72 protein-coding genes and 3 pseudogenes (2 of these 75 running past the window's edge) are annotated in these 56390 nt (G+C 40.9%); 44 read left to right on the plus strand and 31 right to left on the minus strand.

Going from position 1 to position 56390, the window contains the following annotated elements; genetic code table 11:
* The 9 genes from IGJ28_RS04745 to IGJ28_RS04785 form a co-directional block, all read right to left on the minus strand.
* Positions 1-208 carry the start of a DUF4310 family protein gene (locus IGJ28_RS04745; RefSeq protein ID WP_003128946.1) on the minus strand. Its footprint begins 470 nt before the window's first position, so 208 of the gene's 678 nt are visible here — the first part of the coding sequence; its start codon is at positions 206-208; its stop codon lies off the left edge, out of view.
* Between the two features lie 10 nt (positions 209-218).
* Positions 219-998: a DUF4311 domain-containing protein gene (locus tag IGJ28_RS04750; protein WP_003128944.1), complete on the minus strand. Its 780-nt coding sequence runs from the start codon at positions 996-998 to the stop codon at positions 219-221.
* A gap of 27 nt (positions 999-1025) precedes the next feature.
* Positions 1026-1376, minus strand: coding sequence for a DUF4312 family protein (locus IGJ28_RS04755; RefSeq protein WP_138371367.1), 351 nt, complete (start codon positions 1374-1376; stop codon positions 1026-1028).
* Between the two features lie 16 nt (positions 1377-1392).
* A complete protein-coding gene (locus IGJ28_RS04760; protein ID WP_081131151.1) occupies positions 1393-1749 on the minus strand; it encodes a glycine-rich SFCGS family protein in 357 nt (118 codons plus the stop codon).
* A gap of 19 nt (positions 1750-1768) precedes the next feature.
* On the minus strand, positions 1769-2101 hold the full coding sequence (locus IGJ28_RS04765; protein WP_003128941.1) for a PRD domain-containing protein: 333 nt from the start codon (positions 2099-2101) through the stop codon (positions 1769-1771).
* Positions 2101-3960 (minus strand): BglG family transcription antiterminator, encoded by a 1860-nt coding sequence (locus IGJ28_RS04770; RefSeq protein WP_438845225.1) that lies wholly within the window; start codon positions 3958-3960, stop codon positions 2101-2103. The genes IGJ28_RS04765 and IGJ28_RS04770 overlap by 1 nt, the downstream gene beginning before the upstream one ends.
* Positions 3961-4511: 551 nt before the next feature.
* A complete protein-coding gene (locus IGJ28_RS04775; RefSeq protein ID WP_438845430.1) occupies positions 4512-4889 on the minus strand; it encodes a hypothetical protein in 378 nt (125 codons plus the stop codon).
* A gap of 139 nt (positions 4890-5028) precedes the next feature.
* Positions 5029-5562, minus strand: a complete 534-nt coding sequence (locus IGJ28_RS04780; protein WP_438845226.1) for a DUF3278 domain-containing protein — start codon at positions 5560-5562, stop codon at positions 5029-5031.
* A complete protein-coding gene (locus IGJ28_RS04785; protein ID WP_103300503.1) occupies positions 5552-5755 on the minus strand; it encodes a helix-turn-helix transcriptional regulator in 204 nt (67 codons plus the stop codon). Before IGJ28_RS04785 ends, IGJ28_RS04780 begins: the two co-directional genes overlap by 11 nt.
* Before the next feature lie 408 nt (positions 5756-6163).
* Between IGJ28_RS04785 and IGJ28_RS04790 the strand changes: the two genes are divergently transcribed.
* Positions 6164-7540: an MATE family efflux transporter gene (locus tag IGJ28_RS04790; RefSeq protein ID WP_021150745.1), complete on the plus strand. Its 1377-nt coding sequence runs from the start codon at positions 6164-6166 to the stop codon at positions 7538-7540.
* 467 nt (positions 7541-8007) lie between these two features.
* Here the strand turns inward: IGJ28_RS04790 and IGJ28_RS04795 are convergent, their stop codons facing one another.
* The 6 genes from IGJ28_RS04795 to IGJ28_RS04820 all read right to left on the minus strand — a co-directional run bounded on the left by IGJ28_RS04795 (position 8008) and on the right by IGJ28_RS04820 (position 14160).
* Complete coding sequence (locus IGJ28_RS04795) at positions 8008-8871, minus strand: glycosyltransferase family 8 protein (RefSeq protein ID WP_438845227.1); 864 nt, start codon at positions 8869-8871, stop codon at positions 8008-8010.
* A gap of 248 nt (positions 8872-9119) precedes the next feature.
* Positions 9120-10430 carry an alpha-glucosidase/alpha-galactosidase gene (locus IGJ28_RS04800; RefSeq protein ID WP_138371372.1) on the minus strand — a complete coding sequence of 437 codons (1311 nt, stop codon included), beginning with the start codon at positions 10428-10430 and terminating at the stop codon, positions 9120-9122.
* A gap of 81 nt (positions 10431-10511) precedes the next feature.
* A complete protein-coding gene (locus IGJ28_RS04805; protein WP_195957731.1) occupies positions 10512-11114 on the minus strand; it encodes a YesL family protein in 603 nt (200 codons plus the stop codon).
* A 17-nt stretch (positions 11115-11131) separates the two neighbouring features.
* Positions 11132-11965, minus strand: a complete 834-nt coding sequence (locus IGJ28_RS04810; protein ID WP_438845228.1) for a carbohydrate ABC transporter permease — start codon at positions 11963-11965, stop codon at positions 11132-11134.
* Positions 11955-12824: a carbohydrate ABC transporter permease gene (locus IGJ28_RS04815; RefSeq protein ID WP_081131158.1), complete on the minus strand. Its 870-nt coding sequence runs from the start codon at positions 12822-12824 to the stop codon at positions 11955-11957. Before IGJ28_RS04815 ends, IGJ28_RS04810 begins: the two co-directional genes overlap by 11 nt.
* A 28-nt stretch (positions 12825-12852) precedes the next feature.
* Positions 12853-14160 carry an ABC transporter substrate-binding protein gene (locus IGJ28_RS04820; RefSeq protein ID WP_438845229.1) on the minus strand — a complete coding sequence of 436 codons (1308 nt, stop codon included), beginning with the start codon at positions 14158-14160 and terminating at the stop codon, positions 12853-12855.
* 546 nt (positions 14161-14706) lie between these two features.
* Here IGJ28_RS04820 and IGJ28_RS04825 point away from each other — a divergent pair.
* The gene (locus IGJ28_RS04825; RefSeq protein ID WP_103300511.1) at positions 14707-15150 is read left to right on the plus strand and encodes a helix-turn-helix domain-containing protein; all 444 of its coding nucleotides are present in this window, start codon (positions 14707-14709) and stop codon (positions 15148-15150) included.
* A gap of 222 nt (positions 15151-15372) precedes the next feature.
* On the opposite strand, the pseudogene IGJ28_RS04830 reads toward IGJ28_RS04825, so the two are convergent.
* The 10 genes and pseudogenes from IGJ28_RS04830 to IGJ28_RS04875 all read right to left on the minus strand — a co-directional run.
* Positions 15373-15678: pseudogene (locus IGJ28_RS04830) on the minus strand (ABC transporter permease subunit); the annotation flags it as partial.
* A gap of 373 nt (positions 15679-16051) precedes the next feature.
* A pseudogene (locus IGJ28_RS04835) lies at positions 16052-16182 on the minus strand (IS30 family transposase); the annotation flags it as partial.
* Positions 16183-16715: 533 nt separating this feature from the next.
* A complete protein-coding gene (gene fucO / locus IGJ28_RS04840; protein WP_081131161.1) occupies positions 16716-17867 on the minus strand; it encodes a lactaldehyde reductase in 1152 nt (383 codons plus the stop codon).
* A 96-nt stretch (positions 17868-17963) separates the two neighbouring features.
* The gene (gene rhaD, locus IGJ28_RS04845) at positions 17964-18770 is read right to left on the minus strand and encodes a rhamnulose-1-phosphate aldolase (RefSeq protein ID WP_113849020.1); all 807 of its coding nucleotides are present in this window, start codon (positions 18768-18770) and stop codon (positions 17964-17966) included.
* Positions 18763-19023 (minus strand): hypothetical protein, encoded by a 261-nt coding sequence (locus tag IGJ28_RS04850; RefSeq protein ID WP_081131163.1) that lies wholly within the window; start codon positions 19021-19023, stop codon positions 18763-18765. The genes rhaD and IGJ28_RS04850 overlap by 8 nt, the downstream gene beginning before the upstream one ends.
* Entirely contained in the window at positions 18995-20347 is a 1353-nt protein-coding gene (locus tag IGJ28_RS04855) for a PTS galactitol transporter subunit IIC (RefSeq protein ID WP_081131164.1), read from the minus strand. The genes IGJ28_RS04850 and IGJ28_RS04855 overlap by 29 nt, the downstream gene beginning before the upstream one ends.
* 6 nt (positions 20348-20353) lie before the next feature.
* Positions 20354-20635, minus strand: a complete 282-nt coding sequence (locus tag IGJ28_RS04860) for a PTS sugar transporter subunit IIB (RefSeq protein ID WP_081131165.1) — start codon at positions 20633-20635, stop codon at positions 20354-20356.
* Positions 20636-20657: 22 nt separating this feature from the next.
* Entirely contained in the window at positions 20658-21119 is a 462-nt protein-coding gene (locus IGJ28_RS04865) for a PTS sugar transporter subunit IIA (RefSeq protein WP_103300514.1), read from the minus strand.
* Positions 21116-21973 (minus strand): PRD domain-containing protein, encoded by an 858-nt coding sequence (locus IGJ28_RS04870; RefSeq protein ID WP_081131167.1) that lies wholly within the window; start codon positions 21971-21973, stop codon positions 21116-21118. The genes IGJ28_RS04865 and IGJ28_RS04870 overlap by 4 nt, the downstream gene beginning before the upstream one ends.
* A gap of 259 nt (positions 21974-22232) precedes the next feature.
* Positions 22233-22394 (minus strand): hypothetical protein, encoded by a 162-nt coding sequence (locus IGJ28_RS04875; protein WP_240190158.1) that lies wholly within the window; start codon positions 22392-22394, stop codon positions 22233-22235.
* Between the two features lie 466 nt (positions 22395-22860).
* Between IGJ28_RS04875 and IGJ28_RS04880 the strand changes: the two are divergent.
* Positions 22861-23105: pseudogene (locus IGJ28_RS04880) on the plus strand (site-specific integrase); the annotation flags it as partial.
* Positions 23106-23284: 179 nt separating this feature from the next.
* On the opposite strand, the gene IGJ28_RS04885 reads toward IGJ28_RS04880, so the two are convergent.
* Positions 23285-23869 carry a recombinase family protein gene (locus IGJ28_RS04885; RefSeq protein ID WP_003127951.1) on the minus strand — a complete coding sequence of 195 codons (585 nt, stop codon included), beginning with the start codon at positions 23867-23869 and terminating at the stop codon, positions 23285-23287.
* 159 nt (positions 23870-24028) lie between these two features.
* Entirely contained in the window at positions 24029-24703 is a 675-nt protein-coding gene (gene rpiA, locus IGJ28_RS04890; protein ID WP_021150630.1) for a ribose-5-phosphate isomerase RpiA, read from the minus strand.
* A 328-nt stretch (positions 24704-25031) separates the two neighbouring features.
* On the opposite strand from rpiA, the gene rpsL reads away from it, so the two are divergent.
* From rpsL to tuf, 4 genes are all read left to right on the plus strand, one after another.
* Positions 25032-25445: a 30S ribosomal protein S12 gene (gene rpsL, locus IGJ28_RS04895; protein ID WP_003127956.1), complete on the plus strand. Its 414-nt coding sequence runs from the start codon at positions 25032-25034 to the stop codon at positions 25443-25445.
* A 65-nt stretch (positions 25446-25510) separates the two neighbouring features.
* A complete protein-coding gene (rpsG, locus tag IGJ28_RS04900) occupies positions 25511-25981 on the plus strand; it encodes a 30S ribosomal protein S7 (RefSeq protein WP_003127957.1) in 471 nt (156 codons plus the stop codon).
* Between the two features lie 81 nt (positions 25982-26062).
* Positions 26063-28147, plus strand: coding sequence for an elongation factor G (fusA, locus tag IGJ28_RS04905; protein WP_003127958.1), 2085 nt, complete (start codon positions 26063-26065; stop codon positions 28145-28147).
* A 150-nt stretch (positions 28148-28297) separates the two neighbouring features.
* Positions 28298-29485, plus strand: a complete 1188-nt coding sequence (tuf, locus tag IGJ28_RS04910) for an elongation factor Tu (protein ID WP_003127959.1) — start codon at positions 28298-28300, stop codon at positions 29483-29485.
* A 63-nt stretch (positions 29486-29548) separates the two neighbouring features.
* Here the strand turns inward: tuf and IGJ28_RS04915 are convergent, their stop codons facing one another.
* Both IGJ28_RS04915 and IGJ28_RS04920 read right to left on the minus strand, forming a co-directional pair.
* On the minus strand, positions 29549-30274 hold the full coding sequence (locus IGJ28_RS04915) for a nitroreductase family protein (RefSeq protein WP_005470027.1): 726 nt from the start codon (positions 30272-30274) through the stop codon (positions 29549-29551).
* A complete protein-coding gene (locus IGJ28_RS04920) occupies positions 30267-31703 on the minus strand; it encodes a PLP-dependent aminotransferase family protein (protein ID WP_096710879.1) in 1437 nt (478 codons plus the stop codon). The genes IGJ28_RS04915 and IGJ28_RS04920 overlap by 8 nt, the downstream gene beginning before the upstream one ends.
* Before the next feature lie 100 nt (positions 31704-31803).
* On the opposite strand from IGJ28_RS04920, the gene thiD reads away from it, so the two are divergent.
* The 35 genes from thiD (at position 31804) to truA (ending at position 51143) form a co-directional block, all read left to right on the plus strand.
* On the plus strand, positions 31804-32628 hold the full coding sequence (gene thiD, locus IGJ28_RS04925) for a bifunctional hydroxymethylpyrimidine kinase/phosphomethylpyrimidine kinase (protein WP_003127963.1): 825 nt from the start codon (positions 31804-31806) through the stop codon (positions 32626-32628).
* Complete coding sequence (locus IGJ28_RS04930) at positions 32621-33166, plus strand: ECF transporter S component (RefSeq protein ID WP_003127965.1); 546 nt, start codon at positions 32621-32623, stop codon at positions 33164-33166. The genes thiD and IGJ28_RS04930 overlap by 8 nt, the downstream gene beginning before the upstream one ends.
* 402 nt (positions 33167-33568) lie before the next feature.
* Positions 33569-33877 carry a 30S ribosomal protein S10 gene (rpsJ, locus tag IGJ28_RS04935; protein WP_003127966.1) on the plus strand — a complete coding sequence of 103 codons (309 nt, stop codon included), beginning with the start codon at positions 33569-33571 and terminating at the stop codon, positions 33875-33877.
* Positions 33878-33899: 22 nt separating this feature from the next.
* Entirely contained in the window at positions 33900-34529 is a 630-nt protein-coding gene (gene rplC / locus IGJ28_RS04940) for a 50S ribosomal protein L3 (RefSeq protein WP_003127967.1), read from the plus strand.
* 29 nt (positions 34530-34558) lie between these two features.
* Entirely contained in the window at positions 34559-35182 is a 624-nt protein-coding gene (gene rplD / locus IGJ28_RS04945) for a 50S ribosomal protein L4 (protein ID WP_003127968.1), read from the plus strand.
* Positions 35182-35475 carry a 50S ribosomal protein L23 gene (locus IGJ28_RS04950; RefSeq protein WP_003127969.1) on the plus strand — a complete coding sequence of 98 codons (294 nt, stop codon included), beginning with the start codon at positions 35182-35184 and terminating at the stop codon, positions 35473-35475. Before rplD ends, IGJ28_RS04950 begins: the two co-directional genes overlap by 1 nt.
* Positions 35476-35514: 39 nt before the next feature.
* A complete protein-coding gene (gene rplB, locus IGJ28_RS04955; protein WP_003127970.1) occupies positions 35515-36348 on the plus strand; it encodes a 50S ribosomal protein L2 in 834 nt (277 codons plus the stop codon).
* 42 nt (positions 36349-36390) lie between these two features.
* On the plus strand, positions 36391-36669 hold the full coding sequence (gene rpsS / locus IGJ28_RS04960) for a 30S ribosomal protein S19 (RefSeq protein ID WP_003127971.1): 279 nt from the start codon (positions 36391-36393) through the stop codon (positions 36667-36669).
* Positions 36670-36692: 23 nt separating this feature from the next.
* The gene (gene rplV, locus IGJ28_RS04965) at positions 36693-37040 is read left to right on the plus strand and encodes a 50S ribosomal protein L22 (protein WP_003127973.1); all 348 of its coding nucleotides are present in this window, start codon (positions 36693-36695) and stop codon (positions 37038-37040) included.
* A 13-nt stretch (positions 37041-37053) separates the two neighbouring features.
* A complete protein-coding gene (rpsC, locus tag IGJ28_RS04970; RefSeq protein ID WP_003127974.1) occupies positions 37054-37710 on the plus strand; it encodes a 30S ribosomal protein S3 in 657 nt (218 codons plus the stop codon).
* Positions 37711-37712: 2 nt separating this feature from the next.
* A complete protein-coding gene (rplP, locus tag IGJ28_RS04975) occupies positions 37713-38147 on the plus strand; it encodes a 50S ribosomal protein L16 (protein WP_003127975.1) in 435 nt (144 codons plus the stop codon).
* Positions 38137-38325 carry a 50S ribosomal protein L29 gene (gene rpmC, locus IGJ28_RS04980; protein WP_002288664.1) on the plus strand — a complete coding sequence of 63 codons (189 nt, stop codon included), beginning with the start codon at positions 38137-38139 and terminating at the stop codon, positions 38323-38325. The genes rplP and rpmC overlap by 11 nt, the downstream gene beginning before the upstream one ends.
* Before the next feature lie 24 nt (positions 38326-38349).
* The gene (rpsQ, locus tag IGJ28_RS04985) at positions 38350-38616 is read left to right on the plus strand and encodes a 30S ribosomal protein S17 (protein WP_003128005.1); all 267 of its coding nucleotides are present in this window, start codon (positions 38350-38352) and stop codon (positions 38614-38616) included.
* Between the two features lie 60 nt (positions 38617-38676).
* Positions 38677-39045 carry a 50S ribosomal protein L14 gene (rplN, locus tag IGJ28_RS04990; protein ID WP_003128006.1) on the plus strand — a complete coding sequence of 123 codons (369 nt, stop codon included), beginning with the start codon at positions 38677-38679 and terminating at the stop codon, positions 39043-39045.
* A 35-nt stretch (positions 39046-39080) separates the two neighbouring features.
* Positions 39081-39392, plus strand: a complete 312-nt coding sequence (gene rplX, locus IGJ28_RS04995) for a 50S ribosomal protein L24 (protein ID WP_003128007.1) — start codon at positions 39081-39083, stop codon at positions 39390-39392.
* Between the two features lie 27 nt (positions 39393-39419).
* On the plus strand, positions 39420-39959 hold the full coding sequence (rplE, locus tag IGJ28_RS05000) for a 50S ribosomal protein L5 (protein WP_003128008.1): 540 nt from the start codon (positions 39420-39422) through the stop codon (positions 39957-39959).
* 18 nt (positions 39960-39977) lie between these two features.
* Entirely contained in the window at positions 39978-40163 is a 186-nt protein-coding gene (locus IGJ28_RS05005) for a type Z 30S ribosomal protein S14 (protein WP_003128010.1), read from the plus strand.
* A gap of 32 nt (positions 40164-40195) precedes the next feature.
* Positions 40196-40594, plus strand: a complete 399-nt coding sequence (gene rpsH / locus IGJ28_RS05010) for a 30S ribosomal protein S8 (RefSeq protein WP_003128011.1) — start codon at positions 40196-40198, stop codon at positions 40592-40594.
* A 31-nt stretch (positions 40595-40625) separates the two neighbouring features.
* Positions 40626-41162 (plus strand): 50S ribosomal protein L6, encoded by a 537-nt coding sequence (gene rplF / locus IGJ28_RS05015; RefSeq protein WP_003128012.1) that lies wholly within the window; start codon positions 40626-40628, stop codon positions 41160-41162.
* Positions 41163-41217: 55 nt separating this feature from the next.
* A complete protein-coding gene (gene rplR, locus IGJ28_RS05020; RefSeq protein ID WP_003128013.1) occupies positions 41218-41574 on the plus strand; it encodes a 50S ribosomal protein L18 in 357 nt (118 codons plus the stop codon).
* Positions 41575-41594: 20 nt separating this feature from the next.
* Entirely contained in the window at positions 41595-42095 is a 501-nt protein-coding gene (gene rpsE / locus IGJ28_RS05025) for a 30S ribosomal protein S5 (RefSeq protein ID WP_003128014.1), read from the plus strand.
* A gap of 13 nt (positions 42096-42108) precedes the next feature.
* Positions 42109-42288 (plus strand): 50S ribosomal protein L30, encoded by a 180-nt coding sequence (rpmD, locus tag IGJ28_RS05030; RefSeq protein WP_003128015.1) that lies wholly within the window; start codon positions 42109-42111, stop codon positions 42286-42288.
* Between the two features lie 40 nt (positions 42289-42328).
* Positions 42329-42769: a 50S ribosomal protein L15 gene (rplO, locus tag IGJ28_RS05035; RefSeq protein ID WP_003128016.1), complete on the plus strand. Its 441-nt coding sequence runs from the start codon at positions 42329-42331 to the stop codon at positions 42767-42769.
* Positions 42769-44064, plus strand: coding sequence for a preprotein translocase subunit SecY (gene secY / locus IGJ28_RS05040; RefSeq protein ID WP_003128017.1), 1296 nt, complete (start codon positions 42769-42771; stop codon positions 44062-44064). The genes rplO and secY overlap by 1 nt, the downstream gene beginning before the upstream one ends.
* A gap of 60 nt (positions 44065-44124) precedes the next feature.
* The gene (locus IGJ28_RS05045) at positions 44125-44769 is read left to right on the plus strand and encodes an adenylate kinase (RefSeq protein WP_003128018.1); all 645 of its coding nucleotides are present in this window, start codon (positions 44125-44127) and stop codon (positions 44767-44769) included.
* A gap of 188 nt (positions 44770-44957) precedes the next feature.
* Positions 44958-45176: a translation initiation factor IF-1 gene (gene infA, locus IGJ28_RS05050; protein ID WP_002288695.1), complete on the plus strand. Its 219-nt coding sequence runs from the start codon at positions 44958-44960 to the stop codon at positions 45174-45176.
* 32 nt (positions 45177-45208) lie between these two features.
* Positions 45209-45325: a 50S ribosomal protein L36 gene (gene rpmJ / locus IGJ28_RS05055; protein WP_002288710.1), complete on the plus strand. Its 117-nt coding sequence runs from the start codon at positions 45209-45211 to the stop codon at positions 45323-45325.
* A 17-nt stretch (positions 45326-45342) separates the two neighbouring features.
* Positions 45343-45708, plus strand: a complete 366-nt coding sequence (gene rpsM, locus IGJ28_RS05060; protein ID WP_003128035.1) for a 30S ribosomal protein S13 — start codon at positions 45343-45345, stop codon at positions 45706-45708.
* A 27-nt stretch (positions 45709-45735) separates the two neighbouring features.
* On the plus strand, positions 45736-46125 hold the full coding sequence (rpsK, locus tag IGJ28_RS05065) for a 30S ribosomal protein S11 (protein WP_003128036.1): 390 nt from the start codon (positions 45736-45738) through the stop codon (positions 46123-46125).
* A 79-nt stretch (positions 46126-46204) separates the two neighbouring features.
* Positions 46205-47143: a DNA-directed RNA polymerase subunit alpha gene (locus IGJ28_RS05070; RefSeq protein ID WP_003128037.1), complete on the plus strand. Its 939-nt coding sequence runs from the start codon at positions 46205-46207 to the stop codon at positions 47141-47143.
* 71 nt (positions 47144-47214) lie between these two features.
* Positions 47215-47595: a 50S ribosomal protein L17 gene (gene rplQ, locus IGJ28_RS05075; RefSeq protein ID WP_003128038.1), complete on the plus strand. Its 381-nt coding sequence runs from the start codon at positions 47215-47217 to the stop codon at positions 47593-47595.
* Between the two features lie 271 nt (positions 47596-47866).
* Positions 47867-48703, plus strand: a complete 837-nt coding sequence (locus IGJ28_RS05080) for an energy-coupling factor ABC transporter ATP-binding protein (RefSeq protein WP_003128039.1) — start codon at positions 47867-47869, stop codon at positions 48701-48703.
* Positions 48679-49545 carry an energy-coupling factor ABC transporter ATP-binding protein gene (locus IGJ28_RS05085; protein ID WP_438845230.1) on the plus strand — a complete coding sequence of 289 codons (867 nt, stop codon included), beginning with the start codon at positions 48679-48681 and terminating at the stop codon, positions 49543-49545. Before IGJ28_RS05080 ends, IGJ28_RS05085 begins: the two co-directional genes overlap by 25 nt.
* A complete protein-coding gene (locus IGJ28_RS05090; protein WP_003128042.1) occupies positions 49535-50332 on the plus strand; it encodes an energy-coupling factor transporter transmembrane component T family protein in 798 nt (265 codons plus the stop codon). The genes IGJ28_RS05085 and IGJ28_RS05090 overlap by 11 nt, the downstream gene beginning before the upstream one ends.
* 67 nt (positions 50333-50399) lie before the next feature.
* A complete protein-coding gene (gene truA, locus IGJ28_RS05095; protein ID WP_003128043.1) occupies positions 50400-51143 on the plus strand; it encodes a tRNA pseudouridine(38-40) synthase TruA in 744 nt (247 codons plus the stop codon).
* 116 nt (positions 51144-51259) lie between these two features.
* On the opposite strand, the gene IGJ28_RS05100 is transcribed toward truA, so the two are convergent.
* Both IGJ28_RS05100 and rpmB read right to left on the minus strand, forming a co-directional pair.
* Complete coding sequence (locus tag IGJ28_RS05100; RefSeq protein WP_252712249.1) at positions 51260-53890, minus strand: YfhO family protein; 2631 nt, start codon at positions 53888-53890, stop codon at positions 51260-51262.
* Between the two features lie 179 nt (positions 53891-54069).
* On the minus strand, positions 54070-54258 hold the full coding sequence (gene rpmB, locus IGJ28_RS05105) for a 50S ribosomal protein L28 (RefSeq protein ID WP_003128045.1): 189 nt from the start codon (positions 54256-54258) through the stop codon (positions 54070-54072).
* Positions 54259-54524: 266 nt separating this feature from the next.
* Between rpmB and IGJ28_RS05110 the strand changes: the two genes are divergently transcribed.
* Together IGJ28_RS05110 and IGJ28_RS05115 are read left to right on the plus strand one after the other, a co-directional pair.
* Positions 54525-54887 (plus strand): Asp23/Gls24 family envelope stress response protein, encoded by a 363-nt coding sequence (locus tag IGJ28_RS05110; protein WP_003128046.1) that lies wholly within the window; start codon positions 54525-54527, stop codon positions 54885-54887.
* Positions 54888-54931: 44 nt separating this feature from the next.
* Positions 54932-56390, plus strand: partial view of a DAK2 domain-containing protein gene (locus tag IGJ28_RS05115; protein WP_252712248.1) — the 5' portion only. 215 nt of this gene lie beyond the right edge of the window; 1459 of the gene's 1674 nt are visible here — the first part of the coding sequence; it begins with the start codon at positions 54932-54934; its stop codon lies beyond the right edge, outside the window.

Consider the following 56390-nt stretch of genomic DNA (forward strand, 5'->3'; position numbering starts at 1 on the left):
CATAGGAACCGCCATCCAAGCCGGCTTTTAGCATCGCAACGATCGAAACTTCATTGAATGCACCGACGCCATACACGACATACATATGGGTTCCTGAGAATACAGCCGCTGACATGATTCCTACGATCAATGGGAAAGACCAGTCTGCAAACCAAAAACTCTTTTGCCGTTTTGCTTCTACTGCTTTTACCTGTTCTTCTGTCTCCATGATTTCCCTCCTATTTCACACTAAAGATGTTGTGCAAGTTATCAAGCCAATGAGGTACTTGAAGTTGGAAACTCTTGATCATTTCCATATCAAATCCACGGAAAAATCCGCTGAAAACAAAAAGTAAAACAATCGCAATCATCATACTCTTCGTGACCCGATTCCAACCACTCTCATCGACGCCTTTACCGATTAAGATTCCTAGAACAACGCCAGGAACCGCATTGCCCATGATCAGTTGCGCAATCCCGCCAAAAAGCGTCCCCCAGAAACCTGTTCGTTTCCCTGCATCTAAAGCCGCCAACCAGAAGATCACTGGCATCACGGTATTGATCAGAATCGTCGCTGCCGGTACCAACACGGAAACAGCGGTTACTTGTAACGCCTCTGGAATCGCTGCAGCTGTCGTATTCAAGAAAGCGACTACTAACGCGCCAATAACAGCTCCAATGATCCCCATTTTTTTCGGATCATGCATTGTCTGGCTGACATCTTTGTTTTTGGCTAAAAGAGCCGCAGCTGCCCAGTTAGGCACGATGCGATGGGTCACATCTTGCGTGAAAGCTCCAGCGCCAACTGAAGAAGCCCAAGCATTAAAGAAAAAACCTAATCCAAAGGAAAAATGGGAGGCAGCATCTCCCATGCAGGCATTCATCTCCCCTAATGTTCTAAAAGCTCCTAATCCTTGCGTACTGGGCGCATGAAACATACGAGCTGCTCCGACAGATGCAGAGAAACCGAGTAAGCCCCCGATGATGATCGATTTAGTTAAAATAATGACAAAATCCACGTTATTCCCTCCTCCTTATGATTCAAATCAAAGTTTTTTCGTTACAAACGGTAAAACAATCCCATTGGGGTCTTCTGTGAGGTGTTGAGTGAAAGGTACATCTGCCAAACGTATTTCTGTCACAGTTACTGTGACAGAAAGTTCGACTTCATAATTCACTCGTTGCCGGGGAAAAAAGAAGAATAGAAAGCGTTCTGTGTATTTGTTTTCGACCGCCTTCAACACCTCCACATTGACTGGTTCGATGCGCAATAATACTTTCGCCGATGCCATTAGTTTGTTTTGGATCTCTGCGAGTGCTGATGCAAAGGCATGTTGCTTAGTTTCTCCTTTACCGGAGACGATGACTTTTTGCTGAGTTGTCTTTTGAACGCTCATCTTGTGTGCCCTCTTTCTATTTTCCGTGCTTTTTGATAAATTCTTCCGTCAAGCGTCTTCCTAGCTCTTCTTGATCCATGAAGCCGAATCCTAGCACGGTTTTACCATCTTTGATGGCTGTGACTCCTTCTTCAATCGAACGCATCCCATGACGTTCTGGATACCCATATTTATTTGCGGCTGTTAAGGCTCCAGCCCCACCGCTCCCGCAAAAAGAAATTCCCATATCGGCATTCTCTTGTTGCATGACATCACCTAAACGCATATCTGCGCCCATTCCCGGGACAACAACTGCCTTGCCGCCAGCTGCTTCTACACCTTTAGCTACGTTTTGTCCTTTTCCCATACGATCTGCAATAACTACTGTAATCATGACTGTTTCCTCCTAAATATTAATTATTTTTTGCTGTTTCAAAATGAATCGATAAAACATACATCTCATCTTCACCTAAATCACCAATCGTTCGAACGACCTCATCGGAAATCGAAATGGCTTCTTTGGATACTTCTCGGAACAATTCCCGATCAACAGCGGGAATCTTTTCTCCTTTTTGAGAGCGTTTCAGCATCTCGTTCAAGTGATTGATCAAAATCGTCCACTGAAGTTCAGTAGGTTCAATGGCATATTCTGCAAGTCGCTCTTCGACCAAAGCAATCACTTGTTTTAATTTTTCCTGGTTTTGACTTTCCTCGATCATAGTTATCGCTTCTGCTGACAGTTTCACTAGCTTGACGCTCCTTCTTTTATATATGAAAATAATGCGCTGATTTCTGATTTGTTGATACCTAAATTATTTTCAGCAAAAATTGCTTCAATTTCTCCTACCAACGCTTCTCGGTTCAAAATGATTTGGTCGACTTGGCTGCCTTCTGCTAAATATTGCTGATCAAATGTGATGCGATGGACCATTAAGAAAACATGGAGCAAAAAGGCTTCTCGGTACTCTTGGATCAATTCAGACTCTAATGTGACAAGTAACTGTTCATAGATCGTATATGCCTTTAAAATCAGTTCCTTGCTGAAGTCTTCCAGAGTTTCCTTATTGATAGGTGCTTCATTGAGAACTAATTGGTGCCGCCTATCCTGACTTGTTGAAGCGAGGATTTTTTTGATCATTTGCTGGATGTTTTGCAGATCCTGCTCAGTCGGCAGCGGATGGACTTTGATGAAAGGCCGATCAATGCCATTGATCGGAAAAATACTAATGACCAGATCCGGATCCTTCGCGGCAATCACCTTTTGTGCATTTAAGACTGAAGCAAAAGCTACAATAGTAATATTGTTCAATTCTTCGTTGATCTTTTGCTTAATTAAACTTGTCACACCTAACCCCGTTGAACAAACGTAAACCGCTCGAACACTTCGCAAGTCTTCTTCTCTTTCGTAGGAAACCAGAAAGTGCAACGCAATGTAGGCAACAAAAGAATCATTGATCAAGAGTTTCTCGCTTATTTCTTGGAGGGCTGCTTGATTGATAGCAGCAAACAATTCAGGATATTTCTGTTTGATGTCCTCTTTAAACGGATTGTACTCATTGACAAAATTTTTCCTTCTTGAGAGACGCATAGACAAATGGGCGTAGAGATTCGTCAATAATTGAGGGTCTTGATAAAACGGAAAATTGATTTTCTTGCTTACCTTATAAATCATATTCTCTACCAATTTCATGACATCTTGCTGATGGATCGTATCAAAGGTATCACTATAAATATAGTCATATTCATCTTCAAATAATGGCAATTGATAGTAATCAAACACCTGCTGCATCACCCGATACGAAAGATCGTTTTTTTCTATTTCGTGTTCAGGAATCAATTGGTACCGTCCAATCGTGGCCTCTTTGCGCAAGCGAACAGTGGCGATCGTTACGCGAATCAGAATATTTAGTAGTTCTGCATAATTTAGTTTTTCCAGATTTTCGGATTCCAGTAAGCGCCGCATCCGAATGATGACTTGATTAAAGACCTCCTGCAACGGCGTTTCCTTCGCAGAATACATTTCGAAACATTCCGTTTCTCTGCCATTTAGCAACAACGCCATTAATTTATAGATGTCATAGTCCGTAAACTCTTTTTGCAGAATCTCCTCGATCGTTAACCGAACCAAACGTTCGTTGCCAGTGATCCAAAATCCCTTGCGTGTCTGGCGATTCAGAACTAAACCTTCTTTGAGAAAGTGATGTTCCAACTCATCTAAATCATTCATGATCGTATCTTTACTTACTTCTAGCGCATTGGCTAGCTTTAGAGCCGTGATTGCTTCCTTGGTAACAAGAAGCATGATCAACAGGCGATTGATCCGTAAGCTTTGATCGGCAAATAGCTCCAGACGATTGACATCCATCAACTCGCTTTTTAATTTGATTCGATCAGAATCACTCACACTGAGCCAAATTCCCTGACTCCGTTTGCTGTACAGTTCTTGATTCCGATCAATCAGCCAATCACGGATATCATCCAGATCATATTTGATCGTTCGCACACTGACATTTTCTTTTTCAGCTAACTGTTTGATCGTTACTGGTTCAGTCATCTCTAACAAGTAAATCAAAAGCTGGCTTTCTCTTTTGGTAAGCTGCTGCATCGTTCTCGCTCCTTACACCGCTAAATATAAGCGTTTTCTTAACTAGTCACAATATGAAATGTTTGCACTTAGATTAGTGCAAATGATCGTAATTTAACAACTCATCAACTTATTCACAAGCTTATCCCCCCTCAAAACCGCAAGTTGAACCTATTAATTATTGCACTAAGTAGACCCTTTACAAAATTTCGATGCCATTTTTTTCTGCTTTTTTTATTTTATGACATTAATCCAACTGGCAGATACCCTTTACCTCGATGTATCAGAAAACGATTCCCCGCATGACATCATTAAACAGCAAAAAACACTTTCCAACTTTTGGAAAGTGTCAGGAAATAGGATATGAACGTGTTCGTTTTCTTGATTGATTGTTATTTAATCTGGTAATTGTGCATCAATGAAACCGTTAGAGGTATTCATCTTGATTAACTTTGAACAGCTATTTATTGGATCAGGAGAAGAAACAGTTCAAGATCAATACACTTGAGAACCAATGAAAACCCACTAATGCTATGCCATTTGTCATTAAAACTACTTCCATTTGTACTCGCCTACTTCGTTTCAAACTCTTTGCCGAATTTTATTAGATACATTTTTTCCAAAGTGTCCTCTAACAAATATAACTTCCTAGGGGAGATAAATGCATTCTTCCAGTCCCAATTCACCAAATCATACTTTCCAATGTCAGCCATCGCTCTTACTTCTTCAATCGATAAGTTCAATTCTTTTCTTAGTTCATCGATTTTTTGGATTTGTTTTTTTCTTCTGAGAGCCGTTGGTACATTTATCGAAGAAATGACCACCATAAACCCTAAAAAAGAGGTCCATTCATAATAAAAGTCAAATACATTACATACAAATAACAGAAACAAGCCTAACAAGAAGAAAATAATCGAATACAACCAATCGATCTTTTCATTAGCTACCATCTTTTTCACGTTGATGGCCTCCTTCCTACTTCCCTTCAAGACAAACAATAAAAAATACAGAAAGCAACTCGCTTGATTTCAGCCGCTCCCAGCTATATTTTACTATGGTTCTGATTGACTGTTCGTTAAATATTTTTCACTATTCTTCTATTTTTTTCAACCTTAACCGCAACACAAGATACATCATACCTCCAAAAAAGCAACCTCCGAGAATGGAAGCAGCGATTCTGTCTGGTGAAACGATGTAATCAATGAAATTTTCTTCATCCAGCATCATACTTAGCAATCCATTCAATAAGTGAATCGCAACTGCAAAGTAGATACCCAGTCCGATCCCTTTAAGAAACGTCTTCTTCTTTTCTTTTGCCATATCTTTGGCTTCTACTTCGTTTTCTGTCAATTTTAAGCGTGCTGTGGCAAACAGAACATAACCGCAAACGATAAAGACTGTAAAGAATATATTACAGCCAATAAAAATCCATAACGCCAGCTCTGGTTCCTTAGATGCAAAAAGCGTCACCCGTAAATTGGCAATCATCATATAGCCAAACATCAGCATAAACGCATTATTGCCAATATGTTCTACTTGGCTTTTTTTGTATTCATCTAAGACACCAGAAATACCATAAAACCGCTTGATTATTTTTACTGCCCATCCTTCTTTACCCTTCATCACTTTCTACCTCCCAAAACAAAGAATTTAAATCCGTCTGTAGTGCTTTAGCAAGCTTAATACATAACTCAAGAGAAGGATTGTACTTATTATTTTCAATCAAATTGATCGTTTGTCTTGCCACCCCAATCTCTTTTGCCAAAGCATTCTGAGATAAACTCAGCTTCTGTCGAAATTCTCGGACTCTATTCATTCTTTCCTCCTATTTAGTCATATATATGTGACACAAGCGTACTACTTATCTCTTTTTCTGTCAAATATATATGACATATTACCAAGCTAGTGTAAACTCCCAGCAATCGATCTCACAAGCTTTGTAGAGAGTATAAAATTTATAATCCATATCAGCAAATCTAGGCTAGAAGTACGTAAAAAAGACCCTTCCAATGGAACAGACCATCATTACATAAGATAACTATTCTAGTAGAATGGAATAAGCTTTGCATGTTCCACATTCTATAACCAGCATCTTTCGTTGATGAGACGATACGCTAAAAACTTCTTTCTTAATCCTCTCATCATAGAACTCTTCTTTTTTCTCGAATCACTTTTTGCTATACTAATTGAACATATCGAAATTTTTATTGTTTATGGAGGAACCATGCAAAAATTTATTGGAAACAAAGCTTTTTACAGGACTGTTTTAACGATCGCCATTCCGATCATGATCCAAAATGCCATCACTAATTTTGTCGGTTTATTAGACAATTTAATGGTAGGACAAATCGGAACGGCCCAAATGTCGGGCGTGGCGATCGTTAACCAACTAATTTTCGTTTTTAACTTAAGTATCTTTGGCATTGTTTCTGCCGGTAGTATTTTTGGTACCCAATTTTATGGGAAAAAGGATTATCAAGGGATGCGAGATGCCTTTCGTTTCAAGCTAGCGGGCAATCTTTTGATTTGTTTGTTGGCGATGGGGCTGTTGTTCTTTTGCCAAGATTTTTTGATTCGCTTATATTTACACGGTACCGGTGACAGTGCAGAGCTGACACTTGCTTTGACGTCTGCCAAAGAATTTCTAGTCATTCTTTTGTTTAGTCTGCCGTTTTTTGCTATTTCTCAAGCTTATGCCAGTTCTTTACGCGAAATGGGCAAAACCATGGTACCGATGTTTGCCAGCAGTATCGCTGTCGTCACGAACACAGCATTGAATTTCTTATTGATTTTTGGTTTATTTTTCTTCCCCACTTTAGGGGTGCGAGGTGCCGCGATCTCCACATTGATTGCCCGCATCGTCGAATGTGCCATCACGATGTATTGGGTACATCGCCATGAGGAAGAGAATCCGTTTGCCATTCGGGTCTACCATCAATTCCATGTCCCTTTGCATTTGGTGAAACAGATTCTGCGTAAAGGATCGCCATTGATGGCAAATGAAATCCTTTGGGCGATCGGGCAGACAATGATCATTCAAGCTTATTCTGTTCGAGGACTATCAGTGATTGCTTCCTTGAACATCTCATCCACCGTCTCCAATTTGTTCAATATTGTCTATATGGCACTCGGCGGTGCCGTTGCGGTCATGGTAGGGCAACTTCTTGGAGCCGCTAAATTTGAAGAAGCCAAAGACAGCGCCCGGAAGCTGCTTTTCTTTTCCGTCATGAGTTGTCTTGTACTTGGTCTTTTGATGATCCTAGTCGCACCATTCTTTCCAGAAATTTATCAAACCGAACCCGAAGTCAAACATCTGGCGAGTCAATTCATCAAAGTCGCCGCACTGTGTATGCCTATGTACGCCTTTAATCATGCCAGCTATTTTATTTTACGTTCAGGTGGGCAAACCTTGATCACCTTCTTATTTGACAGTGTCTTTACCTGGGTGATCGTCTTGCCTCTAGCCTTTGTATTAAGCACCCACACCAGTCTTTCGATTGTCTTAGTCTACTTGTTCTGCCAACTAGCAGAGCTGATCAAGAGTGGGATTGGGTATCGTTTGATTCGATCCGATCTTTGGGTGAAGAATATTGTGCATTGAGGAAAAGTTTCAACATAGGGGATGAAAAAAACCAATATGCCTTTAGTCAAGCTCTAAGAGGTCCCTCAATTTGAAAAACACGGTATACCGTGCTATACTGTTACTACAAATAGATAGTTCAAAGCTATAACCAAAAAGAGCCAATCGGGGGCAACCGAATTGGCTCTTTTCTTTCGTTCATCTATAGACTAGACAAACGTGAGGCTAGCTGTCTTTTTTGTCCTTGGAATCTAGCCATTTATTGATGTGATGGGCAACCACAGCAATCATAACTCCAAGTAAGACGTCAAATAGATAATTCATTCGCTATAACCTCCCTTCTTGCTGAGGTTTTCAGCCAAAAAAGGAAGACAGCAAAATTATTATAGCATAGTACCATTTATACCTTGTCATACTATTCAAAACGAGTTTAGGGGAATCTTCTGGATACTGCGGATCAAGGGGGATTATCGTTAGTCAACTGATTTTCATTGCAGATTCATACTTATCTCTTTTATCACATATAAATACTTCCAAAAGTCTTTTTCCCATTGATCTTGAACCGTTACATGTTCCCAAGGCATTGAATGTTTTTCGAATTCAACAAAATGCCTGATTTTCACGTTTTCTCTAGCCGCTATTATCAGATTCGCGACCCGTTCATTCTTGTGCTGGGCCCAGTCAAATAACCAATGATCATCTTTCTGATAATTGTATTCGTAAGGCAAGAATGTCATACTCTCTTCACACAAGATATTTATCGTTTGGTCCAAATATTGGTATTTATTCTCATTGATCATTTCTAAAATTTTATTCGTGGTGATCAGATTGTTATATGTTTCGACATTAAAAAGGATAACGCCTGAATTAACGTAATTTTTCATTGTCGCTACGCCGAACTGTTTTCCATAATCTTGATCATCGCTAATTGCGGAAAAGTAGAAATCTCTAATTGCAGCCATGGCTTTTTCTTGTGGAACTAAGGGAAATAACTTTTCAACATCTTCATAAACAATCGTATCGTTATCTAAGTACAAAATTTTCTTATATGAAGAAAAATAAGCTGGCACGAAAAGCCGCCAAAGAGTCACTTCTGGAAATCTGTTATTTTGATAATTTTTGATTTCTTTTATTTCTTCAGGGGGATTCCAAAAATGGATAATTACATTCTCTTTTTGTAAAGCAATAGGAATTTGTTTTATTGTGACCATATCTTTTTCCGTAACGTCTTGCACGATAATCAATATATCTAGAAGTGCTCCTTTATAGTTGTTAATCACTGATGTCACTGACACTGCTGTCAATTGAATATGCTTGCCTGTAACACAATACACTACTGCATGTTTACTCATATGTCCCTCCATCATTAAACCTCACTCTATATTTACTCATTGTCACATGCTTTTGCCTAAATATCCTAAAGTGTCCCGTAAATGGGACACTTTATCTGATACTCAGTAAAACCGCACTAAAAAGACGCTCCGCAAACAAATTTGCGAAGCGTCAGTACCTCTTTCTTAATACAATTTTGTTGCCTTTTATCGACGATTTCACTCATCCCAACTTCCAGCAACATGACAATATACTTTGGTCGCACTTTCTATTTGTACTCTGGCAAATAATCCCCATGGGCTTCAATCAATTCATCCACTAAGCAAGTAATTGCTTCTAAAGAGAGTTCCGAAGAGAGATGTGGGTCTAGGTAAGCGGCTTGATAGATCTTCGACCGATCGAATGTCAATGCGGCTTCGACGGTTAATTCTTGTACGTTGATGTTTGTCCGATTCAGAGCAGCCAATTGGGTAGGCAGTTGGCCTATATATGTCGGTTGAATGCCATTCTTGTCCACAAGACAGGGAACTTCCACACAGCAGTCTTCGGGAAGATTGGTTATAAGTCCTTTGTTCAAAACATTCCCTGCGATAACAGAAGGTGTACCAGTGACAATTGAATCCATAATGTATGACGCATATTCATTACTGCGGGTATGGGTCAATTCGCCATTCATTACAATACTTTCTCGCATCTGATTCCAGTCATTTATTTGATTTTCACAGCGGCGCAAATATTCATCCAGTGGAATATCAAAGTCATCGATCAATTCTGGGTACAATTTTTTTATAAAGTAAGGATGATACTCTGCATTGTGCTCACTGGATTCTGTGATGTAATAGCCAAAACGATTCATCAATTCGAAACGCACCGAATCTTGATGAGGATGTGGTTTTGCTGCTGCTAGTTCTCTGATTTTTGGATAAAAATCTTTCCCGTCTTTCGTTAATTCCAATAAGAAAGCCATATGGTTGATCCCCGCGATCTTCCACTGAAATTCCTCCGCCTGATATTGTTCTGAAATCCCAAGCTGTTTAAACAAATCGGACACACAAACTTGAACACTATGACAAAGTCCAACAGTTTTAATCTTCGTTGCTTTCAAGATACCCATGGTCAGCATCGCCATTGGATTGGTGTAATTTAGTAACCAAGCTTGCGGGCAGACCTCCTCCATTTCTCTTGCAAATTCTAGCATCACTGGCAATGTCCGCAAGGTTCGGAAAATCCCACCGATCCCCATGGTGTCACCAATGGTTTGCCTCAACCCGTATTTTTTGGGAATCTCAAAATCGATCACTGTAGATGGCTGGTAGCCGCCTACTTGGATGGCATTGATGACAAAATCTGCGCCTGTTAAAGCTTCTTTGCGATCCTGATAGGTTCGGATTTTTGCCCGACTATGGTTGGCATTTTTATTGATCGTTCTCAACATTAGCTCTGATTCTCTAAGTCGTTGTTGATCGATATCGTATAATGCAATATCGGCATGGGATAAACTTGGTGTCAGCATCGCATCTCCTAATACGTTTTTAGCAAATATCGTGCTTCCTGCACCAATAAATGTTATTTTAACCATATCTTTGCTCCTCTCAATCTGTTTCATATCTTTTCAAAAAACATAAACCGGCTATTTCCCAATTGATAACTTTTATTCCATCTATTGTTGTTCTATTTTTGCCTGTAACAAGACATAATTTTTCAGCACTAGATACATTGATACACTCCCAGAAAAGAACAGCAGGAACATCGGAAAGAGAAACCCTATACCGGCTATGAGAAGAAGGAAAATCAAGACTTTGGCTGTTTGAACTGGAAATGCCAACGCAAAGCAGCATGCCAAGAAAAAAGTCTGATACAGCGATCTTTTCCCATAGACACTGATAGGAAACACATAGACAAGCATGAATAACGTACCAATGATCGTCAACAGTATGGGGATGCGCAGACCGATAAAAAGCGGCTCTTCAGATGTTAAAACAAGCTGCAGATTGACCACTAAACTTCCGATAATCAAACTACAGATACTCCCAATGCCATTGCTGCGGAAAAACACTTTTTTATAGCAACTAAAAAACTGCTTCACGGTCCATTCAGTTTCTCCTTCTATGACAAACCCCTTCAGCATAATAAAACACGTCATCGTTGCTGGAAAAAAGCCGAAGATACCGATCCCTAAAAAGGTAAACCCTAACCAAAGAATATTCAGATACGCAAATTTCGCTATCCAGTCTAGATACTGTGCCAGTTGATTGATTTTCATTCACTCATCCTTTTTCTCTATCCCTTGATCCCTGTCAGTGTAATGCCTTCGATAATATAACGTTGGGCGAACAAGTAAACCAAAATAATCGGAATCACTGAAATCGTAGCACCTGCCATCATGTAGGACCAATTTGTCACATAGAGTCCTTTAAAGTTATTTAGCAACAAAGGAACCGTGAATTTTTCTGGCGTTGAAAGATAAATCAATGCATCCATGAAGTTATTGTACGTGCCCATAAAAATAAAGATCGTCATGGCCGCAAGCGCCGGTTTGATCAATGGCAATATGACACTCCAGTAAATACGAGAGATACTCGCACCATCCATCACTGCCGCTTCTTCTAACTCTTTGGGGATTCCCCGAATAAATTGCCTTAATAAGAAAACCGCAAAGGCATTAAGCAATGCCCCGGGAATGATCAACGGCAAATGCGTGTTTAACCAGTCCAACTTGTCCATGATCAAATACAATGGGATCATAGTGACTTGCTTAGGAATCATCATTGTCGCTAAAAACAGCAGAAACAGTACCTCGGAGCCTTTGAATCTCAGCTTTGCAAAGGCATAAGCAGCCATCGAACCAGTGAAAAGCTGGCAAACAACAACAATGATCGTAATGTAGAAGCTATTCCAATAGGCACGACCAAAAGGCATCGCCTGCAATGAATCAAGGTAATTTTGCCAAACAATTGGATTCGGGAACCAGACAGGCGGCAGTGCAAAAATCTGTGTCATATTTTTTAAGGAACTGCCGATCGTCCACAAAAAAGGAAAAACCATCAAAAAAGAACCGATTGCTAGTAATCCGTGTAGACACCATTTGCCTACGCTAATTTTCTTATTCTTCATAATGAACCCACCTTTTTTGTGCATAGAATTGAATCAATGTAAGGAGCAAAATCGCGACAAACAAGATGACCGCACCTGCTGCACTTGACCCAAAGCGAAAATCAATAAAGGCCTGCTGATAAATGTGATAAACAAGTGTATAACTGGCTTTCCCCGGACCACCTCGAGTAAGAACAAACGCTTGGTCAAACACTTGGAAGGAACTGATAATCGCCATAATAGACAGGAAAAACGTCGTTGGAGAAAGCATTGGCAATGTGATCTTAAAAAATTGCTGCACTTTGCTGGCACCATCCATTTGCGCGGCTTCATAATACGACTTGGAGATATTTTGAATACCTGCTAAAAAAATCACCATGTTGTAGCCTAGCTGCCACCAGATACTTAACACAGCGATCGATAACATCACGATCCTCGTATCTGTTAGCCAATTAGGTCCTTGGATACCGATCATCCCCAACACTTGATTCAATATTCCAATATCACCATTCAAAATCCACATCCACATAACAGACACAGAGACTGAACTTGTCACAACCGGCATAAAGAAGAACAAGCGATACACATTTTTTCCCGTGCGTTTATTCAAAGCTACTGCTAACACCAGTGCCAAACTCAGACCTATGGGAACAGTGAGTAAGGTATAAAGCAACGTATTGTATGTGGCTGTCCAAAAATCAGGATTAGCGAATTGATTGATATAATTCTGAATCCCTACAAACGTCCGAGCACCAAATCCATCCCATGACATGAAACTCAATCCAATCGCGATCGCTACTGGAATCAAAGAAAAAATAATCAGACCCACTAATTGTGGCGTTAGAAATAACCAGGCCCATTTTGTCGTGCGTTTGTTCATCCGACCACCTCCTTATATATAAGTATTTTTACGGTTGATTGGCTTCGATCAGTTCATTGGCTGTTTTTTCCAAGCGAACGACAGCTTCATCAAGTTCCAACTGCCCTAAGAAGAGCAAATCAAGAATGCTTTCTAATTGATCACTTAGTCCTGGCACCAATGCTTGCTTATCTTCTACTTTGCCGATATCTCTGGCATCAATTAAATACTTAGCATGTTCCGGTATCGCGGCACTTTCGATGATGTCATCCGCTGTCGTCACAGAAGGAACAGCATTTCCCTCATCTTCCAATCGATCCCGTTGCCCTTGCTCCGAAGTATAATAAGATAGAAAACGCAATGCTTCTTCTTTATTACTGGAATGATCCCCTACCGCTAAATACGCGGTTGCAATAAAACTAGGCTCAATTTGTTCACCTGTATTGGTAGGATAGGGAATATAATCAAATTCCAAGGCATCATTTTCGCTGAACATTGGCGTAAACCAACGTCCCGCCGACACAAAAGCTGTTTGATTGGACATAAACATGGCATCGCCACCTTGTCCTTCTGGCAAAGCACCTGCATAGATAAAATTCCCATCAACTACGTTTTGCGTCAAATACGCAAAAGTTTCTATACCTCGTTCGTTCTCAGGTAAAACAAATGAACCATCTTCGCCATACATTTCTCCACCATTTGACCACAGCCAGCTGAAGTAATGATGCGCACCATTTTCTAAGACATGACCATACTTCCCGCTAGCAGTAACTGTCTCATTTATCTTTTGGAAATTTTCCCACGTCCAGTTTCCAGATTCATATAATTTTTGCGGTTCGTTAGGATCAAGCCCAGCTTCTTCTAGGACTTTTTTGTTGTAATAAAGCAGCATCGGATTGGAATCGACAGAGACACCATAAATCTGGTTCTCTCTTCGAGCAGGTCCCCATATCCCTGGAGCAAAATCATCAATACTGACATAACTATCTTCAGATTTCAGGAAGTCTGTTAACTCAATAATTCTTCCCGTTGCGATCAATTGCGCCATTTGCACCTCCCCGACATAAAATAAATCCGGGGCTTGACTTCCTTGCAATTGCGTGAGCAATTGCTGCAAGTACGTATCACTAGGTGCAGGAATCAATTTAATGGTTACGTTTTCATTTTGTTTCATATAGGCATCAATCGCTCGTTGATAGACTTCTTGCTCAGCAGGATTTCCCCAGGCGGTCATCGTTAACGAAACTTTCCCCTCGTTATTGCCAGACTCTCCCTGTTTTGGTTCATTGGAACAAGCAGATAAAAACAAGATACTGACAAAACAGATTAACCCTAGCAAACTCATTTTCTTTCTCACGTAAATTCCTCCTTATAATTGTTTGGTTGAATATAAACTAAACCCTAAGACTTCCCGACATACATGGTTTGAAAATAAAGCGGTTAATGCTTACTAATCTCTCCCCTTTCGCTTACTACGATTGAAGTTTTATTACCGGTGCTTTTAGGAAAGTCTAAGGTGTGTTGTTAAAGTTTCAGCCGGTTCAATGTGAACATACTCTGTTGTATTTCATATGAATGATGAAACACCATCATTCGTTGATAGATTAGCGGCTGCAATTAACTTCTTTTTACCGAAGTGTTTTGACAACATTTACCTAAAAAAAGGTAATGACAACTAGTTTTTATAGAAATAGATGAGCCGAGTATGTTTCTAGAAGTATAAGTTTCTCTTTTCACCTAGTCCATAATGAGTATCATTCATATCGTATCTATTTCGTATACAAAATATCTTATCACAACAAAATAGATATTTGTATAAATATATCTATTTTATATACAAAACATACCTATTTTGTATTCTGTGATACGATTTTATAAAACAGGTACGTGAGGTGCATTACTGATGTCTCAACAAGAGAACTTATACGACTACTCAAAAATTGGGGAAAATGTGATTAATCTGAGAGAAAGCAAGAATTATTCCCAAGCTCATCTAGCAAAGCTAATGAACCTTAATAAAAATGTTCTTGGCAGAATCGAACGAGGTGAGCGTCCTTTAAGAGATACAGAGATTTTAAAACTAGCAGAAATATTTAATGTATCTACAGATTTAATTCTTGATAATCAAATCGAAATTGTACCCAATGTACAAGAGAATTTCTTAGACTATCGAAATAAAAGTCAAAAAGATATTTCTAAACAAACGGCTAAGTTTATTGAATATCTGAAAAAAGAACCTAACTTGACCTTCGCAGGAAAAGAGCTTACTAGTGAAGAACGAAAGAATATCACTATGGCATTTGAAGTGACGAGTCGTTTGATAAACGAAACCCTTGCACGAAAATAGACTACCCAGTTGACTGTAGATTGTGCCTTTAGGAAAAGCTCGGCAAAAATAGGTTTTCCTTACATACAGAAGTAAGAAGCACTCGAGAAAAGAATTTTTTTCTTGAATGCTTCTTGTTTTGTATACACGTTTTATTTTATATTTTTGATGCGTGATATTTTTTATACCTATTAAAGGTTAGACTTTACTTTCTACCATGATCATCCATTGAAATCAATTCACCTACTTCACCGATCCCAACATCCCAGCCACAAAATACTTTTGCAGCGAGAAAAAGACCACCATTGTTGGCAGGATTGCAATCACGATCGCCAGCATCATTAAGCCGTAATCTGGATTATTGGTGGCGCCGATGACAGAAATCATCAGAGGAAAGGTTTGCTTTTCTGGTGATTGAAGGGTGATCAACGGCCACAGGTAGCTGTTCCAACTATTGATGAAGGTAATGGTGGCAGCCGCTGCATAAGTTGTTTTCATAGTTGGCATGTATATTCGGAAAAACAAGACTAGTTCCGACAGGCCATCCATTTGCACCCCTTGTATGACCTTTTATTCTGCCATAAACAACAAGCGCGACTTTCGCCCATTTCCGTCAATAAATGGACGAATTGAGGGGAAATCTAAAACAAGGAAAGAAATAAGTAAAGGTCTACCTCCGCCTCCTGAATGGCTTAATTTTATTGGTAACACAACTCTTTAATTAAATCCGGCGTCAAATACGCCGATACCGGTGAGAAGTGAACTCGTTCGTTACCAGCCAGATTTTTTTCAGTAATAACCATATCGCCATTTTTAAATTTTCCTTTATAACTTTTGGCTGAGTAATTATAAAGATTTTTTGAAGCGTTAACATATCGTTCGATACGATGCGAATGAAATCGTAACTATAATTTTAATAATCCACTTCGTATCTTGTCTTGCATTCAGTCAGAGTCAATCGTGGTCCTTATCCGATTTCAAGCCAGCTGCAATGTCGATTTCCCAGTGACCAAACTCTTCCCGAATGTTTACTACATCTGTGATTGTTTCTCCAGTTTCATCTGATGATTTACATAGGCCATGAATTTTTGGACATAAACCCATTTGGGTTGCTTAATAGAGTTTAATAGAGTCTTGTCATATGCCGCCTTTCTAGCATCAGCAGAGTAGACGTAGTATTCAAATTCATAGACTTTGCCATTTTACTTTTGTTTACGAATCTGGCGAATGGTGCCATCCTTAATTTCTGTGTAAATTGTTTTGCGGCGCAACCGAGTTTATCCGCAATTTTGTTCCCAGACATTGGCTTGTCAAACGAGCGAAGTGTTTCGATTGTACAAGTTCCTTATAAGTCAGGTGTTTTCCTTTGAGTGGTCCTGTGGTATTTTCGGTTTGCGGCATCGCGATTTCATCCTTACTGATTATGTAAGAATTTCAATAATCCATGACATTTTGCGATGACATCTTTTTATTTTAGCAACTGGTTAAGTTCATTATAAAACTCGCCATATTAATTTATTTTTCAATGAAAGTAAAAAACTACAAACCATCCACAGACGATTTGTAGTTTTATAATACTATTTTCCTTACATCAAACTCTGATACAATTCAACAATCTCATCAACGTTGGTATCACGCGGATTACCCGGCGTACAAACATCCTTGAAAGCATCTTCAGCGATTTGCGCTAAATCTTCGGCTTTGACACCCAACTCAGAAATCGTTGCCGGAATGCCAACATCTTTACTCAATTGATCCACCGCGGCACAAGCAGCGTCACGGACTTCTTCGATTGACAAAGTATCAGCATTCTCAACGCCTAAAACGCGGGCAATGTCGCGATATTTTTCACCAGTGAAGTCTTTGTTATATTTCATAATCGTTGGCAATAATGAAGCACAAGCCACGCCGTGAGGAATATTATACCAAGCAGACAACGGATGCGCCATCCCATGAACTAGACCTAATCCAACGTTAGAAAAGCCCATACCAGCCACATATTGGGCCAAGGCCATATCCTCTCGCCCTTTTTGATCGCCGTTGACAGAATCACGTAAAGAACGGCCCACAATTTCAATCGCTTTGATATGCAACATATCCGTCATTTCCCAAGCACCTTTAGTGATGTAGCCTTCGATGGCGTGGGTCATAGCATCCATACCAGTTGCAGCACAAAGTCCTTTAGGCATCCCCATCATCATGTCGCTATCAATGAACGCCACGATTGGGATATCGTGAGGGTCAACACAGACAAATTTACGGTGATTATTTTCATCAGTAATTACATAGTTAATTGTCACTTCAGCAGCTGTTCCGGAAGTTGTTGGTACCGCCAAAATTGGCAGACATGGATTTTTCGTATCGGCAACACCTTCTAAGCTAAGTACATCGGTAAATTCTGGGTTGGTCACAATGATACCGATGGCTTTGGCTGTATCGATTGGTGAACCGCCACCAATAGCGATGATGCAGTCCGCACCAGAATTTTTGACAAATTCCACGCCGTCTTTAACGTTTTGAATAGTTGGATTTGGCACGATGGCATCGTAGACTTCATAATCAACACCCGCTTGATCCAATAATTCAATAACTTTTGTTGCTACTTCAAATTTGATCAAGTCTTTGTCTGTGATGACGCAAGCTTTCTTGAAACCACGTGCATTAAATTCATTAGATACTTCACCGATGGCTCCTTTACCATGATAAGATACTTCGTTTAAGATCATTCTGTTTGCCATTTTCATACACTCCTTGTTATATTTCTCACAATACGTTCAATAAAAGTAGTATAGTAGGAAGCTTAAAACTTCCTACTATACAATACCTTAATCATGCTATGCTTTAATAATGCCTTCTTTTGGTGTAATGTTAAAGAATGCACACAATTCTACCAATTGTTCATCAGTGATGCCTGTGGTAATACGTTTGTCAACGGTTTCCATGTAGATTTTTGCTGCCTTATTGACTGTTTCAATCAAGCCAAAAGCGTCGTTCAAACTACTACCGGAAGCTAAAATACCGTGGTGCGCCCAAACAACAATGCGGCAAGTTTCCATTTTCTTAGCAGTGGCTAAGCCGATTTCTTCATTCCCGCAGACCATCCAAGGTAAAACGCCAACGCCATCGGGGAAGACTACGATACATTCAGTAATCATCGACCACAATGTCCGAGTAAATGAGGTGTCGTCCAATTCATGAACGAAGGTCATTTCGGAAATTTCAGTGGCATGATTATGGACGATAACGCGATGTTCCGGATCTGCTTTCAAGCGTGTACCATGTGACAATAAATGCATGTAAATTTCACTAGTTGGTTTGTTATCATTAGCAAAACCAGCCACGATCGTGTAACCATTTTCTTCTACTCGAATGACACCGACTGTACTTTCGACATCATCACGAACTAGACGGAAGTTACTACCTGATGCAGTGATAACGATATACTTGCCCACCATGTTTTCTGGAATACTGACCATTTCGTAAAAACGTCCGTTTTCATCAATATCTATTTCCTTTACTTCATCGTCAAACAGGATATAGCTGATGTTCCCGCCATTTTTTTCATCCCAGCCCATGTTCCACATGGTGTAAGTTAAATCTGCTAGTTCTCTCACTACTTTGTGATCTTTATAGTCAGCCATTTTTCTGATATCTCCTCTTTTTTTCTACATATTCCTGATGTTTCTGATCCCATTCTTCATCATACTTTTTGAACAAAAGGTCATAGCCGTATCGCTTGATAACCAATACAAGCACTAAGGCTAATAAACTTAGAAACCAGTCATTTGCTAAAAATCCATAAATCAATAGTCCCATGTCGAATAAAATTACTGTAATCCAAAACAATTTTTGTTGGACAATGGTTTTATTCATTTTCCATACCAATGGTTGCATTGTATTTTTTCTTATTTTGATACATGATGTAGAACAATGCTAACCAACCTACTAATAAAACAATGCTGATGATATTGCCAGAAAAGGCCGTTGAGAACAAGTAACGAATGTCTGGACCTTCAAAAGTACTCCATGATAACATTTTGCCTTTATCAACAGTAGCTGCCCCTGTTTCATTAGCTAAACGAGTGATGTATGGTGCAAAATAAGTCGCGCCGTACAAGAATAGTGGTGCTGAAATGACACCGTGGAAGATCATCCGTCCTAAGTTAGCATCAGTTAACAACAACGCGCCAATTACAAAAGATAAATTGATAATACCGGCAAATGGTAAAACTTGGTTACCTGGTAAGACGATTGCCATTACTAGCAACACTGGGATTGTAATTATTACCGCTACCCATAATTCATTACGACCTGCCAAGATTGGCCAGTCTAAACCGATGAAGACTTCTTTGCCTTCGAATTTTTTCTTCATGAAATCAGAAATTGCTTCTGAAATTGGTGACAATGCTTGTGAGAATAATTTAGAAACCATTGGGAACAAGGTCAAAGCAGTAGCTGCTTGAACCGCTAGTTGTAAGGCACCTGCTACTCCATATCCTGATGCTAAACCTAGCAAGAAACCAATGATGGCACCCATCACTGAGTTTTCACCAAAGATCCCAATTTTTTCTTTCAATGAATCAGCATCCATTGGTTTGTTAAAGAATGGGATTTTTTTCAATAATTCATCGATTGGGAACAAGATGGTCGTAATCAAAGTAACAAAGTGAGGAACAGTTACCCCTGGAATCCCTGTCAATTTTTCAACTTCTGGTCCCCAGATATCGCCAGCTTTCAATTCAAGAATGATTTGGATAGAAGCAGCTACAAAGCCCCAAATTGCGCTACCGGAAATGTAAGAAACCATTACTGCTGTAAAGATTTTATTCCAAACATTCCACATATCAACGTTCAATGTTTTTGTTTGGTTCAAAGCCAGCAAGATGATGTTAATCCCAATGGTTAACGGAAACATCAAGAAGGCATAGGGCCAAGCCCAAGAGATGGAAGCCATCCCTGGCCAACCACCATCAACAGCTGGCAAGCTAATGCCAGTATTTTCTGCTAATTTCTGAGCGGCATCCCCCATGGAAGTCATCATGTAGTTAATCAAGATAGACATCCCAGTAAAAGCAATCCCTAAGGTCAAGGCAGAACTAAAGGCTTCAGAGAACTTCATCTTCATACACAAGCCGATGATTAACATCAAAGCTGGCACGAAAACGGCTGCGCCTAAGTCATTTAAGATGAAATTAATAACTGTTTGTAATGTTTCCATGTTTGATTAGCCCTCCTGAATAAGTTTGATGATTTTTTCGATTTCTTGGTCTTGACCCATACCTGTCAAGAAAGCAATTCCGTTAAAGACTGGAATATCGAATTCTTCTTTAGTTTTAACAATCGATACATAGGCATCGGCACCTTTAATATGGTGTTTCAATGATTTGATATCCACAGCTTCAACTTCAGCTGGAACCTTTCTTTCTTTTAATAATTTAGTAATCTTTGAAGCTACTGTTTGTGATGTTGCGACACCTGAACCACACGCTACGATAATTTTTTTCATGATAATTTTTCCTCCAATTTTTTTATAGATATTGATTAATAAGTGCTGTAATTTCTTCAATAGTTGTTGCTTTTTCATATTTCTCTACGAATGATGGATCAGCAAATGCGCCCATCAATTCAGCTAACAAACCCACTTGTTTTTTAGGGTCTTTAATCCCTAATACCAAAATATCTTTGACAGGTACCACAACGTCATCTGTACCCATTTGATAAAAATCAATGGGGTTACTTAAGCGGTTCACAGCTACGAAAGCTTCTTTTACATGAACCACATCAGTATGAGGAATGGCTACGGCGAAATTTTCCAATTGCAATCCTGTGGGATAATTATTTTCTCGTTCAGAAATTGCTGCTTTGAAGGTTTCTTTGACAACATTCTGTTCCAATAACCGATCTGATACTTGACTAAAGAAATCTATTTGGTCTGCTGCTTGCATGTTCAAGGCCATTAACTCTGGTTTAAACAGTTCTTTAAAACTCACTTTTCTTTCCCTCCTTCCTCACTAACAATTCTGACTAAATGTAATAAAAGATAAAAATCTTCTGAGTTACCAAAATTCATTTGATGGTCTTCTTGTAGCATCGTTTTAATCTTGTATAATATCTGGTTTTCAAAAGGATACAAACTTAACGCCAGCGTGTATAATTGCTGGAATTCTTTGTCGTTGATTTCATTCTTTCGCTGGCTGCTGTTCAAGTTACGAATGACAAAGTAACGTAGGTGGATAATGAAACGAGAAAAGTCGATGGATTCTCGCTTCAAAGGATGTCCTAGTTCTTGTTCCACCAGTTCCGCAATTTCATTTAAAATATCACTCAGCTCAACTACATTGCTCATTTCACCTTGATCAATCAAAGCATTCACAAAATGTAGCGTAAAAAACGAAACCTCCGCTTCTGGCAAATTCAATTGATACGATTTATTCAAGTAGTTCACCGACCACTCAGCTACCTGATGCTCTTTCGGATAGAGATACTTCAACTCATAGTGAAAAGGTTGGAAAATCTCTATTTGACCCGCGTACTTTTCCTCTAAAAACTGGATATGGCTAGCTAATGACAAGATAAAGTTGCCGGTAAACGCTTTTCCCAGTTCCATTTGGGCGTGTTCTGTCACCTCTTCTGCCATTTGGATGCTTTCTTCATCGATATCACCTAAAAGGTTTAAGAGATCAGTGCGCTCCGGCGCCATTTGGTAAACTTTGCTTACTAGAGCTTCATTTACTGGATCTCCCTTTTTCTTACCAAAGCCAATTCCTTTTCCGACGACGATACACTCGGATCCTTCATAGCGAACCAGTAAAGCATTTTGGTTCAATGATTGAAGCACTTTCATTTTCTTTATGCACCTCCTGTATGAACCTCCTGTACGCACCTCCCGTCAAAAAAAATCAGGCATCATCAATAAACACTCCTAGCGTTAGATATAACGCCAAAATCCTTATTGATGATGCCTGATTGAACAGTTACACTCATCTAGTATTTAGTTTGTTATCATTTACAAGAACTATAATATCATCTTTTTTGAAAACGTCAACATTTTAGCGAAATTATTTTTTACATAATTTTAGCATCTTGATAAAAAGACTGTTTTATCAAGGGTTTACCACTAAATACTCAACAGGATATTTCTTGTATTTAAAATAGTATTCCCGATTCCACTGATAAAATTTTCGAATCACCCGACAAGGATTATCATAAATCAAGACACCATCAAGACTATCGCGAGTCACAACACTGCCGGCACCGATCACCACATCAGAGCCAATAGTTACCTTTGGTAAATCGAGCTATTAGCCCCAATTCAGTAATTATCACCCATAACTAGGCGTGCCACCTTCAGCTTTTAGCTCACGCCGCAAATAAGTATCTAAGGCGTAGTCCAAGCGCCGACATTTGGCGCAATCAAGACATCATCACTGATAGTAATTGGTGCAATGTTTAATGGGGTGCAAGACTACACGTTTTTTTGATTTATCAATTAGGAGCAGCCAAAGGAGAAATCTATCCACTAGTTTGGTCAGATGTGAATTTCAATAAAAGTTGATTTCCCTCATGTATAAATTGGTAAAAAATAAAGATACTGAGAAATGCGAGCATGTAAAAGAAATGAAAAACTCCTATCGCTTTCGAACCATTCTAGTAGTTGATTCCATCATTGATCTACTGACAACATGGAAAAAGGTGCAATTTAATAAACTACAACAAATCAATATTTTCCCAACTTTAGCTAGACAGTCTGGCATTTCTTTCGAGCAGATTTCAGAAGCGCTCACACATAGCGATACCACAATTACAAAAACTTATGTAAACACACCAAACGTCATAAAAAATGCCCGTTGGTGAGATTGCTTATCGCAAATTAGCTCAAAATGGTACTGTCTTGAATGGTGTCAATAGTGGTGTCAACAATGAAAAAAGACGCTTCACAAACTAAATTGCGAAACGTCTTGAACGTTGATGTATAAGAGATATTAACGTTTTGAAAACTGTGAAGCTTTACGAGCTTTCTTAAGACCTGGTTTCTTAAAAAAAGAAACAGAAAAAAACGTCTTTCTTCAAGACGTTCTTTTTTATTTCTGAATCATTTTGTCTGACAGGATCGGCGCACAGAAAAAAAGATGAAGCACCGGATTCAGACAAGTGATTAATGACTGTATACTTTATCCAATTCTTCTTCTGAAAGTTTTATGTATTTATAGCAGGTTCCGACAGAAACACCGCATTTTGTGGAGATGAATTGAATCGTCTCTTTTTTATCGTAATAAAGCTGGCGAATTTTTTTGATGGTTTTTGGATCGATTTTTGGACGTCCGCCAATTTTGCCGTTCTTTCGGGCATTGTTCAATCCGACTAATGTCCGTTCTTTGATTAAGGCTTGTTCCATCGCTGCCAAACCTTCCATTAAATTGAAATAAATCGCCCCCATGGGTTCTCTCGTATCGATGTTTTCTGCTAGAGAAACTAGGTGAAGGTTTCTTTTTCTTAGAAGATCTGTCAATTCAGTTAATTGCCGGGTTGTTTTACCTAAACGATGAAGTTCAGAAACAACCAGCGTTTCCCCAGACTGCATACGAGCAATCACAGATTCTAATGAGTGGTTATCACAGTTTTCTTCGTAGGCATAGGTTTCGTGGAACAATTCTGTACAACCAAATTCTTTTAGTTTGTTTAATTGTTCACTTGATTCTTTATCAATAATTGTTGTGCGAGCATAACCGATGACTTTCATAGCCGCTCCTTCCTATTCTTTTTTATTTGAATGTAGCATAAATGAGGCATAAATGATAGAGAAAACTTGCACAAAAATGAATTTAACTCTAGAAAAATGAAGAAAAATACGTAGAACCTCGAACAAAAGGAGCACTTGCTCCTTTTGTTGCTAGAGGCATCAGCGAACGCTGCGGGTCTCAGGTCCATCATCTTGTCCAATGATGATCGTATGGACCATATCCAAGAAGAGCCCGTGCTCTACAACACCGACGGTTTGATCTAGTTCATGAGCCAATGCAACTGGTTCATTGATGGTTTGTAGATGAAGATCAATGATGTAATGACCGCAATCAGTTTTTAGCGGCGTGCCATCTTCGGCTAGGCGAAGGACAGGGTGATAGTTTTTTTCTGTAAACAATCGCATCAATTGCTGACTGCCATAGGGAATCACTTCTACAGGTAATGGGAATGCACCTAATTTTTCAACGATCTTTGATTTATCAACAATCCAAAGAACTTTTTTAGAGTAGGTTGCGACGATTTTTTCAAAAAGCAGTGCGGCACCGCCACCTTTGATTCCATGATAGTCTCCGCTAATCTCATCTGCACCATCGATCGTTAAATCGACACTTGCCACTTCATCGATCGTTTTGACCGGGATCCCTAACGATTCTGCTTGTTTTTTTGATGCCCAGGATGTTGGTACACCAACGATCGACAAGTTTTCTTCTTTCACTCTGCGCCCCAATTCTTCGATCATGTAATACGCAGTTGAACCAGTTCCTAAACCGACGACCATACCGTCAGTGACATAGCTGGCCGCTTCAATACCGACCATCTCTTTTAGATTCATTATTGACCCACCTCTAATAAAATACTATTTTCATCTTTATTATATAGTAAGAAGAAGTAAAAAGGAGGCGCAAGGGAGAGTTTTTTTATAAAATTTTGGCAGTTGCTCCTTTCATAAAAAATCATTGGAGAGATGGTTGACAGAGTCTTTTTATCATGGTATTCTATCAAAGGTGCTTTATCTACAGGTCTCTCGTTGGAGACGTGCTGACTGTTTATCAAAGCATATTTGATAAGAATGCAGAGAATGCATTATTTTTTATCGCAAAAAAAGAACCACCTGGATGTGTGGAACTATAAAGCGAATCAAGGAAGGAGGAAAACTAGGGATGCCTACAATTAATCAATTAGTACGTAAACCTCGTAAATCCAAGGTTGAAAAATCAAATTCACCAGCATTGAACAAAGGATACAACAGTTTCAAAAAAGCTCAAACGAATGTTAACTCACCTCAAAAGCGTGGGGTAGCTACTCGTGTGGGAACTATGACACCGAAAAAACCGAACTCAGCTCTACGTAAATATGCGCGTGTTCGTTTGTCAAACTTGATTGAAGTGACAGCTTATATTCCAGGTATCGGTCACAACTTGCAAGAACACAGTGTGGTATTGCTACGCGGTGGACGTGTAAAAGACTTACCAGGGGTACGTTACCATATCGTTCGTGGTGCATTGGATACTGCCGGTGTTAACGATCGTAAACAATCTCGTTCTAAATATGGAACAAAACGTCCTAAAGCTTAATTTTGATTCAAACTACAAATGAAACTATTTAATCAGAACTGATATTTCGGAAGGAGGAGTTACGGATGCCTCGTAAAGGTCCTGTTGCAAAACGTGATGTTTTACCAGATCCTATTTATAACTCAAAATTAGTAACTCGTTTGATCAACCGTGTAATGGTTGATGGTAAACGCGGTGTTGCTGCAAATATTATCTACAATGCTTTTGGCATTATCAAAGAATCTACAGGAAATGATCCATTGGAAGTTTTCGAACAAGCAATGAAGAACATTATGCCTGTATTGGAAGTTAAAGCTCGCCGTGTCGGTGGTTCTAACTACCAAGTCCCAGTTGAAGTTCGTCCAGAACGTCGTACAACTCTAGGTCTTCGTTGGGTGGTAAACTACGCTCGTTTGCGTGGCGAACACACAATGGAAGAACGTCTTGCGAAAGAAATCATGGATGCAGCAAACAACACTGGTGCTTCTGTGAAGAAACGCGAAGACACACACAAAATGGCGGAAGCCAACCGCGCATTTGCTCACTATCGTTGGTAAGATCCTCACTGCTTTTTATTGGAAGGTACTGAGACAACCTTAGCTTAGGTTTAAGTAAGAATGAGAGGGGAACAACCTAGAATGGCAAGAGAATTTTCGCTAGAAAAAACTCGTAATATCGGGATCATGGCCCACGTTGACGCTGGTAAAACAACGACGACTGAACGTATCCTTTATTACACAGGTAAAATCCATAAAATTGGTGAAACACATGAAGGTGCTTCTCAAATGGACTGGATGGAACAAGAACAAGAACGTGGGATCACGATCACTTCTGCTGCGACAACTGCGCAATGGAAAGAAAACCGCGTAAATATCATCGACACTCCTGGACACGTGGACTTCACAATTGAAGTACAACGTTCACTACGGGTTCTTGACGGTGCTGTAACAGTATTGGACTCACAATCTGGTGTAGAACCACAAACTGAAACAGTTTGGCGTCAAGCGACAGATTACCGCGTACCACGTATCGTATTCTGTAACAAAATGGATAAAATCGGTGCAGACTTCTTATACTCTGTATCTACTTTACATGATCGCTTGCAAGCAAATGCTCACCCAATCCAATTACCAATTGGTGCGGAAGATGACTTTACTGGTATCATCGATCTAGTAAAAATGAAAGCTGAGATCTATACAAACGATTTAGGAACAGAGATTCAAGAAACTGAAATTCCTGAAGAGTACAAAGAATTAGCTGAAGAATGGCGCGAAAAATTAGTTGAAGCTGTTGCAGATACTGACGAAGAGCTAATGATGAAATTCTTGGAAGGTGAAGAAATCACTGAAGAAGAATTGAAAGCTGGTATCCGTCAAGCGACATTGACTGTTGAATTTTTCCCAGTTCTTTGTGGTTCAGCCTTCAAAAACAAAGGGGTTCAATTGATGTTGGATGCAGTCATCGACTACCTTCCTTCACCACTTGATGTTCCTGCAATCAAAGGGATCAATCCTAAAACTGACGAAGAAACTGATCGTCCTGCTGACGATGAAGCACCTTTTGCTTCACTAGCATTTAAAGTAATGACTGACCCATTCGTAGGTCGTTTGACATTCTTCCGTGTGTATTCAGGTGTCTTGAACTCTGGATCATATGTCTTGAATGCTTCAAAAGACAAACGCGAACGTATCGGTCGTATCCTGCAAATGCACGCGAACACTCGTGCAGAAATCCAAACAGTTTATTCAGGCGATATCGCTGCAGCTGTTGGTTTGAAAGATACAACAACAGGGGATACATTGTGTGACGAAAAATCACCAGTTATCCTTGAATCAATCGAATTCCCAGAACCAGTTATCGAAGTAGCTGTTGAACCTAAATCAAAAGCTGACCAAGATAAAATGGGTGTGGCTTTACAAAAACTTGCTGAAGAAGATCCTTCATTCCGTGTAGAAACAAACGCTGAAACTGGCGAAACTGTTATCGCAGGGATGGGTGAACTTCACTTGGACGTCCTTGTTGACCGTATGCGTCGCGAATTTAAAGTTGAAGCAAACGTTGGTGCGCCTCAAGTTTCTTACCGCGAAACATTCCGTGCTTCTACGCAAGCCGAAGGTAAATTTGTACGTCAGTCTGGTGGTAAAGGTCAATACGGTCACGTATGGATCGAATTTACACCAAACGAAGAAGGTAAAGGCTTCGAATTCGAAAACGCAATTGTCGGTGGTGTGGTTCCACGTGAATACATCCCAGCAGTTGAAAAAGGACTTGAAGACTCAATGGCTAACGGTGTTCTAGCTGGTTATCCATTGGTTGACATCAAAGCCAAGCTTTACGATGGTTCATACCATGATGTCGATTCAAGTGAAACAGCCTTCCGTGTGGCAGCTTCAATGGCTTTACGTGCTGCAGCGAAGAAAGCTAATCCAGTGATTCTTGAACCAATGATGAAAGTTGTTATCACTGTTCCTGAAGATTACTTAGGTGATGTTATGGGACACGTAACTGCTCGTCGTGGACGTGTTGAAGGTATGGAAGCGCATGGTAACTCACAAATCGTTAACGCGATTGTTCCATTGGCTGAAATGTTCGGATATGCAACAACACTTCGTTCATCTACTCAAGGACGCGGTACTTTCATGATGACATTTGATCACTATGAAGATGTACCTAAGTCTGTTCAAGAAGAAATCATCAAGAAAAACGGCGGTAAAGCTGAATAATTGATGAACAAATGCGAAATTCAGTAAAAAGCTATATTTTTTATGAAGTTTCGTGTACAATATTATCGATGATAAGGGATGGGGGGCTTCGCGCCCTCTACCTATCAAATATAAAAAAATAAACTGTATTTTTAGGAGGAACATTTTAAAATGGCAAAAGAAAAATTTGACCGTTCTAAACCCCACGTAAACATTGGTACGATCGGACACGTTGACCATGGTAAAACTACACTTACAGCTGCTATCACAACTGTATTATCTAAAAAAGGTTTGGCACAAGCTTCTGCTTACGACCAAATCGATGGTGCTCCAGAAGAACGCGAACGCGGAATCACTATCTCAACTGCTCACGTTGAGTATGAAACTGAAGCTCGCCACTACGCTCACGTAGACTGCCCAGGACACGCGGACTATGTTAAAAACATGATCACTGGTGCTGCGCAAATGGACGGTGCGATCTTAGTAGTATCTGCTGCTGACGGTCCTATGCCTCAAACTCGTGAACACATCTTGTTATCACGTAACGTTGGCGTACCATACATCGTTGTTTTCTTGAACAAAATGGATATGGTTGATGACGAAGAATTGCTAGAATTAGTTGAAATGGAAGTTCGTGACCTATTGTCTGAATATGACTTCCCAGGCGACGATGTTCCTGTAATCGCTGGTTCTGCTTTGAAAGCTCTTGAAGGAGATCCTTCATACGAAGAAAAAATCATGGAATTGATGGCTGCAGTTGACGAATACGTTCCAACTCCAGAACGTGATACTGACAAACCATTCATGATGCCAGTCGAAGACGTATTCTCAATCACTGGACGTGGTACTGTTGCTACAGGCCGTGTTGAACGTGGACAAGTTCGCGTTGGTGATGAAGTAGAAATCGTTGGTATTGCTGACGAAACTGCTAAAACAACTGTAACAGGTGTTGAAATGTTCCGTAAATTGTTAGACTATGCTGAAGCAGGGGATAACATTGGTGCATTGCTACGTGGGGTTGCTCGTGAAGACATCCAACGTGGACAAGTATTGGCTAAAGCTGGTACAATCACACCTCATACAAAATTCAAAGCTGAAGTTTATGTTTTGACAAAAGAAGAAGGTGGACGTCACACTCCATTCTTCACTAACTACCGTCCTCAGTTCTACTTCCGTACAACTGACGTAACTGGTGTTGTTGAATTACCAGAAGGAACTGAAATGGTTATGCCTGGCGATAACGTAACAATCGACGTTGAATTGATCCACCCAATCGCTATCGAAGACGGAACTCGTTTCTCAATTCGTGAAGGCGGACGTACTGTTGGTTCAGGCGTTGTAACTGAAATCAAAGCTTAATTGACTTGATGCATGCAAAAAGCAGAAGCGCTAGCGCTTCTGCTTTTTTTTGCTTGAAAATTTTTATTTGATCAATTTTTGATCTTTTAGAAACTGATCAAAGCCTTGGTCAGGGACACGGCCGTAGAAATTGGCGAATTTTTCGGACCAAGGCATTGTTTCTCTCGCTTCACCGAAGGCGGTCATGATTTGGTCATAGTCTTCGATCGCTTGATAGGAATAATCCTGGTATTTGTTGTAATGGATTACCGCCTCTTGAGGCAAGCGAGGCTTGAGAGCCATATCTACAATTGGTTTGCCAATACTTAATCCAGCCACAGGGTAAACGTATTCTGGCAGTTCGAGCAATTCGGCGATCGCTTTGCTGTCTTTGCGGACACTGCCGGAAATAACTGTTCCTAGACCAAGAGATTCCGCAGCAATGGCAGCTGACTGTAAAGCGATACTAGCATCGGTTGTTGCGATCAACAATGGTTGTAGACCTTCATCAACCAGATAAGGTGTTTGTTTTTTCTCAGCAACTTTCTTGGTGCGGTTTAAATCAGCCAAGAAAAGTAAAAAGATAGAACTTTCAGCGATATGAGGATTACCTGGATTCCAAGTAACCAGCTGTTGTCGAAGTGAACGATCATCGATCACGAGAATGGAATAAGCTTGCCCGTTCATCCAGCTAGGTGCTTGTCGTGCAGCAGATAAAATTGCTTCTAACTGCTCCTTTGATAATTGATAGTTGCTATCGAATTGGCGATAAGTGCGGTGGTTGGTTAATAGATCAATTGTTTCATTCATACAGATGCTCCTTTAATTGTGTTGTGATTTTTCTGAATTGCTGACAAAACAAGTCTAGTTGATTTTCCGAAAGTCGTGTATAGTTCAGACGAAATCCGTTTGTATCATTGCTGAAGAGAAAGGCTGGGGCAACTAGACAATCATTTTTTAAGAAAAGTGTCCAGTCTCTCCGTTTCAGTGGGGCGTGTTGCCATTGCAGCCAGAGGTATAGTCCCCCAGTGGTCTGTTGGAATGCCCAATCCTCAGAAAAAGCGTCCAGTCGCTGAATCAAGGCATGTTGCTTTTGAGCCATCTTTTTTAGCAAGTCCTGTTGTTGTTGAGGGTACTCCATGGAACGGAGAGCAAGATTAGCTAACAGTTGAGGAAAAATCGTTGTCTCGATAGACATCCTTTTTTTAGCTTGAGCAAATTGATCCGCCAATGCTTCAGGAGCTAATAACCAGCCGATTTTGATAGAAGACCCAAAGAGTTTTGATAAAGATCCGAGATAAATGACCGAATCTGGTGCTAGTGCCTTAAATTTTTCGGGTTGCGGCGTAAAGGCTAACTCACTAAAGATATCATCTTCTATGATCGGTACTTGATACCTCTGGCAAATAGCGATAATTTCTTTGCGGCGGCCAAGGCTCATGGTACGACCGGTGGGATTTTGGAATGTCGGATTTAAATAAACAAATTTGATTTTCTGCTCTTTCAATGCTTGTTCTAAGTCTTTCGGTCGCATCCCTTCTTCGTCCTGTTTGATTCCGAGAACGCGGACATTCATTGTTGTAAATAAGGGCAATGAAAACAAAAAGGAAGGATCTTCCGTAAGAATACTATCACCTGAAGTCAACAAAACTTGCATAAGCAGTGTGATACCTTGCGTGGAGCCAGAAGTGATCACGAGTTTTTGTCCAGATAAGGGGATTCCGAAATCTTCCGTCAAGTGCCGCATCAAGACTTCTTGCAATGGTGGATAGCCGGCTGGGGTGCTTTGCAGGCTTTCGTTGCGGATCATCTCCCAAGTAAAGGCAGGAAATTGGAAATCAGGAAGCAGTTCTTGTGGCAGATCACCTGTATAAAGGTCGAGAATTTGGTCTTTTGTGCGCAATCGCTGAATCTCTTCAACAAATGGGTCTTGCTGTAAGTAGGGACTAGATAGAGACGAGCGGAGATAAGACAGAGGGGTCTGACGGTTGCCCCATCGACCTTCAGAGACTTGTGTGCCGCTGCCTCGTTTGCGCGTGATCCATCCTAAACTCCGAAGCTCATCCAGTGCCTTGACGATCGTTGAACGGTTGACCCCGAATTGAGTGGCTAGTTTTCGTTCGGCGGGCAACTGTTCACCAGGTGTGTAATCGCCATTTTGGATGGCCTCGATAAAGTAAGTGACGATTTGCTGATAGAGTGGTTGCTTCTTCTGTTTATCGATTTGCCTATCGGTCATTAGAGCCCTCCTTTTTTTATTGGATGGTATAAAAATAAGCCAATTGGCTGTTTTCGTCAAGGGGACCATTGGTTATACTGAATAAAAGGAGTCGATAATAATGAAGAAAGTATTAACGATCGCCGGATCCGATTCAACAGGCGGCGCAGGAATTGAAGCTGATTTAAAGACCTTTCAAGAGTATGGTGTTTTTGGTTTTGCTTCGATTGCCTCGATCGTTACCATGGATCCGTCAATGGGATGGACCCACGAAGTGACAGCTATGGACACTTCTTTGGTCGAAAAACAATTGATTTCGGCTTTCACGGGGGAACCAATGGATGCCGTTAAGACAGGGATGTTGGGGAATGAAGCCAATATTGCGCAGGCTGCCAAGATGATCCAGCAACAACAAGTGAAACAGGTGGTGATCGATCCTGTTATTGCTTGTAAAGGGACCGCACATATTTTGCAGCCAAAGAGTGTGGATGCATTGATCGAATACTTGCTGCCTTTGGCAGATGTGGTGACACCTAACTTGATTGAAGCTGGAATTTTATCGGGGATGGGGGACTTAAAAGACCTTGTTGCTATGAAAGAAGCGGCGAAAAGGATTTATCATTTAGGCGCGAAGTGTGTCGTCGTCAAAGGAGGTCATCGGTTGCCAGGAGCGCAGGCAATTGACTTAGTTTATGATGGACACTCTTTTACTACTCTAGAAAGCCGGAGGATCGACACTGATTTCAACCATGGTGCAGGCTGTACGTTTTCTGCAGCCATTACTGCTGGATTAGCAAAAGGGCTGCCGTTACTAGAAAGCATTCGCTTGGCCAAAGACTTCGTCGTTGCGGCGATTCGACAAGGGGTTCTGATCAATCCTTATGTCGGTCACGTCTGGCACGGTGCTTATAATCATGCGGAAGAAAGGATGATACCACATGAATGATCACAGAATTCGAAGTATTGTCTTTGTGGCATTGTTTACAGCGTTGACAGTCATTGGTACGATGATCAAGATCCCATTGCCCACCGGCGCCTTTGTGCACTTGGGGAATGCCGTTCTTTTATTAGCAGTTTTATTATTAGGTTATGTGAAAGGCTCCCTTGCTGGGGGACTGGGCTTTGCGATTTTTGATTTGCTGAATGGGTATGCGACAGAGGCCCCTTATTTTATTTTGGAAAGTTTTATTGTGGGGGCTTTTGCATATGGTGCGTTTCTCTTATTTAAAAAACGTCCGCAAGCAATATGGCAGTTAGTGGTTATTGGGTCTGTTACTGGCTTGGCGAAACTTGCTATGACGCAAATCAAAAATACTGTTATGCTTTGGTATCTTGGCAGCAGCTGGTCAGGAGCTTGGTCGGCAGCGGTCATCAAATTGCCGGCAACGGTCATCAATGTAGTGGTCACGATTTTGATTGTCGCTATTGCTTATTTTCCGTTAAGAGCAGCAATCCAACGTGTGACTAAAGGGCTAATCAACTAGTAGTAAATCGAGATGATTAGTGATTTGAAGCGCTCTTTCTGGAGAATTATTCCGGAAGGAGCGCTTTTGCGTTAGTAGTTATGGTTGTTGGAAAAGCTTTTGCTTAGAGCAAGTCATTAGGCAAGGTTTTTGTTGTTTTCAAGAGAAAAGAAAGTTTTCTGAAAAAAACGCAAAAGAATCGTTTCTTTTCATTAAAAAAAGCTTGCAATCAGCGTTTATCCGTAATATAATCATAAAGGTGCTGTTTACGTATATGCGTAAGTCACACTGGCAGCAAAGAAAAAACTGCCGGCTACGAAACGAGAGGTTGCGACACGCCCGGACGCTTTGCCATGGACGAGCGTGACGGAAATTTTCGTGGAGCTATGTCTACTTTTCAAAATAGGCGAAGGAGGGAAAACAATGGCAAAACAAAAAATTCGTATCCGTTTAAAAGCGTATGAACATCGTATTTTAGATCAATCAGCGGATAAAATCGTAGAAACTGCAAAAAGAACTGGAGCTGGCGTATCTGGTCCAATTCCATTGCCAACTGAACGCAGCTTGTACACGATCATCCGTGCGACACACAAATACAAAGATTCACGCGAACAATTCGAAATGCGTACACACAAACGTCTAATCGACATTGTGAATCCAACACCAAAAACAGTTGATGCTTTAATGAAGCTAGACTTGCCAAGCGGTGTAAATATTGAAATCAAACTATAATAATTAAGATGGAGGTGTAATCATGACCAAAGGAATCTTAGGGAAAAAAGTGGGAATGACTCAAATCTTCACTGAATCTGGCGAATTGATTCCAGTAACTGTAGTAGAAGCTACTCCAAACGTAGTGCTACAAGTGAAAACAATCGAAAATGACGGCTACGAAGCAATTCAAGTCGGCTACCAAGATATGCGTGAAGTTTTGTCTAACAAACCTGCGAAAGGTCATGTTGCAAAAGCAAACACGGCTCCTAAGCGCTTCATTCGCGAATTCAAGAATGTAGAGCTAGAGGGCTTAGAAGTAGGTTCAGAAATTAAAGTTGATATTTTTGAAGCAGGAGACATCATTGATGTAACCGGCACTTCGAAAGGTAAAGGATTCCAAGGCGTTATCAAACGTCACGGACAAAGCCGCGGACCAATGGCTCACGGTTCTCGTTATCACCGTCGTCCTGGATCAATGGGTCCAGTTGCACCTAACCGTGTATTCAAAAACAAACGTCTTGCTGGACGTATGGGCGGTAACCGCATCACGATCCAAAACTTGGAAATCGTGCGCGTAGACGCAGAACGTAACGTTATCTTGATTAAAGGTAATGTACCTGGCGCGAAAAAATCATTGATTACAATCAAATCAGCTGTGAAAGCTAAATAAGTAGATAGGAAGAAAGGAGGAACTAAGGAATGCCGAATGTAGCATTATTCAAACAAGATGGAAGCCAAAATGGCGAAATTACATTGAACGAAGAAATCTTCGGAATTGAACCAAATGAAACAGTTGTCTACGATGCAATCATCATGCAACGTGCTTCATTAAGACAAGGAACACACGCTGTGAAAAATCGCAGTGCCGTTCGTGGCGGTGGCCGTAAACCATGGCGCCAAAAAGGAACTGGTCGTGCTCGTCAAGGTTCAATCCGTTCACCACAATGGCGTGGAGGTGGCGTAGTCTTCGGACCAACACCACGTTCATACAGCTACAAACTTCCTAAAAAAGTTCGTCGCTTAGCAATGAAATCTGTATTGTCAGAAAAAGTTGCTTCAAATAACTTGGTAGCAGTAGAAGGGTTAAGCTTTGATGCACCAAAAACAAAAGAATTTAAACAAGTTTTAGCTAACTTGACTATTGACTCAAAAGTATTGGTAGTTTTAGAAACAGAAAACGACTTTGCTGCATTATCTGCACGCAACTTGCCATCTGTTTCAGTAGTAACTGCTGATAACGTGAGCGTATTGGATGTTGTTTCAGCAGATAAAATGTTGGTAACACAAACTGCTCTTACTCAGATCGAGGAGGTGCTTGCATAATGAACTTACTAGACGTCATCAAACGCCCAGTGATCACTGAGAAATCTATGCTTGCCATGGATGACAAGAAATATACTTTCGAAGTAGACACAAAAGCGAACAAAACTTTAGTAAAACAAGCTGTAGAAGCTGCCTTTGACGGAGTGAAAGTGGCTAACGTGAATATCATCAACGTACGCCCTAAATTCAAACGCATGGGTAAATATGCAGGATACACAAAAAAACGTCGCAAAGCTGTTGTGACTTTAACTGAAGATTCAAAAGAAATCCAAATTTTTGACGCTGCTGAATAAGCAGACCATATTTAAATACTAAATGGGAGGGAAAAAGACGTGGCGATTAAAAAGTACAAACCTACCACAAACGGCCGTCGTAATATGACAAGTTCTGATTTTGCTGAAATCACAACTTCAACACCAGAAAAAACATTGTTAGCGCCATTGAAAAACAATGCTGGTCGTAACAACAACGGACGTATCACGGTTCGTCATCAAGGTGGCGGTCACAAACGTCAATACCGTTTGATCGATTTCAAACGTAACAAAGACAATGTCGTTGCTACTGTTAAAACGATTGAATATGATCCAAACCGTTCTGCTAACATTGCGTTAGTACATTACGAGGATGGAGTAAAAGCATATATCTTAGCACCTAAAGGATTAGAAGTTGGCATGACTGTCGTTTCTGGACCAGATGCAGATATTAAAGTAGGGAACGCATTACCACTAGAAAATATTCCAGTTGGTACTGTTATCCACAACATCGAAATGAAACCAGGAAAAGGCGGACAATTGATCCGTTCAGCTGGTACAAGTGCACAAGTACTTGGTAAAGAAGGAAAATATGTATTGATCCGCTTGAACTCAGGCGAAGTACGTATGATCTTGGCAACATGCCGTGCAACAATTGGTTCTGTTGGTAACGAACAACATGAATTGATCAACATCGGTAAAGCCGGACGTTCTCGTTGGATGCGCAAACGCCCAACTGTACGTGGTAGCGTAATGAACCCTAATGATCACCCACACGGTGGTGGTGAAGGTAAAGCTCCAATCGGACGTAAAGCTCCAGTTTCACCTTGGGGACAACCAGCACTTGGTTACAAAACACGTAACAAGAAAGCTAAATCAGACAAACTTATCGTTCGTCGTCGCAAGACTAAATAATTTACTTGACCATGTGTCGCACATTTTGAGAGGAGGTACACCATGGGTCGTAGTTTGAAAAAAGGACCTTTTGTCGATGACCATTTGATGAAGAAGGTCGAAGCACAACAAGGCGCTGAAAAGAAAAAAGTGATCAAAACTTGGTCACGTCGTTCCACAATCTTCCCAAGTTTTATCGGATTTACAATTGCTGTGTATGATGGACGGAAACATGTACCAGTTTACATCCAAGAAGACATGGTAGGACACAAACTAGGTGAATTTGCACCAACAAGAACTTATCGCGGACACGCTGCCGACGATAAGAAAACAAGACGCTAATTTTGAGGGGAGGATATCCAAAAATGGCAGAACAAATCACATCAGCGAAAGCAACTGCTAAAACAGTCCGCGTTTCTCCTCGTAAATCACGTCTAGTTATTGATTTGATCAGAGGGAAAAGCGTTGCTGAAGCAATCGCGATCTTGAAGTTCACACCAAACAAAGCGGCTGGAATCATCGAGAAAGTCTTGATGTCAGCTATCGCTAATGCAGAAAACAATTTTGACTTAGATGTTGAAAACTTGATTGTTTCTGAAGCATTCGTCAACGAAGGACCAACAATGAAACGTTTCCGTCCACGTGCGAAAGGTTCAGCTTCTCCAATCAACAAACGTACAAGTCATATTACTGTAGTCGTATCAGAAAAATAAGGAGGGACAATCAGTGGGTCAAAAAGTACATCCAATTGGAATGCGTGTAGGCATCATCCGTGACTGGGATGCAAAATGGTATGCTGAAAAAGAGTATGCTGAATTTCTACATGAAGATTTGAAAATCCGTAAATTTATCGCATCTAAACTTGCTGATGCCGCTGTGTCAACAATTGAAATCGAGCGCGCAGCAAATCGCGTAAATATTTCAATCCACACAGCTAAACCAGGTATGGTTATCGGTAAAGGCGGATCTGAAGTCGAAAACCTAAGAAAAGAATTAAACAAATTAACTGGCAAACGAGTTCACATCAACATCGTTGAAATCAAAAAACCAGATTTAGATGCTAAATTAGTAGGCGAAGGAATCGCACGTCAATTAGAAAACCGTGTTGCTTTCCGTCGTGCGCAAAAACAAGCGATCCAACGCACAATGCGTTCTGGCGCTAAAGGAATCAAAACACAAGTATCTGGTCGTCTAAACGGAGCAGATATCGCTCGTTCAGAAGGCTATTCAGAAGGAACAGTTCCACTTCATACATTACGTGCGGATATTGATTACGCATGGGAAGAAGCAGATACAACATACGGAAAACTAGGAGTTAAAGTGTGGATTTATCGTGGAGAAATTCTTCCAACTAAAAAGAACACTGAGAAAGGAGGGAAATAAACATGTTAGTACCTAAACGTGTAAAACACCGTCGTGAATTCCGCGGGAAAATGCGCGGTGAAGCGAAAGGCGGAAAAGAAGTAGTTTTCGGTGAATACGGCTTGCAAGCTGTTGAATCACACTGGATCACAAACCGCCAAATCGAAGCTGCCCGTATTGCAATGACTCGTTATATGAAACGTGGCGGGAAAGTATGGATCAAAATTTTCCCTCACAAATCTTATACGGCCAAAGCAATTGGGGTACGTATGGGTTCTGGTAAAGGGGCTCCTGAAGGATGGGTATCACCAGTAAAACGTGGTAAAATCATGTTTGAAATTGCCGGCGTTCCCGAAGAAGTTGCGCGTGAAGCGTTACGTCTTGCTTCTCACAAATTGCCAGTGAAAACAAAGATCGTAAAACGTGAGGAAATGGGTGGTGAATCGAATGAAGGTTAAAGAAATCAGAGAATTAACCACTGCCGAAATGCTAGATCAAGAAAAACAATTGAAAGAAGAATTGTTTAATCTTAGATTCCAATTAGCTACAGGACAATTAGAAAACACTGCACGTATCAAAGAAGTACGTAAATCGATTGCACGCATCAAAACAGTATTGCGTGAACAAGCAAAGTAATAGTGGAAGGAGGCCATTTAGCGTATGACTGAAGAAAGAAATCAACGCAAAGTTTACCAAGGTCGCGTGGTATCCGACAAGATGGATAAAACAATCACTGTTGTCGTTGAAACTAAGAAAAACCACCCTATCTACGGCAAACGTCTGAACTATTCTAAGAAATACAAAGCACACGATGAAAACAACGAAGCAAAAGTTGGCGATATCGTGAAAATTATGGAAACTCGTCCATTATCAGCTACGAAACGTTTCCGTCTAGTAGAGATTGTTGAAAAGGCAGTGATTATCTAATCACACGAGATTTTCCTATATAGATTGTGAATTGCAAAATCTGAAAGGAGGATACACATCGTGATCCAAGCAGAAAGCCGATTAAGAGTGGCGGACAACTCAGGTGCCCGTGAAATTCTAACGATCAAAGTCCTTGGCGGATCTGGTCGTAAAACTGCGAATATTGGTGACGTGATCGTTGCTACGGTCAAACAAGCAACGCCAGGTGGGGTTGTCAAAAAAGGTGACGTCGTTAAAGCCGTTATCGTTCGTACAAAATCAGGAGCACGTCGTACAGACGGTTCTTACATTAAATTTGATGAAAATGCTGCGGTTATTATCCGTGACGATAAGAGCCCACGTGGAACTCGTATCTTTGGACCAGTTGCTCGCGAATTACGTGAAGGCAACTTTATGAAGATCGTTTCCCTAGCACCAGAAGTATTGTAATAGTGATTCTTATCTAAAGGAGGTGCGAAACAAACATGTTTGTTAAAAAAGGCGATAAAGTTAAAGTTATCACTGGTAAAGACAAAAACAAAGAAGGCGTTGTACTTGCAGCGTTTCCTAAGAAAGACAAAGTCGTTGTTGAAGGTGTGAACGTCGTTAAAAAACACCAAAAACCTTCTCAAACAGCTCCTCAGGGCGGAATCGTCGAGATGGAAGCACCAATTCATGTTTCTAACGTGATGGTGGTTGATCCTTCGAACGGTGAAGCAACACGTGTAGGCTATAAAGAAGTTGACGGCAAAAAAGTCCGCGTTTCTAAAAAAACCGGAGAAGTTCTTGATAAATAATCAAATAAAGGAAGGAGGGGCTAACAGATGAACCGCCTTAAAGAAAAATATTCAAAAGAAGTTGTCCCATCATTAATGGACAAATTTAACTACAGCTCAGTTATGCAAGCACCAAAAGTTGATAAAATCGTTATCAACATGGGTGTTGGTGATGCTGTATCGAATGCAAAAAACTTAGATAAAGCTGTTGAAGAATTACAATTGATCTCAGGTCAAAAACCATTGATCACAAAAGCGAAAAAATCTATTGCTGGATTCCGTTTACGTGAAGGAATGCCAATCGGTGCGAAAGTTACTCTACGCGGCGAAAGAATGTATGAATTCTTAGACAAGTTAGTAACAGTTTCATTGCCACGTGTCCGTGACTTCCACGGTGTCAGCAAAAAAGCGTTCGACGGACGCGGAAACTACACATTAGGAATCAAAGAACAATTGATCTTCCCTGAAGTAGATTATGATTTGATCGATAAAGTACGTGGTATGGATATCGTTATTGTAACAACAGCCAACACAGATGAAGAATCTCGTGAATTGTTGTCACAATTAGGCATGCCATTCCAAAAATAAAAAAAGGAGGCGAACTACGTGGCTAAAAAATCAATGATTGCTAAAAACAAACGCCCTGCTAAATTCTCAACACAAGAGTATACTCGTTGCGAACGTTGCGGACGTCCACATTCAGTTTATCGTAAATTTCATCTTTGCCGTATTTGCTTCCGCGAACTTGCCTATAAAGGACAAATTCCCGGCGTGAAGAAAGCTAGCTGGTAAACTATACTCGCATAAAGGAGGTAAATTATCCCATGGTCATGACAGATCCAATCGCAGATTTTCTAACGCGTGTACGTAATGCCAATATGGTAAAACACGAAAGCTTAGAAGTACCTGCTTCAAAAATCAAACGTGATATCGCTGAAATCTTGAAACGTGAAGGTTTCGTTCGCGATGTTGAATATATCGAAGATGACAAACAAGGCGTGATCCGCGTATTCTTGAAATACGGCAAAAACGGTGAACGTGTTATCACAAACTTGAAACGTATCTCTAAACCAGGTTTGCGTGCTTATGTCAAAGCTGACGAAGTGCCAAAAGTATTGAACGGTTTAGGAATCGCGATCATCTCAACTTCTGAAGGTGTTATCACTGACAAAGAAGCAAGAGCAAAAAATGTTGGCGGCGAAGTAGTCGCTTATGTATGGTAATTTAAAATAATCCACAAGGAGGTGCCTCTAAGTGAGTCGTATCGGTAATAAGATCGTCGTTCTTCCTGCAGGTGTTGAAATCAAACAAGATGGAAACGACATTACAGTTAAAGGACCTAAAGGTGAATTGAAACGTACTTTTTCTTCTGATATCAAAATGAATATCGAAGGAAACGAAGTAACATTCACTCGTCCAAACGATAGTAAAGAAATGAAAACTATCCACGGAACTACCCGTGCAAACTTCAACAACATGGTTGTTGGTGTTTCTGAAGGTTTCCAAAAAGCGTTAGAATTGATCGGGGTTGGGTACCGTGCTCAATTACAAGGTAAAAAACTTGTATTGAACGTTGGTTACTCTCATCCGGTTGAAATCGAAGCGCCAGCTGGAATCGAAATTGAAGTTCCTTCAAACACTTCTGTGATCATCAAAGGATCAGATAAAGAAGTTGTTGGCGAATTAGCTGCTAATATTCGTGGCGTTCGTCCTCCAGAACCTTATAAAGGCAAAGGAATTCGTTATGTTGGCGAATTTGTACGTCGTAAAGAAGGTAAAACTGGTAAATAGTCGTAAGCATTTACGACTAGCGGCTTAGGCTAGCAAATAAAAAGAGGTGACAATTGTGATTACAAAACCAGATAAAAATAAAACACGTCAGAAAAGACATCGTCGTGTACGTAACAAAATCTCTGGTACTGCTGAGTGCCCACGCTTAAACGTGTTCCGTTCGAACAAAAACATCTACGCTCAAATCATTGATGACGTAGCGGGTGTGACGCTAGCAAGTGCCTCTGCCTTAGATAAAGAAATTTCAGGTGGAAACAAAACTGAACAAGCACAAGCTGTCGGCAAATTAGTTGCAGAACGTGCAGCAGCAAAAGGTATTAAAGTAGTAGTCTTTGACCGTGGTGGATACCTTTACCATGGCCGTGTAGCAGCTTTAGCTGAAGCAGCTCGCGAAAATGGATTGGAATTTTAAGAGAAGGAGGAACACCATTCATGGTTTATATTGATCCAAAACATTTGGAATTAGAAGACCGCGTTGTTGCGATCAACCGTGTAACTAAAGTTGTTAAAGGTGGACGTCGTCTACGTTTTGCTGCATTAGTTGTTGTCGGTGATAAAAACGGACACGTAGGTTTCGGTACTGGTAAAGCACAAGAAGTACCAGAAGCAATCCGTAAAGCAATCGAAGACGCGAAGAAAAACTTGGTAGAAGTACCAATGGTTGGTTCTACAATCCCTCACGAAGTTATCGGTGTATTCGGCGGCGGACGCATCCTTATGAAACCTGCTGTAGAAGGTTCTGGGGTAGCTGCTGGTGGACCCGTTCGTGCCGTATTGGAATTAGCTGGGGTAGCGGATATCACATCTAAATCTTTAGGTTCTAACACACCAATCAACGTTGTTCGCGCAACAGTTGAAGGGTTGAAACAATTGAAACGCGCTGAAGAAGTGGCAGCACTTCGCGGCAAATCAGTGGAAGAATTAATCGGTTAAGGAGGACACTATAATGGCTGAATTGAAAATCACTTTAAAACGCAGTATTATTGGACGTCCCCAAAACCAACGCGATACTGTAAAAGCGTTAGGTCTTACAAAGTTGAATTCAACAGTAGTAAAACCAGCTAATGATGCAATCAAAGGCATGGTCAACACTGTTTCTCACTTAGTGGACGTTGAAGAAGTCTAAGGATCAGCAGATCTAGTTTGATTAAGGAGGTGCCAAACCTATGAAACTTCATGAATTAAAACCATCAGAAGGATCACGCCAAGTACGTAACCGTGTTGGTCGCGGAACTTCATCTGGTAACGGTAAAACAGCTGGACGCGGACAAAAAGGTCAAAAAGCTCGTTCAGGTGGCGGAGTACGTTTAGGCTTTGAAGGGGGACAAACACCATTGTTCCGTCGTTTGCCAAAACGCGGCTTTACAAATGTCAACCGCAAAGAATATGCAGTTATCAATCTTGATGTCTTAAACCGCTTTGAAGACGGTGCAGAAGTAACACCTGTTGCTTTGCATGAAGCTGGAATCGTCAAAGATGAAAAAGCTGGAATCAAAGTATTAGCAAATGGAGAACTAACGAAGAAATTGACTGTGAAAGCAGCAAAATTCTCAAAAGCAGCTGAAGAAGCAATCGTTGCTGCTGGTGGATCAATCGAGGTGATCTAATGTTCAAACTACTAAAGGACGCCTTTAAAGTAAAAGATATTAGATCGAGAATTTTCTTCACCGTACTTATCTTGTTTGTCTTTCGTCTGGGTACACATATTACTGTGCCAGGCGTAGACGCAAGCCGTTTGCGGGAAATTGCTGATCTACCGTTTCTGAACATGTTGAACTTGGTCAGCGGTGGCGCGATGCAGCAATTCTCGATTTTCTCAATGGGTGTGTCACCATATATTACTGCGTCAATCGTTATTCAGTTGTTGCAGATGGATATCGTGCCAAGATTTGTTGAGTGGTCGAAGCAAGGGGAAGTTGGTCGTAAGAAATTGAATCAAGCAACTCGTTACCTAACATTGGTTTTGGCCTTTGTTCAGTCGATGACGTTAACTGCAGGGTTCAACTATTATACACAACTTGGCTTTGTCAACAATCCAAATATCTCGACGTTTGTGGTGATTGGTTTGATCTTAACAGCAGGTACGATGCTCGTTACTTGGTTAGGAGAACAAATCACAGAACGCGGAATTGGAAATGGTGTGTCAATGATTATCTTTGCAGGGATCATTTCACGCTTACCTGCTAGTATCAAGGAATTGGTAGAAGATTATTTCATCAATGTGGATCCATCAGATATTTGGATGAATGCATTGTTTATGGTCTTGCTTGTCGTTGCTGTTTTGGTCATCATCACATTTGTGACGTATGTCCAACAAGCAGAACGAAAGATTCCAATCCAATATACGAAGCGAGTAGCTGGTGCGCCAACAAGTAGTTATCTTCCATTGAAGGTCAATGCTGCCGGTGTAATCCCAGTTATCTTTGCTAGTTCGTTTATTACAACACCAAATGCGATCATTCAAGCATTAGGCAGTTCGTATAAAGGCGAAACTTGGTATGAAGTAGTACAAACGATTTTTAGTTATAACACCGTACCTGGTGCGATCATCTATACTGTTTTGATCGTGGCGTTTACGTTCTTCTATGCATTTGTACAAGTTAACCCTGAGAAATTAGCGGAAAACCTACAAAAACAAGGAAGTTACATTCCAAGTGTGCGCCCTGGTAAAGGAACAGAAGAATACGTCTCACGTCTGCTTATGCGATTAAGTACAGTAGGATCGGTCTTCTTAGGACTAGTTGCGCTGTTGCCGATCATCGCTCAGATGGTTTGGAACTTGCCGCAATCAATCGGTTTAGGTGGAACAAGTTTATTGATCGTTATCGGGGTAGCTCTGGATACTGCGAAGCAGCTAGAAGGACTTATGCTGAAACGGAAATATACTGGTTTTATCAATTAAAGTTATTGAAGTGTTGAGGTCTTCCTCAACACTATTCAAAAACTTACAGGAGGAATTAGAATGAACCTCATTTTAATGGGACTACCTGGTGCCGGTAAAGGTACTCAGGCAGAACGTATCGTTGCTGAATACGGTCTTCCTCATATTTCAACAGGCGATATGTTTCGGGCTGCAATGGCGAACGAAACAGAATTAGGCCTGAAAGCAAAATCTTACATGGATCAAGGCGCTTTGGTTCCAGATGAGGTCACCAACGGTATCGTCAAAGAGCGTTTAGCTGAACCAGACACAGAGAAAGGCTTCTTATTGGATGGCTTTCCGCGGACTTTGGAACAAGCTGAAGCATTGGACGAAATGTTGAAAGACCTAAACAAAAAACTAGATGCTGTCATTGATATTCATGTTCCTGAAGAAGTTCTCGTAGAACGTTTAGCCGGCCGCTTCATGTGCCGCAATTGTGGGGCAACTTATCATAAATTGTTCAATCCGCCAAAAGTGGAAGGAACATGTGATCGTTGTGGAAGTCATGACTTCTACCAACGTGAAGATGATAAGCCTGAGACGGTCAAAAATCGTCTAGCTGTCAATATCAAAAGCAGTGAACCAATCTTAGCTTATTACAAAGAAAAAGGTTTATTGCAGTCGATTGATGGTGATCGCGACATCGATGCTGTATTTAAAGATGTTAAAAACATCATTGACTAATCATAGATTGCCCGTCACCGACTTGCAGCTACAAAACTTTCTCTTGAAACCTTTGACAGAGTATGATAAAATATGTCAGTCCGACTTCTACTGTTATTAAGTAGAAGCATAGTTTGAGAATATCAGGTGGGAACCCCGTTTCCGCCATTTTATCGTGTGAAAATCACAAGTACAAGGAGGTACTGTGCGTGGCAAAAGAAGATATGATTGAAGTCGAAGGTACAGTCGTCGAAACTTTGCCGAATGCAATGTTTAAAGTCGAATTGGAAAACGGACACCAAGTTCTAGCGACCGTTTCTGGTAAGATCCGGATGCACTACATTCGTATATTACCTGGAGACAAAGTGACGGTTGAATTATCACCGTATGACCTGAACCGTGGCCGCATTACTTATCGCTTTAAATAATTGTACTCCGTAAAACCACAGGAGGTATTATCATGAAAGTAAGACCATCAGTAAAACCAATGTGCGAACATTGTAAAGTAATTCGTCGTAAAGGACGCGTTATGGTGATTTGCCCAGCAAATCCAAAACATAAACAACGTCAAGGATAATCGGAGGTGTAACAAATATGGCTCGTATTGCAGGAGTAGATATTCCTCGTGATAAACGTGTGGTCGTTTCACTTACTTATATCTATGGTATTGGTAACACGACTGCAAAACAAATTTTAGCAAACGCTGGCGTTTCTGAAGAAGTTCGTGTTCGTGATCTAACGAATGAACAAACAGATGCTATCCGTGCTGAAGTTGATAAATTAAAAGTTGAAGGTGACCTTCGTCGTGAAGTGAACTTGAACATCAAACGTTTGATGGAAATCGGTTCATACCGTGGTATCCGTCATCGCCGTGGATTGCCAGTTCGTGGACAAAACACGAAAAACAATGCACGTACTCGTAAAGGCCCGTCTAAAACAGTCGCAGGCAAGAAAAAATAATTCCTAAGTGAAGGAGGTTAAAACTTCATGGCAGCAAAAAAAGTGAGTCGTAAACGCCGTGTGAAAAAGAATATTGAAGCGGGTATTGCACATATTCACTCAACATTCAATAATACAATCATTATGATCACTGATACTCATGGGAATGCATTAGCATGGTCATCAGCTGGTTCATTAGGTTTCAAAGGAAGCAAAAAATCTACTCCTTTTGCCGCTCAAATGGCAGCAGAAACAGCTACCAAAGCAGCAATGGAACACGGATTAAGAACTGTAGAAGTAACAGTTAAAGGACCTGGTTCTGGACGTGAAGCAGCAATTCGTTCATTACAAGCAGCAGGTTTGGAAGTGACTGCAATCCGTGACGTGACTCCAGTCCCTCATAATGGATGCCGCCCTCCAAAACGCCGTCGTGTTTAATGAGTGCTGCTCATTTTGAGTGTAACAATTACGTCATTGAACAAGACACTTTTCGTTTTGAAAGGGGTAAAAGATAAGAATGATTGAATTCGAAAAACCAAGAATCGCAAAGATTGATGAAGAAAAAGATTATGGCAAGTTCATCGTTGAGCCTCTTGAAAGAGGATACGGAACTACTTTAGGAAATTCCTTACGTCGTATTTTATTATCTTCTTTACCTGGTGCAGCAATCACCAATATTCAAATCGATGGAGTTTTACACGAATTCTCAACTGTTAAGGGCGTTCGGGAAGACGTTGCTCAAATCATCTTGAATATCAAAGGTCTTGCATTAAAAATGTACGGGGATGAAGAAAAAACCCTGGAAATCGATATTACAGGACCTGCTACAGTAACTGCTGGCGATATCATCGTAGACAGTGATGTAGAAATCCTTAACAAAGATATGTATATCTGCAACGTTTCTGAAGGAGCTTCATTCCATGCTCGCTTAACTGTGAAACCTGGACGCGGCTACGTTCAAGCAGATGAAAATAAAAAAGAAGACATGCCAATCGGTGTTCTTCCAGTCGATTCAATCTATACACCAGTACGTCGTGTGAACTACCAAGTAGAAAATACTCGTGTTGGTCGTCGTGATGATTTTGACAAATTAACGATGGAAATATGGACTGATGGCTCAATTGAACCATTGGAAGCAATGAGTTTAGCTGCAAAAATCATGACCGAACATTTAGACATCTTTGTAAACCTAACGGACGAAGCGAAAAACGCTGAGATCATGGTGGAAAAAGAAGAAACACAAAAAGAAAAAATGTTGGAAATGACGATTGAAGAATTAGACTTGTCTGTTCGTTCATACAACTGTCTAAAACGTGCAGGAATCAATACTGTACAAGAATTGACTAATAAATCTGAACCAGAAATGATTAAAGTACGGAACTTAGGCCGTAAATCTCTTGAAGAGGTCAAAGTGAAATTACACGATCTTGGTTTAGGACTACGTAAAGACGATTAATACGTCTTCGATTACGTTAGTTTCGGCTCGTCTGATCGAGACGACATACGAAAGTGAAGGAGGGAAACCACGTGAGTTATCGTAAACTAGGACGCACATCTAGCCAACGTAAAGCGATGTTGCGTGATTTAACAACTGATTTATTCATTAACGAACGCATCGTTACGACTGAAGCTCGTGCGAAAGAAGTTCGTTCAACTGCAGAAAAAATGATCACTTTAGGTAAACGTGGTGATTTGCATGCACGTCGCCAAGCTGCCGCATTTGTTCGTAATGAAGTTGCTAGCGTTCGTGAAGAAAACGAAGAAGTAGTTATTGAATCAGCTTTGCAAAAACTATTCAATGACATCGCTCCTCGTTACACAGATCGCCAAGGTGGCTACACTCGCATCTTGAAAACAGAACCAAGACGCGGAGATGCTGCACCAATGGTTATCCTAGAACTTGTTTAAAATCACACTTATCATCACTTTATAGATGTTTATTAAGAGTGTTATGATGTTGGAAGAAACTTTCCGAGTCTAGCTCAGCGCCTACACCTCGATGTATTTCGAGGTGTACGCACTCATCATAAAGTGCTTTTTTTTTACTTTCGATGATCTGTCTTGACAGGTCATGGCAAGTGAAAACAAAGTTCTGTTTGGAAATCTCATCGGAATGATTGAAAATAACTTACTTTTTTGGTAGTGTAAGTAAGAATTAACTGGAATGAAGGAGTATATCATGAAGCCGATCATTGAATTGAATGCTATCACCGTTCGTTATACCGAAGAAGATCGTCCGGCGTTGAAGAATGTCTCTTTGTCCATTGAGCAAGGAGAATGGGTTGCGCTTATCGGTCATAACGGTTCAGGAAAATCGACCTTGGCCAAAACGATCAACGGTTTGATTTTACCGCAAGAAGGAAGCGTTGCAGTGGGAGACATGCTGCTTAATGAAGAAAATATTTGGAATATCCGTAAAATGGTCGGAATGGTTTTTCAAAATCCCGACAATCAATTTGTCGGTTCAACTGTAGAAGATGATGTGGCATTTGGTCTTGAGAACCAAGGGATTCCTCGTGACGAAATGGTGATCAGAGTCAAAAATGCTCTAGAACAAGTCCGGATGGAAGAATTTGCAACACGAGAACCAGCCAGACTTTCTGGGGGACAAAAACAGCGAGTAGCCATCGCTGGTGTTGTGGCATTACGTCCCGATATCATCATTTTAGATGAGGCAACTAGTATGCTTGATCCTGAAGGAAGAGAAGAAGTTATTTCCACGATCAAGAAAATCAAGGAAGAAAATAATTTAACTGTTCTGTCAATCACCCATGATATTGATGAGGCAGCCAATGCCAATCGGGTCATGGTCATGCGCCAAGGAGAACTTGTTCGTGAAGGGACGCCGGCAGAAATCTTTTCGGCTGGCCCAGAATTGATCGAATTGGGTCTAGATTTGCCTTTTCCAGAAAAATTGAAGGCAGCTTTGAAGCAGCGCGGCATCTCTGTGCCTGCAGCGTACTTGACAGAGGAAGGAATGGTGGATTGGCTATGGACATCCGTTTTGAAAAAGTAGCATTTACTTATCAACCGCATTCCCCATTTGAGCAACGCGTGTTATTCGATATTGATCTCGAAATCAAAGAAGGCTCGTATACAGCATTGGTGGGTCACACTGGTAGTGGCAAATCAACATTACTACAACACTTGAATGCATTATTAAAGCCAACAGCGGGCAAAGTGACGATTGATGATCGCGTGATCACTCCTGAAACTGATAATAAGAATTTAAAACCATTGCGTAAAAAAGTAGGAATCGTCTTTCAATTTCCTGAATCGCAATTGTTTGAAGAAACTGTGGCTCGAGATATCGCTTTTGGTCCCCAAAATTTTGGTGTGAGTGAAGAAGCGGCAGCTGAATTAGCGAAAGAGTACATTAAACTCGTTGGTTTAGATGAAAGCTTTCTTGAACGTTCCCCATTTGATCTCTCAGGAGGACAGATGCGCCGAGTAGCCATTGCCGGGGTCTTAGCAATGGAACCGGAAGTATTGGTATTAGATGAGCCGACAGCGGGTTTAGATCCACAAGGACGCAAAGAAATGATGGAGATGTTCCAGCGACTCCATCAAGAGAAAAATATGACCATCATCTTAGTGACCCATTTGATGGATGATGTGGCTAATTTTGCAGATTATGTCTATGTATTAGAAAAAGGACGAATCGTTAAAGAGGGTGCACCGAAGAATGTTTTTCAAGATATCGAATGGCTACAAGAAAAACAATTAGGCGTACCAACAGCAACTGCTTTTGCAGCGTTGTTGCAAGCGAAAGGGTTGCATTTCGAACACTTGCCATTGACAGCAGAAGAACTTGCGGATCAACTCGTAGCAAAGGAGGCGACCGCAAATGATGAATAAACTAATCTTTGGCCGCTTTATTCCAGGAGATTCCTTTATCCATAAACTCGATCCACGGGTGAAATTACTTGCCAGTTTTTATTTTATTGGAATCATTTTTTTGGCAAACAATTGGCAGAGCTATCTTTTGGCGGCTGTTTTTACGCTATTTAGCATTTTTCTTTCCAAAATTGATTTGGGTTTTTTCGTTCGTGGTGTTCGCCCGTTGATCTGGCTGATTTTATTCACTGTAGCATTGCAGATTCTCTTTACGACGGGTGGAGAAGTCTATTGGTCCTGGTGGATCTTCAATATTACCGAATTTGGTTTGCAGAATGGTGCGTTCATTTTTTGCCGTTTTGTTTTGATTATTTTTATGTCGACATTGCTGACGTTGACGACACCACCTTTGGAGTTGTCAGATGCAATCGAATATATATTACGCCCATTAAAAGCCATCCGATTTCCCGTGCATGAAATTTCTTTGATGCTGTCGATCGCACTTCGCTTTGTGCCGACATTAATGGATGAGACTGAGAAAATTATGAATGCCCAGCGTGCCCGCGGAGTCGATTTCGGAGAAGGCGGGTTGTTGCAAAAGATGAAAGCCATCGTCCCATTGCTGATCCCTTTGTTTGTCAGCAGTTTTAACCGGGCAGAGGACCTAGCTACAGCCATGGAGGCTAGAGGCTATCAAGGCGGTGAAGGGCGGACCAAGTATCGGATTCTTCACTGGCACAACCGCGACACACTCGTAGTGTTGGTCTTTGTGCTCTTTACAGTAGGTTTAGTATTATTAAGAGGATAAAAGTAAATGTCTGGGGAGTGCAATCGGCTCCTCAGATTTTTTTGAGAAAATGAAAGCAGGTGAGAAGATGGTACGTTATAAAGCAACGATTGCTTACGATGGCACCAATTTCCAAGGATTTCAGCGCCAACCCAATGGACGCACAGTACAAGAAGAAATCGAAAAAACATTGACTCGCATGAACAATGGACAAGCAGTCCAAATCCACGGTTCAGGACGGACCGATGCGGGTGTCCATGCTTTAGGTCAAGTGATTCATTTTGACTTTGACGAACGTCCATTAGAAAAAATGCGCTTTGGACTTGATACACAAACACCGGAAGATATTGCTGTGAAACAGGTGGAAATCGTCGATGAACACTTTCACGCCCGCTATCTTGTGCGGGAGAAGACCTATCAATTTCGCGTAGATATCGGCAAACCACGAAGCCCTTTTCGTAGATATTACGCAAGCTATTACCCGTATCCGTTGGACCTAATGAAAATCCAGCAAGCTTTACCCGATTTATTAGGTACGCATGATTTTACCAGTTTTTGTGCCACTGGCAGCTCCGTAGAAGATAAAGTCCGGACGATTCACCAAGCTAGTATGGAAGTGAATGAGGCCGGAGACGAACTACTCTTTACCTTTCGAGGCGATGGCTTCTTATATAAAATGATCCGCATCATGGTCGGAACCCTGTTGAAGATCGGTAATGGACGCTTACCAGCAGATAGCATTCCCGCCATTATTGCCCAAAAAGACCGCAATGCCGCTGGACCTACGGCTCATCCGGAAGGGTTGTATTTGGTTCGCGTAGCCTATGAATAAAAGAGAACTAAAAGAAAGAAGCGCCTCCTAAGGTTCGATTCGTATCGATCCGTTGGGGGGCGCTTCTTTTCGCAGCTGACTGCTATTGTGGCAGATAAAGAAGGTATCGATTGATCTCATCTGCCTGGCTTGTCTGTGGGTGTGTGTTCTATCTCAGCTGCTACTTTTCTTTGATAGAAATAGCGGAACAAAATAAAGAGCAGTAGGCAGCTAAAGAATAAAATGACTCCGATCACAAAACCTTGCGGTAAATAAGTCAGTTCAAGATGGTGGGTACCGCTTGGGATCTTCACACTGATAAACGCATCTTGGAAAGCGTCAATAGCGATAGGTTTGCCATCCAGTTTGGCAGACCAGCCCTTGTCATAAGGAATCGTAGTGATAAGCTGCTGTTCTTTCTCAGTAGTGATATCGGCTTCGGCATTTCGTTTGCCGACAGTCATCGCAACACCTCTCTCTTGAATGGCATCGATTGCCCGTTGAAAGGCGGTAGTGTCTAATGTCACCACCTGTGGGTTTTGGAAAGAAATTGACTGAGTGCCATAGAAACTTGCCGTAAACTGCACGGTCGTTGCCGTATCATAGTAGCCTAGATCATAATATTGACCATTGATTCCAATTTGACTTTCCCGCTGTTCCCCGTTCACAGTGATCGTAGCTGTAGAACTCTCTAATTCACCGAAGTTTGCCGGATACAGACTAAGATAGGCTTGGGAATGAGCAGGTACTTCTACTTGCCAAGTAATTTCTTTCGCCACATTGCTTTCTTGCTCTTGGAATGTCGTGTACATGCCATTTTCAGTGATATCGGTGTTTTTGCTGTGAATGACAGTGATCGGTTGAAAATCAAAATAGTTTTGTTCAATGTTTGCCAAACCGTTGATCAAATTCTTCTGGCTGGTTAGATTGTCGTTGGCAGGCTGTTGGATCTTATTGATCGAAGGCTCTGCTAACATGGCAAGGGGAAGAGCGTTGCTATTTTGATAAAGCTTGTAGTCTCCAGCTTCTCCTACGCGTTCAAAACCGTATTTTGTTAAGTTTTGTTTGCTAATATTGTATTTGATGCCGGTGAAAGCATCCATTAGCAATGTATTATTCGGATAACGGATATTAAGATTCGTTCCTCTTGAACGAAAACCTAATTTATCTAAGTAACTAGAGGAGTTGCGGTTGCGGATTGAAGAAAACATGCTGACACCGCTGTAACCATAGTTGATACTGTCATTGGAAGAAACGGGATCCAGATTTTCCAAACGGAAAAAGGTCTCATTGTCTTTATCGGCTTGATCCACCAATTGCTTGATTGAAGGATAAGGATCAGTGAACAGACTTCGAGAGGCGTAATTCCAATCATTTAAGATTCCGCGAACCATCCCACTCGTGTTGATCGCCATTTCACCGCAAACGAAAACCAACAAGAGAAGTGCCACTTTCTTTTTAGTTAGCATACCAAGTTGTCCGAAACCGATACACAGCAAGTAAAGGGCAAAGAAAACAATCGTTAACGCAAACGAGGCTGTGGTGACGAATTCATACGAGTTTCCTCCCAGTCCATAAGAAAGTGCAAAGAGAGCAATCGTAGATAGTCCGACAATCACAAACAGACCTCGGTCTTTTTGCTGCAGCTGTTCCCAACCATAACCAGCCAAAAGAATCACTAGAAAGGAGAACAAATAGGCATAGCGGAACAAGAACATGTTTGGGGCATGCATCCCATGCCAGAAGAGATTCAAGGGAACGATATAGAAACTGGCGATCAAAATGCTAAACAATCCAGCATATAGCAGTTTATCTTTTAAAGGAATTCTCTTAGAAACAAAGTATAAAATACAAAGTAGTAATGGCAGTAGGCCAATATAAATAAACGGGATCGAACCGTATTTAGTTGTATCATATACGCCAATCATATTTTTCATTACAAGATCGAAAACACCAGTAGCTTCTGTCTTGAACTTCGTGATAGTGGACAATTCTTCCCCATTTGAACGTAAATCAAGTACAGCAGGCAAAATGATGATCATGGAAGCCCCACCGGCTAATAAAGAAGTGATGCCATAAGGGATGATTGCTTTCTTGTTTTGCTTCCAATCGCGACCTAATTGCACGAATAGATACAAGACGGAGAACACTCCGATCATGAATCCCATATAAAAACTTGAGATAAATAACAGTAGGTAACTGACAAACAGAAGAGTCGGTTTTTTTTGTTGCAAGAGCCGATCAATCCCTAGAATCACTAATGGCAGGTAAATAAGTGCATCTAGCCACATGATCAATTCGGAGTGAGCAGTGATAAAGGACATCAACGCATAGCAGACAGCAAGCGTAACATGATGCCACCGTTGGATTTTAAATGTTTGACTCGCGTAAAACCAAAATGCGAGTCCGGCGCTGCCGATTTTCAAAAGTGTCAGCACATAGAGCGCATCTGGCATCAATTGATTGGGAAACAATAAAACCAGCGGCGTAAAAAGACCACCTAAATAGTAAGAGATCAGTGCAAGATAGTTCAACCCTAAAGAGGCATTCCAAGTATAGAAGATACTCTGCTTGCCTAATAAGACATTACGAAAACTGGCATGGAAATTCGAAAATTGCGAAAAGGCATCGCTCGCTAAGACACTGCGGCTGCTGCCGGGATAGATTCCGATCGTTAAATAAATGACTGCCATAATCAGTAACGGCAGCAGAAAACTGGCGGTCATATAAGGCCAATGTTGTTTGATGAATGATTTGATAGTAGCCAAGAATAGTCACCTAATCCTTATGAATTTTTTATTAGTGTACCATAATTCAAAGGATTAAAAAAACAATGTCATTAGCTGTTTAAAGAAAAAACAAAGGACATAAGAAAGGAAAGGAGGAATGAAACGGAAGACAACAAAAAAGACCGCTCGCAAGAACGGCCGAAAATGTGTGGTTAAGATTATACGCGCTCAACTTTTCCAGATTTCAAAGCACGAGTTGACACCCAAACTTTTTTAGGTTTTCCGTCAATCATAACGCGAACTTTTTGCAAGTTAGGTTTCACAGTACGTTTTGTCGCATTCATTGCGTGTGAACGGTTGTTTCCACTTGTAGTTTTACGTCCAGTAAAGTAACAAACTTTAGCCATGTGGTTATTTCCTCCTTTGCCTTGATGTTGGAGCGCTATTTCAGCTCATACCATCTGAATTTATCATAGAAAGTTAGAAAATGCAAGGGTAATTTTCAAGAAAGATTGACTTTTAGCAGTAAACATTGTAAATTAAACAAGGTCAGAATACAAGAATATCTGATGCCAAGCCCCTTTTCATAAGTCACATCCTTTTATTTGACTAGCAGCTATGATAAAATGTGAGAGAAGAAAGATGGGAATATCCCGTTTAAGGAGGCTATATTATGGCTGTAAAAATCAAAACCTCATCAGGTATTATTGAAATCAGCAACGAGGTCATCGCCACAGTTGTCGGTGGCGCAGCAACAGATGTGTTTGGTATTGTGGGCATGGCCAGCAAGAAACAGATCAAGGACAACATCAATGAAATTTTACGCAAAGAAAACTATTCTCGCGGTGTCGTTGTTCGTCAAGAAGAAAACGGTATTGCAGTGGATGTCTACACGATCGTTAGCTATGGTACAAAAATTTCTGAAGTTTCCCGCAATGTGCAAGAAAAAGTGAAATATAATCTTGAAACAATGCTAGGCGTTTCAGCAAATTCAGTGAATGTTTTTGTCCAAGGTGTACGTGTACTGCCAGATTAGGCAAGTGATCCGCTTGCGGCGGATGATTTTAAGGAGGATTATCAGTGAAGGTAACGAATATCAGCGCAGGTCAGTTTCAAGAGATGGTGCAGGCAGGCGCGGCTCGTCTACAAGTAAATGCAGAGTTTGTCAATTCATTGAATGTATTTCCAGTACCTGATGGAGATACAGGAACGAATATGAATTTATCAATGACAAGCGGTGCAAAAGCAGTAGCAGATGCCACTTCAGAAAAAGTGGGCGATCTTGCCACAACTCTTTCAAAAGGACTACTAATGGGCGCACGAGGAAACTCAGGCGTCATTTTGTCTCAATTGTTCCGTGGATTTGCCAAAGCGATCCCCACGGTCGAAACATTAACTGCGCCAGAATTGGCACAAGCCTTTACACATGGGGTCGAAACCGCCTATAAAGCAGTCATGAAACCCGTAGAAGGAACGATTCTGACAGTAGCACGTATCGCTGCAGAATACGGTGAGAAAAAAGCACAAACTAGTGATGACTGTGTAGAAGTCATGAAAGCAGTCGTTCACGGAGCAAAACGTGCGCTAGCCAAAACACCAGATCTATTGCCAGTCTTGAAAGAAGTTGGTGTAGTCGATAGTGGTGGCCAAGGATTATTGTTCATTTATGAAGGGTTCTTAAATGCACTGACTGGAGAATATCAAGCCAATGAGGTCTATGAACCAACACCAGCAGCAATGGATGAAATGGTCAATGCCGAACATCATCGCAGCGTTCAAGGACAAATGGCTACAGAAGACATCAAATTCGGTTATTGTACAGAGATCATGGTCAAAATTGGTGAAGGACCAACAGTAGACAGTACGTTTGATTATGAAACATTCCGAAATTATCTAAACGAACTTGGAGATTCTCTTTTAGTCGTCAATGACGATGAGATTATCAAAGTCCATGTGCACACAGAACATCCAGGTGAAGTCATGAACTATGGCCAAAAATTTGGTTCTTTGATCAAGATCAAGGTGGATAATATGCGTGTACAGCATGAAACAATTCTGGAGCACGATCAACCCTCTGCTGCAGTGAAACGTCCGCGTACACCTTATGCAATCATTGCTATCGCAGCCGGTGATGGATTAAATAAACTATTTACCAGCTTAGGTGCAAGCTATGTGATCAGCGGTGGTCAAACGATGAATCCAAGCACGGAAGACATCGTGACTGCTATCAATGAAGTGAACGCAGATCAGGTTATCGTCTTACCAAACAATAAGAATATCTTTATGGCTGCACAACAAGCAGCAGAAGTATCGGACATCCCAGTCGCTGTTGTTGAGACTCGTACGATTTCACAAGGGATGACAGCAATGTTGGCCTTCAATGAACAAGCAACGTTAACGGAAAATCAACAAGCGATGACTGAAATCTTGTCAAGTGTTGTCAGTGGTTCGGTGACACACGCGATTCGCAATACAGCAATCGATGGAATTGAAATCACAGAAGGTGATTTCTTGGGAATGGTTGATGGGAAAATCGTGG

The sequence above is a fragment of the Enterococcus sp. AZ091 genome, assembly GCF_051714805.1.
In the GTDB taxonomy this organism is placed as follows: Bacteria; Bacillota; Bacilli; order Lactobacillales; family Enterococcaceae; genus Enterococcus_D; species Enterococcus_D gallinarum.

Bases quoted from the DNA above. Each gene is read 5' to 3' on its own strand.
- IGJ28_RS04755 (WP_138371367.1), bottom strand. From the start codon at position 1,376: ATGAGCGTTCAAAAGACAACTCAGCAAAAAGTCATCGTCTCCGGTAAA.
- IGJ28_RS04760 (WP_081131151.1), bottom strand. From the start codon at position 1,749: ATGATTACAGTAGTTATTGCAGATCGTATGGGAAAAGGACAAAACGTA.
- IGJ28_RS04770 (WP_438845225.1), bottom strand. From the start codon at position 3,960: ATGCAGCAGCTTACCAAAAGAGAAAGCCAGCTTTTGATTTACTTGTTA.
- IGJ28_RS04775 (WP_438845430.1), bottom strand. From the start codon at position 4,889: ATGGTAGCTAATGAAAAGATCGATTGGTTGTATTCGATTATTTTCTTC.
- IGJ28_RS04780 (WP_438845226.1), bottom strand. From the start codon at position 5,562: ATGAAGGGTAAAGAAGGATGGGCAGTAAAAATAATCAAGCGGTTTTAT.
- IGJ28_RS04785 (WP_103300503.1), bottom strand. From the start codon at position 5,755: ATGAATAGAGTCCGAGAATTTCGACAGAAGCTGAGTTTATCTCAGAAT.
- IGJ28_RS04790 (WP_021150745.1), top strand. From the start codon at position 6,164: ATGCAAAAATTTATTGGAAACAAAGCTTTTTACAGGACTGTTTTAACG.
- IGJ28_RS04795 (WP_438845227.1), bottom strand. From the start codon at position 8,871: ATGAGTAAACATGCAGTAGTGTATTGTGTTACAGGCAAGCATATTCAA.
- IGJ28_RS04800 (WP_138371372.1), bottom strand. From the start codon at position 10,430: ATGGTTAAAATAACATTTATTGGTGCAGGAAGCACGATATTTGCTAAA.
- IGJ28_RS04805 (WP_195957731.1), bottom strand. From the start codon at position 11,114: ATGAAAATCAATCAACTGGCACAGTATCTAGACTGGATAGCGAAATTT.
- IGJ28_RS04810 (WP_438845228.1), bottom strand. From the start codon at position 11,965: ATGAAGAATAAGAAAATTAGCGTAGGCAAATGGTGTCTACACGGATTA.
- IGJ28_RS04815 (WP_081131158.1), bottom strand. From the start codon at position 12,824: ATGAACAAACGCACGACAAAATGGGCCTGGTTATTTCTAACGCCACAA.
- IGJ28_RS04825 (WP_103300511.1), top strand. From the start codon at position 14,707: ATGTCTCAACAAGAGAACTTATACGACTACTCAAAAATTGGGGAAAAT.
- fucO (WP_081131161.1), bottom strand. From the start codon at position 17,867: ATGGCAAACAGAATGATCTTAAACGAAGTATCTTATCATGGTAAAGGA.
- rhaD (WP_113849020.1), bottom strand. From the start codon at position 18,770: ATGGCTGACTATAAAGATCACAAAGTAGTGAGAGAACTAGCAGATTTA.
- IGJ28_RS04850 (WP_081131163.1), bottom strand. From the start codon at position 19,023: ATGCAACCATTGGTATGGAAAATGAATAAAACCATTGTCCAACAAAAA.
- IGJ28_RS04855 (WP_081131164.1), bottom strand. From the start codon at position 20,347: ATGGAAACATTACAAACAGTTATTAATTTCATCTTAAATGACTTAGGC.
- IGJ28_RS04860 (WP_081131165.1), bottom strand. From the start codon at position 20,635: ATGAAAAAAATTATCGTAGCGTGTGGTTCAGGTGTCGCAACATCACAA.
- IGJ28_RS04870 (WP_081131167.1), bottom strand. From the start codon at position 21,973: ATGAAAGTGCTTCAATCATTGAACCAAAATGCTTTACTGGTTCGCTAT.
- IGJ28_RS04885 (WP_003127951.1), bottom strand. From the start codon at position 23,869: ATGAAAGTCATCGGTTATGCTCGCACAACAATTATTGATAAAGAATCA.
- rpiA (WP_021150630.1), bottom strand. From the start codon at position 24,703: ATGAATCTAAAAGAGATGGTCGGTATTGAAGCGGCCAGCTATGTCACT.
- rpsL (WP_003127956.1), top strand. From the start codon at position 25,032: ATGCCTACAATTAATCAATTAGTACGTAAACCTCGTAAATCCAAGGTT.
- rpsG (WP_003127957.1), top strand. From the start codon at position 25,511: ATGCCTCGTAAAGGTCCTGTTGCAAAACGTGATGTTTTACCAGATCCT.
- fusA (WP_003127958.1), top strand. From the start codon at position 26,063: ATGGCAAGAGAATTTTCGCTAGAAAAAACTCGTAATATCGGGATCATG.
- tuf (WP_003127959.1), top strand. From the start codon at position 28,298: ATGGCAAAAGAAAAATTTGACCGTTCTAAACCCCACGTAAACATTGGT.
- IGJ28_RS04915 (WP_005470027.1), bottom strand. From the start codon at position 30,274: ATGAATGAAACAATTGATCTATTAACCAACCACCGCACTTATCGCCAA.
- IGJ28_RS04920 (WP_096710879.1), bottom strand. From the start codon at position 31,703: ATGACCGATAGGCAAATCGATAAACAGAAGAAGCAACCACTCTATCAG.
- thiD (WP_003127963.1), top strand. From the start codon at position 31,804: ATGAAGAAAGTATTAACGATCGCCGGATCCGATTCAACAGGCGGCGCA.
- IGJ28_RS04930 (WP_003127965.1), top strand. From the start codon at position 32,621: ATGAATGATCACAGAATTCGAAGTATTGTCTTTGTGGCATTGTTTACA.
- rpsJ (WP_003127966.1), top strand. From the start codon at position 33,569: ATGGCAAAACAAAAAATTCGTATCCGTTTAAAAGCGTATGAACATCGT.
- rplC (WP_003127967.1), top strand. From the start codon at position 33,900: ATGACCAAAGGAATCTTAGGGAAAAAAGTGGGAATGACTCAAATCTTC.
- rplD (WP_003127968.1), top strand. From the start codon at position 34,559: ATGCCGAATGTAGCATTATTCAAACAAGATGGAAGCCAAAATGGCGAA.
- IGJ28_RS04950 (WP_003127969.1), top strand. From the start codon at position 35,182: ATGAACTTACTAGACGTCATCAAACGCCCAGTGATCACTGAGAAATCT.
- rpsS (WP_003127971.1), top strand. From the start codon at position 36,391: ATGGGTCGTAGTTTGAAAAAAGGACCTTTTGTCGATGACCATTTGATG.
- rplV (WP_003127973.1), top strand. From the start codon at position 36,693: ATGGCAGAACAAATCACATCAGCGAAAGCAACTGCTAAAACAGTCCGC.
- rplP (WP_003127975.1), top strand. From the start codon at position 37,713: ATGTTAGTACCTAAACGTGTAAAACACCGTCGTGAATTCCGCGGGAAA.
- rpmC (WP_002288664.1), top strand. From the start codon at position 38,137: ATGAAGGTTAAAGAAATCAGAGAATTAACCACTGCCGAAATGCTAGAT.
- rpsQ (WP_003128005.1), top strand. From the start codon at position 38,350: ATGACTGAAGAAAGAAATCAACGCAAAGTTTACCAAGGTCGCGTGGTA.
- rplX (WP_003128007.1), top strand. From the start codon at position 39,081: ATGTTTGTTAAAAAAGGCGATAAAGTTAAAGTTATCACTGGTAAAGAC.
- rplE (WP_003128008.1), top strand. From the start codon at position 39,420: ATGAACCGCCTTAAAGAAAAATATTCAAAAGAAGTTGTCCCATCATTA.
- rpsH (WP_003128011.1), top strand. From the start codon at position 40,196: ATGGTCATGACAGATCCAATCGCAGATTTTCTAACGCGTGTACGTAAT.
- rpsE (WP_003128014.1), top strand. From the start codon at position 41,595: ATGGTTTATATTGATCCAAAACATTTGGAATTAGAAGACCGCGTTGTT.
- rpmD (WP_003128015.1), top strand. From the start codon at position 42,109: ATGGCTGAATTGAAAATCACTTTAAAACGCAGTATTATTGGACGTCCC.
- rplO (WP_003128016.1), top strand. From the start codon at position 42,329: ATGAAACTTCATGAATTAAAACCATCAGAAGGATCACGCCAAGTACGT.
- secY (WP_003128017.1), top strand. From the start codon at position 42,769: ATGTTCAAACTACTAAAGGACGCCTTTAAAGTAAAAGATATTAGATCG.
- IGJ28_RS05045 (WP_003128018.1), top strand. From the start codon at position 44,125: ATGAACCTCATTTTAATGGGACTACCTGGTGCCGGTAAAGGTACTCAG.
- rpmJ (WP_002288710.1), top strand. From the start codon at position 45,209: ATGAAAGTAAGACCATCAGTAAAACCAATGTGCGAACATTGTAAAGTA.
- rpsM (WP_003128035.1), top strand. From the start codon at position 45,343: ATGGCTCGTATTGCAGGAGTAGATATTCCTCGTGATAAACGTGTGGTC.
- rpsK (WP_003128036.1), top strand. From the start codon at position 45,736: ATGGCAGCAAAAAAAGTGAGTCGTAAACGCCGTGTGAAAAAGAATATT.
- IGJ28_RS05070 (WP_003128037.1), top strand. From the start codon at position 46,205: ATGATTGAATTCGAAAAACCAAGAATCGCAAAGATTGATGAAGAAAAA.
- IGJ28_RS05080 (WP_003128039.1), top strand. From the start codon at position 47,867: ATGAAGCCGATCATTGAATTGAATGCTATCACCGTTCGTTATACCGAA.
- IGJ28_RS05085 (WP_438845230.1), top strand. From the start codon at position 48,679: ATGGACATCCGTTTTGAAAAAGTAGCATTTACTTATCAACCGCATTCC.
- IGJ28_RS05090 (WP_003128042.1), top strand. From the start codon at position 49,535: ATGATGAATAAACTAATCTTTGGCCGCTTTATTCCAGGAGATTCCTTT.
- truA (WP_003128043.1), top strand. From the start codon at position 50,400: ATGGTACGTTATAAAGCAACGATTGCTTACGATGGCACCAATTTCCAA.
- rpmB (WP_003128045.1), bottom strand. From the start codon at position 54,258: ATGGCTAAAGTTTGTTACTTTACTGGACGTAAAACTACAAGTGGAAAC.
- IGJ28_RS05110 (WP_003128046.1), top strand. From the start codon at position 54,525: ATGGCTGTAAAAATCAAAACCTCATCAGGTATTATTGAAATCAGCAAC.